Origin of the sequence: Limosilactobacillus antri DSM 16041 (assembly GCF_000160835.1) — a bacterium.
GTDB lineage: Bacteria > Bacillota > Bacilli > Lactobacillales > Lactobacillaceae > Limosilactobacillus > Limosilactobacillus antri.
In genome coordinates this window covers 33,071-89,893 of the sequence record NZ_GG700738.1, presented here as the reverse complement: position 1 = coordinate 89,893, position 56,823 = coordinate 33,071, and the positions used below count along the sequence as shown (strand labels likewise).

The 56,823-nt window shown below is 52.5% G+C and carries 50 protein-coding genes, 1 tRNA gene and 2 pseudogenes (1 of these 53 running past the window's edge); 15 read left to right on the top strand and 38 right to left on the bottom strand.

Translation table 11 applies throughout. The features are described 5' to 3' along the window. Positions 1-795: the 5' portion of a sulfurtransferase gene (locus HMPREF0494_RS09980; protein WP_007124847.1), read on the bottom strand. The gene continues 249 nt to the left of window position 1, outside the view; only the first 795 of its 1,044 coding nucleotides appear in the window; it begins with the start codon at positions 793-795; its stop codon lies off the left edge, out of view. Positions 796-942: 147 nt separating this feature from the next. Between HMPREF0494_RS09980 and HMPREF0494_RS09975 the strand changes: the two genes are divergently transcribed. Next, a complete protein-coding gene (locus HMPREF0494_RS09975) occupies positions 943-1,899 on the top strand; it encodes a YeeE/YedE thiosulfate transporter family protein (RefSeq protein ID WP_007124846.1) in 957 nt (318 codons plus the stop codon). Positions 1,900-2,042: 143 nt separating this feature from the next. On the opposite strand, the gene HMPREF0494_RS09970 is transcribed toward HMPREF0494_RS09975, so the two are convergent. The 13 genes from HMPREF0494_RS09970 to HMPREF0494_RS09910 form a co-directional block, all read right to left on the bottom strand. Continuing rightward, positions 2,043-3,332, bottom strand: a complete 1,290-nt coding sequence (locus tag HMPREF0494_RS09970; RefSeq protein WP_040459061.1) for a dicarboxylate/amino acid:cation symporter — start codon at positions 3,330-3,332, stop codon at positions 2,043-2,045. 186 nt (positions 3,333-3,518) lie between these two features. After that, the gene (locus HMPREF0494_RS09965; RefSeq protein WP_225430224.1) at positions 3,519-4,817 is read right to left on the bottom strand and encodes an L-cysteine desulfidase family protein; all 1,299 of its coding nucleotides are present in this window, start codon (positions 4,815-4,817) and stop codon (positions 3,519-3,521) included. A 110-nt stretch (positions 4,818-4,927) separates the two neighbouring features. Further along, positions 4,928-5,596, bottom strand: a complete 669-nt coding sequence (locus HMPREF0494_RS09960; protein WP_007124843.1) for a TVP38/TMEM64 family protein — start codon at positions 5,594-5,596, stop codon at positions 4,928-4,930. An 11-nt stretch (positions 5,597-5,607) separates the two neighbouring features. After that, positions 5,608-6,498 carry a nucleoside hydrolase gene (locus HMPREF0494_RS09955; protein ID WP_225430223.1) on the bottom strand — a complete coding sequence of 297 codons (891 nt, stop codon included), beginning with the start codon at positions 6,496-6,498 and terminating at the stop codon, positions 5,608-5,610. Beyond that, positions 6,498-7,154 (bottom strand): TIGR04282 family arsenosugar biosynthesis glycosyltransferase, encoded by a 657-nt coding sequence (locus HMPREF0494_RS09950; protein ID WP_007124841.1) that lies wholly within the window; start codon positions 7,152-7,154, stop codon positions 6,498-6,500. The genes HMPREF0494_RS09955 and HMPREF0494_RS09950 overlap by 1 nt, the downstream gene beginning before the upstream one ends. After that, a complete protein-coding gene (locus HMPREF0494_RS09945; RefSeq protein ID WP_007124840.1) occupies positions 7,144-8,169 on the bottom strand; it encodes a phosphotransferase family protein in 1,026 nt (341 codons plus the stop codon). The genes HMPREF0494_RS09950 and HMPREF0494_RS09945 overlap by 11 nt, the downstream gene beginning before the upstream one ends. Then, positions 8,166-8,861: a TIGR04283 family arsenosugar biosynthesis glycosyltransferase gene (locus tag HMPREF0494_RS09940; protein WP_007124839.1), complete on the bottom strand. Its 696-nt coding sequence runs from the start codon at positions 8,859-8,861 to the stop codon at positions 8,166-8,168. The genes HMPREF0494_RS09945 and HMPREF0494_RS09940 overlap by 4 nt, the downstream gene beginning before the upstream one ends. Further along, positions 8,852-9,859, bottom strand: coding sequence for an ABC transporter ATP-binding protein (locus tag HMPREF0494_RS09935; protein WP_007124838.1), 1,008 nt, complete (start codon positions 9,857-9,859; stop codon positions 8,852-8,854). The genes HMPREF0494_RS09940 and HMPREF0494_RS09935 overlap by 10 nt, the downstream gene beginning before the upstream one ends. After that, positions 9,834-10,622, bottom strand: coding sequence for an ABC transporter permease (locus tag HMPREF0494_RS09930; RefSeq protein WP_007124837.1), 789 nt, complete (start codon positions 10,620-10,622; stop codon positions 9,834-9,836). The genes HMPREF0494_RS09935 and HMPREF0494_RS09930 overlap by 26 nt, the downstream gene beginning before the upstream one ends. Then, positions 10,619-11,488 (bottom strand): ABC transporter permease, encoded by an 870-nt coding sequence (locus HMPREF0494_RS09925; protein ID WP_007124836.1) that lies wholly within the window; start codon positions 11,486-11,488, stop codon positions 10,619-10,621. The genes HMPREF0494_RS09930 and HMPREF0494_RS09925 overlap by 4 nt, the downstream gene beginning before the upstream one ends. Further along, positions 11,488-12,750: an ABC transporter substrate-binding protein gene (locus HMPREF0494_RS09920; RefSeq protein WP_007124835.1), complete on the bottom strand. Its 1,263-nt coding sequence runs from the start codon at positions 12,748-12,750 to the stop codon at positions 11,488-11,490. Before HMPREF0494_RS09920 ends, HMPREF0494_RS09925 begins: the two co-directional genes overlap by 1 nt. 21 nt (positions 12,751-12,771) lie before the next feature. Beyond that, complete coding sequence (locus HMPREF0494_RS09915; RefSeq protein WP_007124834.1) at positions 12,772-13,527, bottom strand: heterodisulfide reductase-related iron-sulfur binding cluster; 756 nt, start codon at positions 13,525-13,527, stop codon at positions 12,772-12,774. Then, positions 13,524-13,928 (bottom strand): 4Fe-4S dicluster domain-containing protein, encoded by a 405-nt coding sequence (locus HMPREF0494_RS09910; RefSeq protein WP_007124833.1) that lies wholly within the window; start codon positions 13,926-13,928, stop codon positions 13,524-13,526. Before HMPREF0494_RS09910 ends, HMPREF0494_RS09915 begins: the two co-directional genes overlap by 4 nt. A 186-nt stretch (positions 13,929-14,114) precedes the next feature. On the opposite strand from HMPREF0494_RS09910, the gene HMPREF0494_RS09905 reads away from it, so the two are divergent. The 3 genes from HMPREF0494_RS09905 to HMPREF0494_RS09895 are packed head-to-tail and all read left to right on the top strand — an operon-like array spanning position 14,115 to position 15,928. Beyond that, entirely contained in the window at positions 14,115-14,852 is a 738-nt protein-coding gene (locus HMPREF0494_RS09905; protein ID WP_007124832.1) for a TVP38/TMEM64 family protein, read from the top strand. 31 nt (positions 14,853-14,883) lie between these two features. Continuing rightward, positions 14,884-15,540, top strand: a complete 657-nt coding sequence (locus HMPREF0494_RS09900) for a YdjY domain-containing protein (protein ID WP_007124831.1) — start codon at positions 14,884-14,886, stop codon at positions 15,538-15,540. A 4-nt stretch (positions 15,541-15,544) separates the two neighbouring features. Then, positions 15,545-15,928, top strand: coding sequence for a hypothetical protein (locus tag HMPREF0494_RS09895; RefSeq protein WP_007124830.1), 384 nt, complete (start codon positions 15,545-15,547; stop codon positions 15,926-15,928). A 196-nt stretch (positions 15,929-16,124) separates the two neighbouring features. On the opposite strand, the gene HMPREF0494_RS09890 is transcribed toward HMPREF0494_RS09895, so the two are convergent. Continuing rightward, on the bottom strand, positions 16,125-20,402 hold the full coding sequence (locus HMPREF0494_RS09890) for a 2-hydroxyacyl-CoA dehydratase (RefSeq protein WP_040459060.1): 4,278 nt from the start codon (positions 20,400-20,402) through the stop codon (positions 16,125-16,127). Between the two features lie 172 nt (positions 20,403-20,574). On the opposite strand from HMPREF0494_RS09890, the gene HMPREF0494_RS09885 reads away from it, so the two are divergent. Beyond that, positions 20,575-21,180, top strand: a complete 606-nt coding sequence (locus HMPREF0494_RS09885; RefSeq protein WP_007124828.1) for a TetR/AcrR family transcriptional regulator — start codon at positions 20,575-20,577, stop codon at positions 21,178-21,180. Between the two features lie 85 nt (positions 21,181-21,265). Here HMPREF0494_RS09885 and HMPREF0494_RS09880 read toward each other — a convergent pair whose 3' ends face one another. Then, on the bottom strand, positions 21,266-23,485 hold the full coding sequence (locus HMPREF0494_RS09880; RefSeq protein ID WP_007124827.1) for an alpha-galactosidase: 2,220 nt from the start codon (positions 23,483-23,485) through the stop codon (positions 21,266-21,268). Between the two features lie 216 nt (positions 23,486-23,701). Here HMPREF0494_RS09880 and HMPREF0494_RS09875 point away from each other — a divergent pair, with 216 nt between their 5' ends. Next, a complete protein-coding gene (locus HMPREF0494_RS09875; RefSeq protein WP_040459059.1) occupies positions 23,702-24,532 on the top strand; it encodes an AraC family transcriptional regulator in 831 nt (276 codons plus the stop codon). 67 nt (positions 24,533-24,599) lie between these two features. On the opposite strand, the gene HMPREF0494_RS09870 is transcribed toward HMPREF0494_RS09875, so the two are convergent. The 4 genes from HMPREF0494_RS09870 to HMPREF0494_RS09855 form a co-directional block, all read right to left on the bottom strand. Then, positions 24,600-25,457: an alpha/beta hydrolase gene (locus tag HMPREF0494_RS09870; RefSeq protein WP_007124824.1), complete on the bottom strand. Its 858-nt coding sequence runs from the start codon at positions 25,455-25,457 to the stop codon at positions 24,600-24,602. A gap of 73 nt (positions 25,458-25,530) precedes the next feature. Continuing rightward, positions 25,531-25,992 carry a nucleoside-diphosphate kinase gene (ndk, locus tag HMPREF0494_RS09865; protein WP_007124823.1) on the bottom strand — a complete coding sequence of 154 codons (462 nt, stop codon included), beginning with the start codon at positions 25,990-25,992 and terminating at the stop codon, positions 25,531-25,533. Positions 25,993-26,058: 66 nt separating this feature from the next. Beyond that, the gene (gene helD, locus HMPREF0494_RS09860; protein ID WP_007124822.1) at positions 26,059-28,377 is read right to left on the bottom strand and encodes an RNA polymerase recycling motor HelD; all 2,319 of its coding nucleotides are present in this window, start codon (positions 28,375-28,377) and stop codon (positions 26,059-26,061) included. A gap of 113 nt (positions 28,378-28,490) precedes the next feature. Beyond that, the gene (locus HMPREF0494_RS09855) at positions 28,491-29,663 is read right to left on the bottom strand and encodes a cation:proton antiporter (protein WP_007124821.1); all 1,173 of its coding nucleotides are present in this window, start codon (positions 29,661-29,663) and stop codon (positions 28,491-28,493) included. Positions 29,664-29,947: 284 nt separating this feature from the next. Between HMPREF0494_RS09855 and HMPREF0494_RS09850 the strand changes: the two genes are divergently transcribed. Next, entirely contained in the window at positions 29,948-31,222 is a 1,275-nt protein-coding gene (locus HMPREF0494_RS09850) for a ClC family H(+)/Cl(-) exchange transporter (RefSeq protein WP_007124820.1), read from the top strand. Positions 31,223-31,374: 152 nt separating this feature from the next. On the opposite strand, the gene HMPREF0494_RS09845 is transcribed toward HMPREF0494_RS09850, so the two are convergent. Continuing rightward, positions 31,375-32,337 carry a ketopantoate reductase family protein gene (locus tag HMPREF0494_RS09845; protein WP_007124819.1) on the bottom strand — a complete coding sequence of 321 codons (963 nt, stop codon included), beginning with the start codon at positions 32,335-32,337 and terminating at the stop codon, positions 31,375-31,377. Between the two features lie 202 nt (positions 32,338-32,539). Between HMPREF0494_RS09845 and HMPREF0494_RS09840 the strand changes: the two genes are divergently transcribed. Further along, positions 32,540-33,340 carry an SDR family NAD(P)-dependent oxidoreductase gene (locus HMPREF0494_RS09840; RefSeq protein ID WP_007124818.1) on the top strand — a complete coding sequence of 267 codons (801 nt, stop codon included), beginning with the start codon at positions 32,540-32,542 and terminating at the stop codon, positions 33,338-33,340. Positions 33,341-33,438: 98 nt separating this feature from the next. Here the strand turns inward: HMPREF0494_RS09840 and HMPREF0494_RS09835 are convergent. The 4 genes and pseudogenes from HMPREF0494_RS09835 to HMPREF0494_RS09820 all read right to left on the bottom strand — a co-directional run bounded on the left by HMPREF0494_RS09835 (position 33,439) and on the right by HMPREF0494_RS09820 (position 38,109). Continuing rightward, positions 33,439-35,048: pseudogene (locus HMPREF0494_RS09835) on the bottom strand (ABC transporter ATP-binding protein). A gap of 235 nt (positions 35,049-35,283) precedes the next feature. Further along, positions 35,284-36,432, bottom strand: a complete 1,149-nt coding sequence (locus HMPREF0494_RS09830; RefSeq protein WP_007124814.1) for an ArgE/DapE family deacylase — start codon at positions 36,430-36,432, stop codon at positions 35,284-35,286. 84 nt (positions 36,433-36,516) lie between these two features. Continuing rightward, positions 36,517-36,589, bottom strand: a tRNA-Thr gene (locus tag HMPREF0494_RS09825). 86 nt (positions 36,590-36,675) lie between these two features. Next, positions 36,676-38,109, bottom strand: coding sequence for an APC family permease (locus HMPREF0494_RS09820; RefSeq protein ID WP_007124813.1), 1,434 nt, complete (start codon positions 38,107-38,109; stop codon positions 36,676-36,678). Positions 38,110-38,328: 219 nt separating this feature from the next. Between HMPREF0494_RS09820 and nth the strand changes: the two genes are divergently transcribed. The 3 genes and pseudogenes from nth (at position 38,329) to HMPREF0494_RS09805 (ending at position 41,168) form a co-directional block, all read left to right on the top strand. After that, complete coding sequence (nth, locus tag HMPREF0494_RS09815; RefSeq protein WP_007124812.1) at positions 38,329-38,970, top strand: endonuclease III; 642 nt, start codon at positions 38,329-38,331, stop codon at positions 38,968-38,970. An 82-nt stretch (positions 38,971-39,052) separates the two neighbouring features. Further along, positions 39,053-39,776: pseudogene (locus HMPREF0494_RS09810) on the top strand (gamma-glutamyl-gamma-aminobutyrate hydrolase family protein). Continuing rightward, on the top strand, positions 39,777-41,168 hold the full coding sequence (locus HMPREF0494_RS09805; RefSeq protein ID WP_007124810.1) for an APC family permease: 1,392 nt from the start codon (positions 39,777-39,779) through the stop codon (positions 41,166-41,168). It begins immediately after the preceding pseudogene. Positions 41,169-41,403: 235 nt separating this feature from the next. Here HMPREF0494_RS09805 and HMPREF0494_RS09800 read toward each other — a convergent pair whose 3' ends face one another. From HMPREF0494_RS09800 to HMPREF0494_RS09780, 5 genes are all read right to left on the bottom strand, one after another. Beyond that, on the bottom strand, positions 41,404-42,375 hold the full coding sequence (locus HMPREF0494_RS09800; protein WP_007124809.1) for an acetylxylan esterase: 972 nt from the start codon (positions 42,373-42,375) through the stop codon (positions 41,404-41,406). 13 nt (positions 42,376-42,388) lie between these two features. After that, positions 42,389-43,951, bottom strand: a complete 1,563-nt coding sequence (locus HMPREF0494_RS09795) for an MFS transporter (protein WP_007124808.1) — start codon at positions 43,949-43,951, stop codon at positions 42,389-42,391. 13 nt (positions 43,952-43,964) lie between these two features. Beyond that, a complete protein-coding gene (locus HMPREF0494_RS09790; protein WP_007124807.1) occupies positions 43,965-44,423 on the bottom strand; it encodes a NanQ anomerase/TabA/YiaL family protein in 459 nt (152 codons plus the stop codon). A gap of 13 nt (positions 44,424-44,436) precedes the next feature. Further along, a complete protein-coding gene (locus HMPREF0494_RS09785) occupies positions 44,437-45,354 on the bottom strand; it encodes a dihydrodipicolinate synthase family protein (protein WP_007124806.1) in 918 nt (305 codons plus the stop codon). A 132-nt stretch (positions 45,355-45,486) separates the two neighbouring features. Further along, positions 45,487-46,368 (bottom strand): ROK family protein, encoded by an 882-nt coding sequence (locus HMPREF0494_RS09780; RefSeq protein WP_040459057.1) that lies wholly within the window; start codon positions 46,366-46,368, stop codon positions 45,487-45,489. Between the two features lie 270 nt (positions 46,369-46,638). Here HMPREF0494_RS09780 and HMPREF0494_RS09775 point away from each other — a divergent pair, with 270 nt between their 5' ends. The 4 genes from HMPREF0494_RS09775 to nagA are packed head-to-tail and all read left to right on the top strand — an operon-like array spanning position 46,639 to position 50,062. Then, positions 46,639-47,328, top strand: a complete 690-nt coding sequence (locus HMPREF0494_RS09775) for an N-acetylmannosamine-6-phosphate 2-epimerase (RefSeq protein WP_040459056.1) — start codon at positions 46,639-46,641, stop codon at positions 47,326-47,328. 17 nt (positions 47,329-47,345) lie between these two features. Next, entirely contained in the window at positions 47,346-48,179 is an 834-nt protein-coding gene (locus HMPREF0494_RS09770; protein ID WP_007124802.1) for a MurR/RpiR family transcriptional regulator, read from the top strand. A gap of 30 nt (positions 48,180-48,209) precedes the next feature. After that, the gene (gene nagB / locus HMPREF0494_RS09765; RefSeq protein WP_007124801.1) at positions 48,210-48,923 is read left to right on the top strand and encodes a glucosamine-6-phosphate deaminase; all 714 of its coding nucleotides are present in this window, start codon (positions 48,210-48,212) and stop codon (positions 48,921-48,923) included. A gap of 5 nt (positions 48,924-48,928) precedes the next feature. Beyond that, positions 48,929-50,062: an N-acetylglucosamine-6-phosphate deacetylase gene (nagA, locus tag HMPREF0494_RS09760; protein WP_040459055.1), complete on the top strand. Its 1,134-nt coding sequence runs from the start codon at positions 48,929-48,931 to the stop codon at positions 50,060-50,062. Positions 50,063-50,242: 180 nt separating this feature from the next. Here the strand turns inward: nagA and HMPREF0494_RS09755 are convergent, their stop codons facing one another. From HMPREF0494_RS09755 to HMPREF0494_RS09720, 8 genes are all read right to left on the bottom strand, one after another. Next, positions 50,243-50,617 (bottom strand): type II toxin-antitoxin system PemK/MazF family toxin, encoded by a 375-nt coding sequence (locus HMPREF0494_RS09755; protein WP_007124799.1) that lies wholly within the window; start codon positions 50,615-50,617, stop codon positions 50,243-50,245. After that, a complete protein-coding gene (locus HMPREF0494_RS09750; RefSeq protein WP_007124798.1) occupies positions 50,617-50,859 on the bottom strand; it encodes an AbrB/MazE/SpoVT family DNA-binding domain-containing protein in 243 nt (80 codons plus the stop codon). Before HMPREF0494_RS09750 ends, HMPREF0494_RS09755 begins: the two co-directional genes overlap by 1 nt. Positions 50,860-50,964: 105 nt before the next feature. After that, positions 50,965-51,720: a sulfite exporter TauE/SafE family protein gene (locus tag HMPREF0494_RS09745; protein WP_007124797.1), complete on the bottom strand. Its 756-nt coding sequence runs from the start codon at positions 51,718-51,720 to the stop codon at positions 50,965-50,967. Between the two features lie 14 nt (positions 51,721-51,734). Next, positions 51,735-52,925: an MFS transporter gene (locus HMPREF0494_RS09740; protein ID WP_040459054.1), complete on the bottom strand. Its 1,191-nt coding sequence runs from the start codon at positions 52,923-52,925 to the stop codon at positions 51,735-51,737. Between the two features lie 245 nt (positions 52,926-53,170). Then, positions 53,171-54,109 (bottom strand): L-lactate dehydrogenase, encoded by a 939-nt coding sequence (locus tag HMPREF0494_RS09735; RefSeq protein ID WP_007124795.1) that lies wholly within the window; start codon positions 54,107-54,109, stop codon positions 53,171-53,173. Between the two features lie 126 nt (positions 54,110-54,235). Next, positions 54,236-54,892, bottom strand: coding sequence for a hypothetical protein (locus HMPREF0494_RS09730; protein WP_007124794.1), 657 nt, complete (start codon positions 54,890-54,892; stop codon positions 54,236-54,238). A 238-nt stretch (positions 54,893-55,130) separates the two neighbouring features. After that, a complete protein-coding gene (locus HMPREF0494_RS09725; RefSeq protein ID WP_007124793.1) occupies positions 55,131-56,150 on the bottom strand; it encodes a zinc-dependent alcohol dehydrogenase family protein in 1,020 nt (339 codons plus the stop codon). A gap of 37 nt (positions 56,151-56,187) precedes the next feature. Next, positions 56,188-56,598 (bottom strand): VOC family protein, encoded by a 411-nt coding sequence (locus HMPREF0494_RS09720; RefSeq protein ID WP_007124792.1) that lies wholly within the window; start codon positions 56,596-56,598, stop codon positions 56,188-56,190. Positions 56,599-56,823: the final 225 nt, after the last annotated feature.

The window sequence follows — 56,823 nt, the reverse complement described above, 5'->3', positions numbered from 1 at the left end:
CAATTCGGCCTTTGGATCCTTGATGGTCCCGTCAGCGTTCGTCAGGTAGGCAACGTCACTGCTGCTCTTACTTACCCGGCCGTAAATCGCACCCTTTGGTTCACCGGCTTCCTTGATGTAGGAGTAACCAGAGATGTCGCCGATGTATTCCTTCCAGGAACGGGTACTTACCAGCTTCAAGTCCGGGTTCTTCTTCTCGGCCTTGAGGAGGTCAGCGGGGGTCTTGATGTATGCTTCTGGGTGAGCAACCGTATTGCTGCCGAAGTCGGTTTGCTTCTTTGGCTGCACGCTCTTCTTTTCTAGTGGCAGACCAGCCTTCTTCCAGGCCTGCTGACCACCGTCGATGATCTTAATGTTCTTCACCCCAAGGTAGTAAGCGGCAAAGGCCACCCGGGAAGCGGCCGAGATGTCTGGAGAATAAACAATCAGTGGCGTGTCAGCGGTAACCCCCTTTTTCAAGAAGTTCTTCCGGAGCTGGCTGGCATCTAGCAGGTTCCACTTAGCAGCCTGGCTTTCGACGTCATTAGTGCTCATTTGAACAGCGCCCGGAATGTGGCCCTTGTTAAAGCCTGGCACCTTCCCATAGGCTACAGCCAGGACAACCGCATTTGGGTTCTGTTCCTTGAATTGCTGGGCCTGCTTTGCCGTGATGTAGTAGGTGTTCTCAGTTACCTGCTGGTCTTCTTTAACGAAGTGGCTTTCCTTACTAGCCGCATGGGTACTGGTTCCCGCCAAGACAAGCCCGGCTAACAAACCACAGGCCGCGATCCCGAACCATTTAAAAAACTTATGCATTTTTTGATACTCCCTCACTTTTCTATGCTACTTTGTGGAAAAATGTCGATGTGTAAGCTCTTTCACAATAAAATATGATACTACTGTTGGCTAGCTTGTGCAATAATGAATTAGTGTTAGATTTTTGTAAAGGAAAGGTAGTAACAAATGGTTCAAACTGGTTTAATTTTTGGTCTGATCCTCGGGGCTGTCCTACAGAGCTGGCATTTTAACTTTGCCCGACAGATCCATGATGGGTTGACAAAGCGGTCGGGGAACGGCCTGCTGAGCCTGATAGTGATAATTGTGGTGGAGAGTGCGATTGTCGCAGCCCTCCTACTTGCTGGAGTCCTTACTATCCCGGCGAATCCCGACTATGCGCCGGCGGCCACAATTGTCGGGAGCCTGCTGTTTGGGCTGGGGATGTGGCTGGCCCGCGGCTGTATCATCGATAACTTCGTCCAGGTCGGTAACGGAGACCTCCACGGCCTGCTTGCCCTGCTTGCTTTTACCCTGACCCTGGTCTACTACAACTGGGGAGTCTTGAGCGACCGTCTCGGTGGCCTCAACCGCGCCCAGGTTAGCGACGACTTATTCCGCGGCCGGGCAACCGGCTTCTTACTGTGCCTCGGGATCCTCGCGGTAGTCACTACTGCTTGGTTCGCCTGGTCCCGCAAGCAGGCGGGCTGGCGAGCCCTGCTTGCCCCACTCCTCATCGGCCTCCTCGCCGGAGGTGCCTTCCTCGCGAATGCCTGGGCCCAGAGCTTTGGTGGTTTTGCAATTGCTGACCCCCTCCTGTCATGGTATGGCTTTATCAAGGGGCACGGTGCTGGAATCACCATTAGCTGGGGGATGTATTTCACGGTCGGAATCACCATCGGCGCCTTCCTGGTCGCCCTGGTAAAAAGACAGTTCCAACGGCGGCCGCTTACGATTATCAACCTCATCAGCTCGATTGTGGCCGGCGTCCTGATGGGGGGTGGGACTGGCCTTTCCAAGGGGACCTTGACCTCCAACGGGCTGGTTTACACTGCCCTCTTTTCGGTCCAAGGGTGGTTAGCGCTGGTATTTATCATCATTGGCTACGGTCTGGCTGACTGGTTGGCCCACCGAATTAAGAAATAAAACCGGTAACTAATAACGGGCCTCAGGTTCTCATCGAACTTGGGGCCCGTTTTGTTAACACCACCGCCATGTTAACCATGACCGTGATCAAAAAAGTTACCGATTACACAAATTCTGGTCGGAGGAAATTCAACACTTACATACTACTTAGCACTCGCTCGTTTTTCCGATTGGGAAACTAGCGTGGAAGCCACCATTGAACTTGTTACGTTAGTCGTCGTCCGCGCCATGTCAGCGAAACTATCGATTCCTGCAAAAATACTAATTAAGCCGACCGGCAATCCCAAAACAACAAACATCGCGGTTGCAAGCATAATCCCACCGCCGGGAACACCAGCGGTACCAAACGAAATGATTGGGCACAAAATGATAATAATAATTGCTTGCGTAACTGAAATGTTACCACCCATCGAGTGAATGGTGTAGATGGCTAATAGCGGTGGCCAGATCCCCGCACAGCCAGACATCCCAACTGCCGTCCCGAGTGAACCAACAAAGTTAGCAATTTCTTCTGAAACGCCGAGCTTCTTCGTCAAACACTCAACATACAGTGGGAGGGTCCCGGCACTACTCCGGGTCGAGAAGGCCATCGTTTGGGCAGGAAGAACATCATGGTAAAACTTGAGTGGTGATACATGGCCGACAAACTTCAGTAGGACGCTGTCGGTAACGGCCATGTGAAAAAGACAACCGACAAAGGTAAGAACAATAATCCACAGCAATGGCAGTAAGGCTTTCGGCTCACTGGTCCCCATGGTATCAGCCATCAAGAAAATAATTGAGTACGGCAGGAATGAAATGATGACGGCAATTAGCTTGTAAACAATATCGTGACAGTCATCGATAAAGGCTTTGAAAAAGCGGAGGGAATCGGCCCCCTTCTTTTCGTTAATTGCCACTACTGCCATCCCAACAATAATTGCAAAGAATACAACCGGGATCACTTGCCCCTTCGCCATTGACTGGAAGATATTTTCCGAAAACAGATCAGTAATTACCTGGGTAAACGGTGGGACCTTCCCAATCTTGACCCCATCAACAATACTCAAATGGGTTCCCTTCCCCAGATTAGTTGCTAGTGCAAGCACCGTTCCCACAATCGCGGCCAATAAGGTTTGGAACAGCAACCAAAACAGTGCTTTCCCACCAATGGTTTTCAGCTTACTGGTGGAACTCATCGAGTAGACACTCTGGATTAAGGACACCAGTAACAGTGGGATAACCATCATCGTGATTACCTTGACATAGATGGTCCCGACAACGGCATCATAGGAAGTGTAGCCCTTGAAAATCAGACCAATGATAATCCCAATCACCAATGCAATGACGGAAGTAAAACCAAAGCCCAACTTTTTAAGCAGCAAATGGATTACATAACATGCCAGCAATGAAACAGCAAACGTTGCTAAATTCATCCACACAGTTGTTGACATACAAAAACACCTCAATTAAATTGACCATTCCCCCTAACTGGAATTGTGATCTCTAGCACAAATAATTGGTAACGCTTTCATTGTAATGTTTACCAGACACTTATGCAAGTTTTGCCTAAAATCCCCCAAAAAGCGCCCCAAATAAGCCTGCACTAACTTTGGGACGCATAAAACCAAGTTAAAATACTAATTATTTTTAGCCCGCATAATTTTCAGGATGATGGAATCGGTAGCGGCCATCCCCTCGGAAGTTAGCTTGCCCAGTCCGCGAATCGTTTCGTCCACGGATTCACTGACCACCCCGTTAGTTGCCGGAACTGTAATGCCTTGTAGGGCCATGTCAACGGCCTTAAGCATCGTTTGCACTGCTGTTGAAACCTTAACGGCACATGAGCAACCGGCACCGTCGCAGATCAGCCCGTTGGCATCCCCGATCATGATCTTGATGGCCCGGGCAGCATCTTCAACTGTCCCGCCGGCAAGGTAACAAATCCCCGTCGCCGCCCCCATCGCGGCAGAATGGGTCGCACAGTAAGCAGTTAAGCTTGGCAGGAAAGAATGGATGTAGATTGCGGTGAGATGAGACAGAGTTAACGCGCGAATAAGTTGTTTCTTGGACGACCCCCACTCTTCTGCCGCGACGCACACCGGTACTGTTGCGGTAATCCCCTGGTTGCCGGAGCCAGAATTAGTCGCCGCCAGGAGCTGACTGCCACCCATCCGGGCATCGGCTGCTGCGGCCGTCCAGGCAATGATCCGACTGGTCAAATTATCAGTATTGCCCAACCCCTTTGCGCTGGCAATTGCCTGACCAACCCCCATGCCGTAATGGTGATCAAAGCCGTCCTGTGCCAAGGCCAGGTTGTGGTCCCGCGTGGTTAAAATAAATTGCAGGCCTTCAACGGCTTCTTGATTGACAGCAAAGTCCCAAATATCCGCTAAGGTGGTCTGCCGCATAAAGGTCAGCCAGCCTGCCGGGGCCGCCTGAGTCGGCTTACCATTGTCCCACACAACCTGGTCATCCTGTTGGACAAAGTAAATGTTGGTATGGCTCCCGGCGATCTTAGTTAACGCAGTATGGCCGTCCGGTGTGGTTGCTTTCACGGCAACGTACAGTTTATCGGGTACGTCGGCTACGGTAACAGTCACTTTGCCAGAATGAGCTAATCCAAGGACTCGGGTCCGCTGGTCCGTCGTCAGCTGGGGGATCACCCCGAGACCGGCCGCCGGGTCACCCCAGAGGTAGCCTAACGACGCCGCAACTGGCAAGCCCGCTTCGCCAGTCCCCGGTACGATTACCGCTAGGGCATTCTTAAAAATATTGGCCGAGACCGCCACTTCAATTGTGGCGGGTTCTGCCCGGTCGAGCTGAGCACCACACTTGGCCGCCGCTAGTGCAACCGCGACTGGCTCAGTACAGCCCTTCGCCAGCTGAATACTACTCTTTAGTGCCGTTCGATACATCATCCGACTGTGTTGATTCATCTTCCTCACCCCAAATCTAAATTAATTAACCGCTTTCATTTTAACATACTGCACGAAGAAAACGCCCAGCCGATTGAAGCGGATGGACGTCCTCACTTTATTTCAGTGGGTTACTTTTTATATTCTTCGCTCAAATGGCGCAAGCGCTGGCTCATCTTCGGCAGCATCGATAACCCGGCCAGCAGGACCCCGGCTACGGTTAGGTCGAGGAACAGCTTGGCCGAAAAGCCATCGTGTAAGATTTGGGCCGCCAAGTACGAGTAGATAAAGCAGGCCGGCATCATGGTCAAAAATGAGATCACGGTAAACTTCCGGGTGGTCATCGGCGTCAGCGCGTAGGCATAACTTTGGATGGCGTATGGGAAGACTGGCACCAAGCGGGTAAAGATGAGAAAGGTGGTCCCGTTTTCACGGACCCCCCGTTCGATCTTCTTGAAGGTGCTGCTGTCCCCCATCTTCTCAACGATGTAATCACGGGCAACGTACTTGCCAATGACGAATGACACCGAGCAGCCAATTGTAGCCCCAATTACCGTCAGGGCCCCACCAATGAAACCGCCCCAGCAGATTCCGCCGACAATGGCGAGCAGCTGGCCTGGCAGGAGGAAAACCGAGGTAAAGATGGACAGGGCAATGAAGATTAAATACCCCCACCAACCACTGCCCTGGATCAGGTTGCGCAACTGGTTAAAGTCCGTCAGCAACCGGGTCAGGCCGAGCTGGTAGGCCGCCACGATCACTAAGACAAAAATAACCAGGAATGTAACTATTTTTTTCATACCGGCCCCTCCTAATCCTGCTGTAAACCCGCAAGTAGTCGGCGGTAAACCAGGTCGTTAAATGCAGCCAGGTTCTTGATATGGGCCGGCATCGTGATCATCCGTGGCGAGTGATCCACCAGGTTAATCCGGCCCGCTTCGGCAATCGCTGACTGGTCGGCCGCCAGGTAAACCCGCTCTGGCGTAAAGTATTCTGGGTGCTCTAGGTAGACCGCCGTGGTAATGTCCCAGTTGCAAAAACCTGGTAAGTCCAGGTCCCGCTCCTGCAAGTCCATCCACTCGTCAATTGCGGTCGTGAAATACTGGTAGCAATCGGCCGGCAGCGTTGTTTGCAGTTCCGCCGCTAGTCGCTGGCTAAAGTCCCGGGAAAAGAGGGCTTCCGTTGTCATGTGGCCATTCATGATTGTTAGCGAGGCCCCGCTAGCAAAGATTAACTGGGCGGCGGTCGGATCAATCTTAAAATTCAACTCCCCAACTGGGTGCCCATTGATGACCAAAGGGAAGCAGTTACCACCCATCAAGACGATCCTCTTAACTTTGTTTAAGAAGAGGGAGTCACTTGCGAGGGCCCGTTTAATATTGGTTAGGCCCCCGGTCCCTAGTAAGGTGATTTCGTGGGGGTGAGCATTCACCGTCTGCACCAGAAAATCGCTGGCGGCCATTTGGGGCTGTTCCCCCGTATCCGGTGCAAAGTAGTAGTCAAAGGGAAGGTGGAGGCGGTCCTTGAGTCGGCGGGCGGCCCCCAGCACCCCGGCCCAGTCGCTATTCCCCTGTGAGAGGGTCACCCCGAGGAGGTCAATCGTCGGCGCTCCCAGGAGGTACATAATCGTCAGGCCGTCATCGACGTCACAACCAGGGATATCAAAGCTACAATCACAATCGAGAATTACTTTTTCTTTCATCATTTTTCCTCCGTAAGCCATTGCTGGAGCTGCTGGTTATGTCTATCCAGGTGCTGCTTAACCCGCTCCAAGTCAGCCGGCGTATCAACGTCAACCTGGGCATCCAGGAGCTGAACATCATGCCTGGTGATTGCCCGGAGCGTGCTTTGCAGGACGGTCGACTGGCCCCAATCAATTGGGTTGGTGAACAGTGGCACCAAGTCAACACCCCGCTGGGCCCCGATCAGGTAGTAACCACCGTCAGCACTCGGGCCAATCACAATTTCCTTCATGACCGCGAAGGCCCGCCGGATCGTCTGGGCGGTCAGCTCCGGGAGGTCGCTCCCCGTCAGGACCACTTCCTGGTAACCAGCAGCGAAGACGGTTGCCATTGCGTTGTTCATCCGTTCCCCAATATTGGCCCCGTGCTGAGCAAAGGCCTGGACACCAGCGGGCAGGCTATTCAGGAAACGCGTCGGGCCCTGCTCATCAGAATAGGCCACGAAAACGTCAATTCCCGCCGCCGGGAGGTCGACAACGCTCACCAACAGGTCGGTCAGCAAATCGCCCTGCAGGTCACTGGCCTCCTGCCCGCTATAGGTTGGAATCAGGCGGGTCTTACACTTCCCCGGGGTCGGAATCCGGGTAAAAATAATATAGGCTTTGTTATTCTTCATCGAGGACCTGCTCCTTAATCGCCGTATCAATAAAGTCCGCCTGCATGTACTGCTGGACCTTGGCGTAAATTTCCTGGTTCTGCAGGGCCTTCTCCCCGCTCGCGTACTCATTGAGGGCCATCGCCGACCACGAGAGCGCCCGCAGCATCAAGTACGGGTGGTAAATCCGCAGGGCCGTCATGAAGTCAGCCCGGTCAAAGCCGGCGATGGACAAGTAGCGGTCAAGGAAGGCCCGCTTGTCCTCCTGGGTCAACCGAATGTTGGTCCGCCAGAGGGTGGTGGTCGATGCTAAGAACTGTGAGAGGTCCTGGACCGGGTGGCTAATCACCGGCTTCTCCCAGTCAATCAACCAGCCCTGCTTGCCAATGATAAAGTTATGCGAGTTGACCTCCGTGTTGTTAACCCGCCACAACTGTTGGTCGCGAAAGAAGTCCTCCTGGTTGACATTGTCTTGGCAAGCCTGCAGGGCCCGTTCGAGAACATGCTGGGCGTGGGCGGGCACGAACTTACTCCCCCAAACCGGGACCAGGAGGTGTTCGCACTCGGCTACCCGGGCCCGGAGGATATTATTCTTTTCAGCAATTAATGCTTGGTCAGCGGCGGCGTCCACCGGGAGCTGGTGAATCTGGCCAAAAATTTGCGCAGCCGTCTGCATATCGGTCCGGTAATCAAGGGGTCGCCCCGGCAGAAATTCCATAATCAAGAGCCCCTGGTCAAAGTAGTTCTTTTGGTCATCGACGTAGCAGACCCGCGGTGTACACCCTGACCGTTCCAACCACTTCAACGCGTTGAATTCATACCGGATCTGGTTGGCGGCGTTAATCTGACTGCCGTAGTTGAGCCGAAAAACATATTGTCGATCGCCGGTCCCAATTAGGAAGTTCTGGTTGTATTCCCCCTGCGCCAAGAAACGCACTTCCAGCGGCGCGGGCAGGTGAAGCCGTTCAACTAACCCCTGCCTGGTCAGGTAGAACTTAATTTTCTCTATCAATTGCGTCTGTTCTTCCACCGTCATCGGTCCTTTCTGTAGTAAATTTGGGCCAGTTTTTGCGGGGAAACCCCACAGATAAACAAAACTTTAATCCACATTAACTTAAAGTGAACCCGCCACGGGTGCCGGTCATACTTACGGCTCGAAGCGACAATCCGGTCGGGGAGCTGCTTCAGCAATCCCCGGCGGGCCAACTTTCGGCTCAGGATCCAGTCTTCCATTAGCGGCACGTCGGGAAAACCACCCATCTGCTGGTAGACAGTCCGGCGCACAAACAAACTCTGGTCGCCAAAGATCAATCCTAGGTGGCGGGCCCGCCAGTTCGAACTGGCCGCCAAGAAGCGGTAGAAAAAGCCCGGAGCGGCATAATCAAGCCACAAGCAGACCGCTGCTGTCCCCGGACCCAGCGACCTCACTAACCGCGGGCCTAAGTTAGCCTCGGCCTTCAGTTGGACATCGGCGTGCACAAACCAGAGGTACTGCCCCTGACTATGCTGGGCCCCCAGCCGGAGTTGGTGCCCCCGGTTGCCAGCCGCCGTTTCCACTACCCGGGCCCCGTGTTCCCGGGCAATTTCAACGGTCCGGTCCTGGCTAGCGGCATCAACGACCACCAGCTCATATGGAACATCCGCACAGGCTTGGGCAAGCTCCTCCAGTAGGCGGCCCAAATGCGCCTCCTCATTGAGGGTCGGAATGATAATCGAAATCACTGGCATGGTAGCAGCTGTCCCCCTGCCGGTAATGTCAGCCGCACCTGTTCGCCGACCTTTAACGGGCGCGAAAAATTAGTTTGCTGCAGTTTGAGCTGTTGGCCCGCAACGTCAAAGATAACCGTCGGGCCTGCTGGCTGCCAGTGGACCTGTTGCACCGTGGCACTCAATCCGCCCTGAGTTGTTAAGCCAACCTGCGTGACAAACGGCACGAGTAACGTAGCGGTGCCTTGGAGTCGACCTGGATTGTTAACCGACAGTTGGCTCCCCGCTACTGCAAAAGTCTGCCCGTTGACTTCCCCAGTCAGGTAGTTAAAGCAACCGAGGAAGTCGGCAACCGTCCGATTAGCCGGGTGGGCGTACAGTTCCTGGGGGCTGGCAACCTGTTGAACCCGCTGGTTAGCCAGCACCACCACACGGGTCGACAGCAGAAATGCTTCCTCCTGGTCATGACTAACCATGATGACGCCAAAGTGGTAGTGGGCCTGGAGCCGTTGCAGGTATTCATACATCTGCTGGCGGAGGTTGCTATCCAGGCTCGAAAAGGGTTCGTCTAGCAAGAGCAGTTTTGGCCGCAAAATAATCGCCCGGGCCAAGGCCACCCGTTGCTGCTGCCCGCCGGAAAGTTCAGCTGGGTACTGCTTTTCGAGGCCTTCGAGTTGAAACTCCGCTACCATCTCCTGGACCCGTTGATCAATCTCGGCACGGGCAACATGCCGCATTTTCAAGCCAAAAGCAATATTCTCTGCGACCGTCATGTGCGGGAACAGGAGGTAGTCTTGAAAGACCAACAGCGTATTCTTCCGTGTACTCTCCCCAGTAAATTCAATCGTTCCTGTCTGGGGTGTCAGCATCCCCACAATCATTTTCAAAATTGTTGTCTTGCCGACCCCGGATGGCCCAAATAAGGTGATAATTTCATCTTCGTGGACCACAAAGGAAACGTCATTAACAATCTCCCGTTTTCCATAGCGATAACTAATATTTTTGACGTTTAATCCCATGACGTCCTCCAATAATCATCGTGATAATCCCAACTCCAACTAACGACGTGGCAATAAAAATCAGGCTGTAAACTGAGCCAACACCGAACCGCCCGTTGTTCGCAAACGGAATCAGGAGCAACGGCAGAGTAATGATGTTGCTGTCGCCAACAAAGAAGGTCGGAAGGTACTGGCTATACGAGATAATGTAGCTCAAACTCGCCGCGGCAATTAACCCGGGTCGCAAGAGGGGGACCGTGACGTGCCAAAATGCTTGCCAGGAGTTTGCTCCCAGATTGTGCGCTAGCAGCTGGTAGTTGGTCCCGAGTTTACGATAGCTTTCCAGCAAAATCTGCATTGCGTAAGGCACCATGAAAAAGACGTGCAAGATCACCACCCCGAAGTAGGTTCCGCTGATTTGCCACTGCAAGAACTCGGTTTCCGTTGAGGTCACAATCGCGATTGCCGGCAGAATCATCGGTAAGTAAATCACAAATTCAATTAACCGCCCCGGCAGGAAGTTTTGCAGAGTCAAAAACCGGCAGGTAGGCATGGCAATTGCCAGAGTCAAAAAGGTTGCCACCATCGCAATCAGGGTGCTGTTCCAGATGCTCGGCCAAAAGTTCGGATCAGCATAGGCACGGTGGAAGTACATCCAGCCGTACCGGGTCGGTAACAGCGCCGGGTAGGTCCACTTAACCGCCACCGCCCACAGGCCAATCATCAAAATCGGAACTAAAACTAAGATGCACGCTAGCCACAGGATAAGTACTCTCTTTTTCATTTTACATACCGGTCCTTTCCGCCGGGCAACAAGCGACTAAGCAGCAGGGCTAACAGCGTGACCGCCAGGCAGAACAAGGATAAGATCGTGTTGAGCGCGAACGCTGCCGGCCGCGACTGGAGGTCCGGTTGTAAGAATTGGTTATAGATGGTCAGCGCAATTGTCTCGTTACTGGGGTTCCCCAGAATATACGGCACCTCAAAATTGGCAAAGGTAAAGCAAAAGAGGATGATGAATAGAGTGCAGAGGGTCGGCTGGATGAGTGGCAGGGTAACGTGCCAGAATGCTTGCCAGCGCGAGGCCCCGAGGTTCCGCGCAGCCGTGGTATAACTGCCCCGTAATTGCCGCAGGATTGCGAGCATCGTAACCGCCACGTAGGGTATCTCCTTGTAGAGGAAGACGACGATGATGGCAATCCCCCACCGGTCATTTACGAGAAGTGGGAAGTCGTCAATCGAGGTAATCAGGTGCAGGTGGATGGCGAGCCGGGAAATTAGCCCCGACTGGCTTAGGAGCTGCATGATCATCAAGGCAACGATGATGTGAGGGATGGTGATGGGGACCGCAAACAGGCGGGCCAAAAAGCGGTGACGTCCGGCAACCCGCTCCAGAATCAATGCCATCAGCAGTCCCAAAACCAACGCCCCCACCGTCGCTAGCAGCCCCAGGTAGAGGCTGTATAACAGAGACTGGACAAAGTAGTGGTCGTGTAAAACCTCCCGGTAGTAAGAGAGGGTCACCTCGTTTAGCCCAATGATGGGGTAGTAACCCAAACTTACCGCTAGAGACTTAAAAAGCGCTGCAATAATTACAACGCTATTTAAGCCCACAAAGGGGAGGATTAATAATAAATGTCTCTTTTTCATTAATTATCCCCGTGCAGGACGTGTTCTTTCCAAAGGGACTCAATAATGGCAATCTTCTTTGCCTGAACTTCAGGGATTTGGTGGGCCCGCATTTCCTTATCGGACGGAACCCCCTTCTCCGTGTGCAGGTTTTCTAGCTTTTGCCGGTTCTGTGGTGTTAACTTGCTGTAGTTAAACGGCGGCAGTGCGTAACCGTACTTGGCCTCCGCCTTCTTCATCTGAGCCGATTCACTTGTCATCTCATTAACCAGCAGTAATGCCGCATTCTTATTCTTCGATGAGTTAGCAATTGCCAGGTAGCTTTCGTTGGCAATGTTCCCCTTCTTGAAGAAGAATGGTTGGGTGTCAGTCCCAAACTGGTTCTCATCCCGCTGAGCAGCACCGTGCGTTGGTGAGTAACTGTAGGTCATGTTGATCTGGTGGGCAGCGTACATCTTGTCCAACTGTGCGGTCGTCGTTGGGTAGGTCTTCCCCTGCTTCCACAGGTACGGCTTCAGTTCGTTCAGGTAGTCCAGGCCCGGTTTGATAACCTTGTACATTTCTTCCTTGGTTGCTGGTGCGTCAGCGACCTTTTGGTAACCAACGATATTACAGATAACGTTCCGGACAAAGGCGCTCCCGGTAAATTCCGGTGGAGCGGTGTAGGTCAACTTGCCAGGGTGGGCCTTGGCGTATTCCAGCAGTTGCTGGGTACTGTCCGGGAAGCGGTTGTCAAAGTCCGCCAGCCGGCCAAAGAAGGTTAACTGGGCCGTGCCGTATGGGACTTCATAACCCTTAATTGGCGTTCCAAAGTCATACTTGGAGTAGTGACCGTTAGTGTACATCAGGTTCTTAAAACTCGGGACCTTATTGGCAAATGGCCCGTAGAGCAGACCTTCCTTTTTCGCGGTGTAGAAGTTTTCACCGTTAATCCAAATAACATCGATGTTCCCGGACTTCCCTGATTGCTTAATCGAAACCAGCTTATTCAGGATGTTATCGATATCCATCGGCACCCGCTTAACCGTGATGTCGTACTTTTTCTTCATTGCAGGAGCAACAACTTGGTCGACCCACTTGTTGGCTTGCTCATCGCCCCCAAAGCCGTAGAAGGTCACCGTCTTCCCCCGAGCGACCTTTTCGGCATGCTTAAAAGTGGTAATTTTATCCCCAGTGCTCGACTGGCCGGATGATTTACCACACGCTGTAAGTACCAGCGTCAGCATCATACAGGCGGCAAGTAGGAGCCACTTGCGGCCGCATGACCACTTATGTTTTTTCATTCTTCAATTACACCTCAATCGTTATGCTTTCTGAATAATCTTCTTCGTCTTATAGCGGTTGTGCCAAGCTTTCAGGGTATTCCCCAGGTCGTTTGGCTTCGGTTCATCACCAAGGTTAACTACCGGACCAAAAATTAGGTCCAAGAGGTGCCATGAACGGGCACCGCCAATTGACATTGCCAATGTACAGCTTGAACAGTAGCTAACTACGTAATCCGTCTTAAAGGTCTCCACCCGCTTATGCGCAACCTCGTGACTCAATTGGGAATTTGAAACTCCACACATGCCACCGAAACCACAGCACAGGGTGTTGCGGAGTGACAACCGGTTCCGTGCCACCTTATAGCCAAGAAACTTCATAATTTGCCGGACAGCTCGTTGGACATCAACACGGTCCCGGGCGGAACAGGAGTCCTGGATTGAAAAGACCACGTCACTGTCCTTCCCCTTGTTCCGGTATTCTTCTGGCAGACCCCATTCGGCCATCTTAACCCACAGTGAATCGACCTTGAACTTTTGCTCCTCGGTCATCACCTTCAGGCAGTTTTGGCAGGCCAATAGCAGATCATCAATCTCAGCTTCCTTGACCATCTCGGCTAAGTTATTAAAGTGATTTTCAAACTTTTCCGTCTCACCGATCATCTTCATTGGCTTACCACAACAAGCTTCAATAATCGCCAAATCCGGATATAGATCCTGCAAATAATCAATGACGTGCTTAACATTTTCCGGGCTTGACGAGGCTAATGAACAGCCGGGCATAAAACCATACTTCATTTTGCGCTCTCCTCCTTATTCGCCGCTTTCTTCGGCTTAGCGTGCCCCTTATTGACAGTCGTAAACAATGAACAATAGGAAAAGCGCTGGTGGAAGTAAACTCCCTTCAACGACTTCAGCGGTCGCTTACGACTATTTTTAATCAGGTCCTTACGCATGCTATAAAAAGCTTCGTCCAGCTTTAATTGTTGCGGGCAAACCCGGGTACAATGCGAACATAACAAACACGAATAAGGAATCTCTGGATCAATGTCGCCATCATCCAAGAACTTTTGGAATAACTGCTTCGGCGACTGACAATATGCCTGTAAAAAGGGACAGTTGGGCATACAACGGCCACACTCCGTACAGTTTTCAACGATATTCTTAGCAAGCGCTTTCGTATGTCGAGAAAACTTCATCCTAATTTCCCCTCACATTCTAACTAAAACAATAAAACAGGCGTTATTCTGCAATATTTTGTGATATGATGATTATGCTCACAACATCTTGATACATAATTCATATTAGCGCAAAAAGGCCCGCAAATCAATCAAAATTTGACTTTTTTGTGAACTTTTTATAAGCGCTTTAAGGAGGAGTTATCATTGGACGCTCAAACCGATCCCGCAGAGAAAAAGTCCAATTACCGGCTTGGTCGTTGGATTACGATTGGGGTAATTTTGCTCTGCGTCGTGGCTTACTTTGCGTTTCCACCGGTTAAGCATTTCTGCAACCAGGTTGTCTACATGTTTAGTACCGGTGACTTTACTGTCGTTAAGGATTTCGTTGCTTCCTATGGGGTCTACGCGGCCGTCATTTCCTTTTTCCTGATGGTCTTTCAAAGCGTTGCCGCCCCACTGCCGGCCTTCCTGGTGACCTTTGCCAACGCGAGCCTGTTTGGCTGGTGGCAGGGAATGCTCTTATCTTGGTTTAGTTCTTTAGCCGGGGCGGCACTGTGTTTCTACATCGCCCGCTTCCTGGGTCGGGACGCGGTTGAGAAATTAACCACCAAAACGGCATTGGCATCGATCGACAAGTTCTTTGAGCGCTACGGTAAGAACTGTATTATCATCTGCCGACTGCTGCCGTTTGTTTCCTTTGACCTGGTTAGTTACGCGGCTGGCTTGACCTCGATGTCCTTTACCAGCTTTATCATTGCTTCAGCGCTTGGGGAATTGCCAGCAACGGTGATCTACTCATACGTTGGGGGGATGCTGGTCGGTGGTGCCAAGATGTTTACCATGGCCCTGCTGATCATCTTCGCTTTGACCGCCCTAATTGCGATGTTCCGGAAGATCTATGTTAACCGGCACCAGAACAATCAGGCCAAGGTCGAAAAATAAATTTTGCAATTATTTTTGGAGGAAAATTGTCATGAACTTAAAGAAATTCTTCATCGGGCTCGCCGCGGCCTTTTCACTTGTGGCGGTCGGGACCAGCGTCAGCCAGAGTAACACTGCCTACGCGGCCGACCAGAAGATTGTCGTTAACAAGGCTAAGAAGCAGGTTGAATACCCAGCCGTGGTTAACGGGACCTACTTTACCCAACCAACCCGGCACCTCTGTGTTTACAAGAATGGTTCCAACGGTGACAAGGCCGTTCTGCGTGGTGAAGCCAGCGAAATCACCTTCTACAACGACCTGAAGAAGATCGGTGCCAAGCCCGGTAACAACCTCCGGCCAGCAGATATGAAAGCTGTCAAGGGCCAAGGTAAGCGGGTTGAAGGTAGCAAGCTGAACATCTACATCAAGTGGAAGGGTCACAAGGCTGTTCCCATTCAGGACTGCATTAAGTCCACTAAGAAGTACAAGACCGACTTCCGCTTTGGTGGTAACCTCGGCCGGGCCCAAACGATGAACACTGGTTGTGTCACCTGCTTTGACAGTTGCTCAACCGGGATCGTTTCTGACCACGCCTGGCCAACTGGTTCCACTGAACCTAACCACGTCGTTAAGTTCTACGGGAACCAAAAAGTTCTACCAAAGGATGGGACCCACGTTACGATGATCGTTAAGTTAGCGGAAAAGTAAGGTCATGAAGCTACTTACCGTAACCTACAACAGCTTGCTTTGGAGTCTGCTATTAGCAACCTTCCTCTTCAACTACACCTGGCTACAGATGCGGGTGAACATCGGCTACCTGTTTTTCGCCCTCTGGCTAGTACTCATCATTCTTTGGGAATTAGCACTTCGCCGGCACCCGGTTAAACGGGGGTTCACGGTGGTCAACACACTACTCACCGTTGCAGTCGGCCTCCTAGTTGAAGGGCGGGAAAACCTGCTAATCATCCCCGCGGCCTTTATCCGCGAGGGGCTCCACCTCGAAAGCATTTCATTTACCAGTATCAACCTGGTACTGGCGGTAATAATTATTGGCGGCTTCCTGGTCAGCCTGTTTCGGCTCCTGAAGTCCCATTAAACAATAAAATGAGAGCGATAAAAAACGACCAAAATCGGCTAAAAAGCTGATTTTGGTCGTTTGTCTTCGAGCCCCCGTCGACGCGTAGCTAGCCTATTTGAACTCCCAGCCAGCTACTGCGCTGTTGAGGCATAATCTGTGAAATAGCAAAGAGATTGAGTTAATTCCCAGCCTTATTTTTTCTTAGCGGCAAAACTTACTGTTCGACGCTCTCCTGGGCCAGCTTCTTCTTGGCAGTCGCCATCATCAGCCGAATCCGGTTGAGCTGGTTAACCACCGACGCACCAGGATCGTAGTCAATCGGCATCAGGTTGGCGCCCTGATACTCGCGGCGCAGCTCCTTGAGCATCCCCTTGCCGACGATGTGGTTTGGCAGACAGCCAAACGGCTGCATACAGACGATGTTGTTAACGCCGGAGCGGAGGAGTTCCACCATTTCCGCCGGCAGAAACCAGCCCTCGCCGGTCATGTTGCCCAACGATAGGACTGGCTTAGCCCCGGCAACCACGTCCTCCCACGGCGTAATCCCGGTGAAGCGCTTGGAAGCCCGGAGCGCCTCATCCATCGGCTTTTCGGCCTGCCGGATCAGCTTCAGCAGGACCTCGGCAAAGATCTGCGAGCTCTTCTTGGCGCCCAAGTGGCGGTGACGGTAGACCTGGTTATAGAGGGAGTAGTTCATGAAGCCGACAATATCAGGAACCACCGCTTCGGCCCCCTCGGCCTCGATCGTTTTAACAATGTCATTATTGGCAATCGGTGAGTATTTAACGAGGATCTCCCCAACGACACCGACCTTTGGCTTTACCACGCTGCGTTGCGGAACCGTGTCGAAGTCGTGGACGATTGCCGCCACGTTGCGCTTAAACTCCTTGAAGCTGCCGTTCTCAACGTTGGGCCGAACCCGGTCAAGCCAGTCCTCATACAGGGCGTTGACCTGGCCCTTCTCCACCTCGTAGGGCCGGGTATGGTAAACCAGCCGTTCAAAGAGGTCGCCGTACAGGAAGGCAATTGCGGTCCGTTTAACCAGCGGTAGGGTAAAGGTAAAGCCCGGCGTGGTTTCAACCCCCTGGTTGCCGAGTGAAATCGACACTACCGGGACCTGGCCAAAACCGGCGTCCTTTAAAGCCTTCCGAATCAGCGGCACGTAGTTAGTGGCCCGGCAGCCGCCCCCGGTCTGGCTCATCATCACGGCGGTATGATCGAGGTCGTACTTGCCGCTTTGCAGTGCCTCGACCATCTGTCCAATCGAAATAATCGCCGGGTAGCAGGCATCGTTGTTGACGAAGCGGGTGCCCACGTCGACCGAGCGGCGGTCCTGGACCGGCAGGTTGACCACGTTGTAGCCGGAGGCCCGCAAGGCCACATCCACTAGCTTGTGCTGGTGGATCGGCGACAGCATCGGCAAAAGCAGGGTGTACTTCTGCCTCTTCATTTCCTTGGTAAACTTGACAGGTACCGGGTTATCATAGAGTTTTTCCGGCCGGACCCGCTTTTCAGTCCGCTCTTTGATTGCCGCCTTCAGCGACCGAATCCGGATCCGGATTGCCCCCAGGTTGTCCCCCTCATCGATCTTGAGGCAGGTGTAGAGGCGGTTGTACTGGTTCATAATTTCCTCGACCTGGTCAGTATCGATCGCGTCGAGCCCACAGCCAAAGGAATTCAGCTGGACGAATTCCAGTTCCGGCGTCTTGGCCGCAATCCGGGCCGCCGCGTACAGGCGGGAGTGGTAGGACCATTGGTTGACCACCCGCAGGCCGCGGACGTCTCCCAGGTGGGCAATCGAATCCTCAGTCAGGACGTGAAAACCGGCCGCGGTAATCATCTGAGAAATTCCGTGGTTAATCATCGGGTCGAGGTGGTAGGGCCGCCCCGCGAGGACAATCCCGTGTTCACCCTTCTGCTTGAGCATCACAAGGGTATCCTCACCCCAGTTGCGGATTTTCTGGTGGAAGGCCGCTAGTTCCTGGTAGCCGACTTCCAGCGCCGCCCGGACCTCCTGCTTGGTGACGCCGAGGTCCTTGAAGCACTCGTAGAGGTTCGCCGCCGTCGACTGGTGGTCCGCCAGGTTAAGGAAGGGGTTGCGGAAGTCAACCTGACCGTTCCTGATTTCATCGACGTTATTGCGGATCACCTCGGGGTAGGATTGGACAATCGGGCAGTTGAAGTGGTTATTGGCCGCCTTTTTCTCCTGCAGTTCGTAAACCACCGCCGGGTAGAAAATCCGGTCGACGTGGCGGTTGGCGATCAGGGCTGCGATGTGCCCGTGAACGTTTTTGGCCGGGTAGCAGACCGTGTCGGACGGGATCGTTTCCATTCCCTTGTCGTACTGCTCCTTGCTGCCCTTCGGCGACAAGATGGTCCGGAAGCCCAATTCCTTGAAGAAGGTTGCCCACAGCGGGTAATCTTCATACATATTGAGGACCCGGGGCAGGCCAACCGTCCCGCGCGTGGCCAGCTTGCTGCGCAGCGGCCGGTACTTAAAGAGCTCCTGGTACTTGCGCTCAACCAGGTTGACCTTGCCGTTATTCCGTGGGTGCTGCCCGTGCAGACGGAGGGCCCGCGCCTCGCCCCGTTCACACCGGTTCCCCGTCACAAACTTCCGCCCGTCGTTGAAAATCGTCAGGGTCAGTTCACAGTTGTTCGCACAGCCGCCACAGTGCATGTACTCCTTGTCAAAAGACAGGTTCGCCATTTCCTTCACCGACAGCAGGCTCGTCTGGTCACCGGCCCGGTAGTTCTTTTCGGCAATCAGGGCCGCGCCGTACGCCCCCATCAGGCCAGCAATGTTCGGCCGGACCACGTCAACGCCCGCGATCTTTTCAAAGGCCCGCAAGACGGCGTCGTTGTAAAAGGTTCCGCCCTGGCAGACAATGTGGTCACCCAGTTCGTCGGCGCTCCGCATCTTGATGACCTTGAAGAGGGCGTTTTTAATGATCGAAAAGGACAGCCCGGCGGAAATGTCGCCAATCGTGGCGCCCTCCTTTTGCACCTGCTTAACCTTGGAGTTCATAAAGACGGTGCAGCGGGAACCGAGGTCGGCCGGGTGCTTCGCCAGCAGGGCCGCCTGGGCGAATTCGCGGATGTCATACTTCAGGCCGGTCGCGAAGGTTTCCAGGAAGGAACCGCAGCCAGAGGAGCAGGCCTCGTTCAGTTTAATGTCCGCCAACGCCCCGTTCTTAACCGTCATCGCCTTCATGTCCTGCCCGCCAATATCCAGGATAAAGTCGACATCGGGCTGGAAGTAGTGGGCCGCCTGGTAATGGGCGACCGTTTCGACTTCACCCAGGTCCACGTTGAGGGCGTTTTTAATCAGGTGTTCGCCGTAGCCGGTCACGCAGGCTTTGCCAATCCGGACGTCCGCCGGCATCTTTTCCTGCAAGTCGCTCAGCATCTGCTTGACCTTCGCCAGGGGATCGCCGTCGTTGTTGTCGTACTCGGTAAACAACAGCTTGTGGTCGGCCGACATCAGGACAATTTTGGTGGTCGTGGACCCCGCGTCAATTCCCAGAAAGGCCGTCCCGTGGTAGTCAGCCAGGTTGCCGGCTTCAACCCGGTCCCGGCCGTGCCGTTGACGAAAGGCGGCCAGCTGGTCTTCACTTTCAAAGAGCGGGTCCAGCGAATGGGAAGGAGCCAGTACGGACGCGTCGCCATTTTCTAAGCGGTCCAACAGGATCGCCAGGGATAGTTCCGGCTGGTCAGCCGCGTACAGGGCCGCTCCCTGGGCCACGAAGAGCTGCGGGCTTTCCGGGAAGATCACTTCTTCGTCCGTCAGCTGGAGGGTTTCAATAAAGCGCTGGCGGAGCTGGTCCATGAAGTAGAGCGGTCCGCCCAGGAAGGCAACGTGCCCGCTGATCCTATGCCCCGCCGCCAGGCCGGAAATGGTCTGGTTGACCACCGCCTGGAAGATGCTGGCGGCGATGTCTTCCTTGCGGGCCCCGTCGTTGATCAGCGGCTGGACATCGGTCTTGGCGAAGACCCCGCACCGGCTGGCAATCGGGTAGATCTTTTCAGCTTTACGCGCCAGCTGGTTAAGGCCGTTGGCGTCGGTATCCAGCAGGAACGCCATCTGGTCGATGAAGGCCCCGGTTCCGCCGGCACAGCTCCCGTTCATCCGCTGCTCCAGGGAGTCGCCGAAGAAGGTGATCTTGGCGTCCTCGCCACCCAGCTCAATTGCGACGTCGGTCTGCGGGATTAACTCCTCGACCGTCTTGGTACAGGCAATCACTTCCTGGATAAACTTCAGCTGCAGGAGGCTGGCCAGGCCAATGCCGCCAGACCCCGTAATGGTAAAGGCAATTGGCGTTTGTCCCCCCAGCTCGGTGATTGTCTCCTTAATTACCCGTTCGCTGGCCGCCTTGACGTCCGCATAGTGTCGTTCGTACCGCGAGAAAAGCGTCCGGTGGCTGGCATCCATCACCACGAGCTTGACCGTGGTTGACCCGACGTCAATTCCGCCATAGAGTTTCTCTACCATCATTAATTCCTCCCCGATAATTCTCCGCACCTTTTCCGACAGTGTGTATAATATAGTTAAATATATCATTAGGCCAAAACGGCGAATAATCAATCGTCAAAATCCGGGTAGTTGTTTGTTAGGCAACAAATTCCAACATTGTGTCGGATTTTATTTAGGGAGGGAAACAGTGATGACGGTCCAGGAAGATATGCGGGTGCGGCGAACCAAGCAAAACATCATCAATGCCTTCGTCGCCTTAACCAAGGAAAAGAGTATCGACGCGATTACGGTTCAGGAAATTGCGGCCAGGGCAATGGTCAACCGGGCCACCTTTTACGCCCACTACCGCGATAAGGATGACCTCTACGGGCAGATTTTTAACGAGGCAATCGGTCTATTTACCCCCCTGCGTAACCCGCTGCTCTTTTTGAATCGCCAAGTGATGTTTACCAAGCTGGAAACGACCTTAGCGGCGGTCCTAAAGAACTGTGCCGCGAACCGCGACCTGCTCCTGCTGATTATTGACGGCACCCCCGCCCGCAAGCTGGAGCAGCAGCTCCGCCCAATTTTGACCACTAATATCGGCGGGATCCTTAACCAGTTTGGAATCACCCAGAAGAGCCCGATTCCGGAGGACCTGGTAATCACCTACATCCTCTCCATCTTTATCAGTGTCCTCTCCTGGTGGCTCCACGAGGGCAACGACCAGCACCTGACCGCTCGTCAGCTCGCCCACACTTTAATTGAGCTGGCCCTTGACGGCCACATGCACGTGCTGGGCTTGGAAATGAAATAATAACCTTTAAAACTGGAACAGTGCCTCCAGAGTTCGGCAAAATCGAACTCTGGAGGCACTGTTACGTGTAGATTGTTTTAACCCGCTATGCTTCTTTAACCACGAAGATCCGTGAGCTGAAGTCGGACGGGTCCTTCTCCGGCTTAGTCCGGTCCATAATCCGCGGGACAAAGTAACCGGCGTTCATTAATTCAACGCCGGAGAACTTCTCCTGACCGTCGTTAACCGTGTACTGCTTTTCCGGATCCATCCCGGCAAAGTACACCCGGATGTAGGCTGGGTTAGCCCCGTTGAGAATTTGGAAGCGGGCCGCAATCGCCTGCGTCCGGTCCGCGTTGACAACCTCCCAACCGTAAACGTTATCGCTAACCGTATCCGGATTTTCCAGCCGGTAGAAACGTCCAAACTGGAAGAGCCGCCGGTATTGCTTGTAAAAGGCCACCTGATCCTTAATCTCTGCCAGCTGGTCGGCCGGGAGCTTCGTAATGTCCAGCTCGTAACCAAAGTCCCCGAAGTAGGCTACCGCCGCCCGGGTCGCCAAGGAAGTCAGCCGGCCCATCTGGTCATTCGGCACGGCCGAAACGTGAGCACCCCACATCGACTGCTGGTAGCCATAGGAGGTTCCATCCTGAATCTTGATCCGTTCCACCGCGTCGGTGTCATCACTACACCATGCCTGGGGTGCGTAGTACATCATTCCAAGGTCAAAGCGGCCGCCACCCGAGGCACAGGATTCAAAGAGCACCTCTGGGAAGGCTTGGGTCAGTCGGGCATACAGCTGGTAGACACCGAGGATGTAACGGTGGGCAAATTCAAGCTGACGGTCGGCTGGCAGCTGGGCCCCGTACATTTCGGTAATGTTCCGGTTCATGTCCCACTTGATGTAATCCAGGCGGGTCTTCTTAATGATTGCGGCAATGTGGTCAACCAAGTAGTCGACCACTTCAGACCGGGTCATATCAAGCACGTACTGGTTCCGGGCGGGGGTGCTCTGCCGGCCCGGCGTGGCAATCAGCCAGTCCGGGTGGTCCGCATAGAGCTGGCTGTCGATTGAGATCATTTCCGGCTCAAACCAGAGGCCGAACTTCATTCCCCGGTCGTGCACCTTTTGGGCAAAGCCGTCAATGCCGTTAGCAAACTTCTTTTCGTCAACGAACCAGTCGCCGAGGCTGGACTTATCATCGTCCCGGTGGCCAAACCAGCCGTCATCCAGCACGAACATTTCAATCCCTAATTTGTGGGCCTCGTCGACAATCGGCATCAGCTTGTCCTCGGTAAAGTCCATGAAGGTGGCCTCCCAGTTGTTAATCAGGATTGGCCGTTCCTGGTGGGCAAAGTGCGGGTTGACCAGGTGGTCCTGGTAGAAGTCTGCCAGCTGCTGGCTAAGGGCGTTGAAGCCGTCCGCAGAGTAACTCATCACTGCTTCGGGCGTTTGGAAGCTCTCCCCATCCGCCAGGTGCCAGCCGAATTCATCCGGATTGATCCCGACCAGTACCCGGGTTGTGTCGAACTGGTCAACTTCTACGGAATCCAGGAAGTTGCCGGAATAAATGAAGTTAAAGCCGAAGACGCCGCCCTGGTTATTATCGGTATGCGGCCGGGCCAGCATGAAGAACGGGTTGTGCTGGTGGCTCGAAGCCGTCCGCAGGCTGCTAATGCTTTGCACCCCTGCGCGCAACGGGGTCCGGACCAGGTGTCGTTCCCGGGCCCAGCTTCCGGCAAACTGGACCATGTCATAATTGCTGTCCGGCAGGTCCAGCTGGGCACTCAAAGCCCGGTTGAGGACAATCTCTTCGCCGTGGTTGGTAAAGGTAGCGCTCCGGACAATCACGTCTTCCTGATCAAAAATCGTGTAGTGCAGGGTCAGCGTCACGTCGGCATAGTCATCCCGAAATTCCACGTCCAGGGTCTGGGCATCGCCGCCCTGGTCATCAAAAGACGCCGGCAGGTCGGCCAGCCGCTGCTTGCCAGCGGTAATCTGATAGCCCGCGTACTTGAATTCCGACGTCCGTGAACCGTTGTGGTAGGTGATTTGGTAGGCTGGGTAGCGGTAGTCGCCCTTTCCCAGGCCGGCGTATTCCTGCTTAATCAGTTCGAGCTGGAAGTCCGGCTGCTCTACGGTCAACGTGTTGGTGCAGTCATGTTCTTCCCGGCTGGCCAGGTTGCTGTAAGCTGGCTTGACCGGAATCCGGGGACCGTAATACAGCTGACCGGCTTCGCCATTTTCCAGGATTTTGAAAATATAGCTGGTCTTCGCCGTTTGCAGGTGAAACAATTTTTGCTCTTCATTTACGTGGATACTCATTTTGAATAACCCCTTTTATTTGTGATTGTTGAATCCGCTTTCAGCTACTATTATATTAAACTAAATTCCGGCAATCCATAGCAATTTAGCTTCATCCATGGCAAAATGATTGTAAAAACATTTTGCCATGGATGAGTTGTTACGAGCAGTTTAATCAATCCGATTGATTTATCTTTTCCAAACATATTAACCGGGAGCATGGAGGAAGCAAGCATTATGGACAGTGAATTTAAGAACCTGAATACCAACCACTTGGAGAGCAACGTCCTCTTTATCGGTCAGGACAGTTGCCCGCCAAATTACTTTTTCCGGGGCAACAACGTCCGCAGCAATTACGTCCTCCACTACATCCTCGCTGGGCAGGGGACCTTTTCGTCTGCCAACCGGCCCGCCGTTAGTCTCAAACGCGGCGATGTCTTCCTCCTGCCGAAAGACGTTCCCTGCTTTTATCAGGCAGACGGCCAGCAACCGTGGACGTACCTGTGGATTGGCTTTACGGGTACTAAGATTAAAACGATGCTTGACGGCTCCAAGCTCGGCAGCCAGCGCTACCTGCGCCAGGTCCAGGACAGCCAGTTCAGCCAGTACTTAAACCGCCTCTACGACACCCTCAAGTGCGGAAATTCCCTGGCGAACGACATCCTTGCCGAAGCGCTGACCTACCAAATGTTTTACCAGCTGGTCACCGAATTTCCCGGGAAAGCTTCCCCCACCGGCGGGAAGGCCCAGCAGCACCTCCAGTTAGCCCAAAGTTATTTAGAACAGAACTACCGGTACAGTACGTGTACGGTTGCCAGGCTCTGTGAACATCTGGGCCTCTCCCGCAGCTACCTCTACACTATTTTCAAGAAGGGGCTGACGGTTTCTCCGCAGGGCTACCTGACCCGCTTACGGATGGAAGAAGCCCGACAGCTGCTCCGGGCCTCCACCGCACCGGTCCGGGAAATTGCCAGCGGTGTTGGCTACCATGACGAGTTTACCTTTTCCAAAGCCTTCAAGCGGTACACCGGCTTTAGTCCAAGTGCGTACCGGCAGACGAGGTACTAATATATTCAAACGACCTCCAGTGCTCGGCAAAACCGAACGCTGGAGGTCGTTTGGTACTTCTTCAAGACTACTTTTCCCACAAGAATTTAATCAATGCGCGGTTAACCGCCGGATTGTCATGAAGCTTAGAATGCTGGGCATTCTTTCCATGAAAGACTTTTACTTGGTACGACTTGGCCCGGCTGGCCACCAGGTATTTGAGGCTGAGCGATGACACATTTGGAACCGTTCCATCAGTACCGTGCCCAACATCGCCAACGATATTCAGCACCGCTACCTGCCCCTTGGGGTAGATTTGCCGGACCTTGGTCATCTCCCGATAAGTCGCGTTCATCTTATTGGGCTTGCCGTTTTGCGCCAATTTGAGCCCTTGCGGCTGGCGAATTGCGGCGGGCATCCCGGCAAAATTTAATCCCGCAAAGTGCCCCGCGATGTCAACCTGCTTTTGCAACTGGGGCATCCGGGGATTCCGGCCGTTTTGCAGCTCATAATAAATAATTGAAATGTTTCCCAGCGAATGGCCAACCATGTTAACTTTATCAATTCCGTACCGTTGCTGCAGGACCCGAACCACGTTAGCGGCCCACTCCCCGTGCTTTTGAAAGTTTAACTGCCGGTTATCCTGGTAGTTCACCTCAACAATTGGGTTAATGGCGTGGCGCTGCATTGTCCCGTGCAGGGTCACCTGACCGCTCCTATTAACGTCCGCCCGAAGAACCGTCTTGGTAACGCCCGCTTTCTTGGCCGCACTAACCATTTGCTCTTCAGCGTGGTAGGAAGAACCGCCACCATGAAAGAAGAGGGTCGGGGTCGTCGATTGCACAAAGCGGCTTGTCCGCTGCTGACTGTGCCAAGCAAAGCCAGCAATTATTGCTAGGGCCGCAAGCACTAAGCCGGCTGCCCAACGCTGTGTATTCTTGCTCAATCTAATCTCATCCCTTCATTGACTGGATAGAAAAAGGCCAACCACTGGGGGTCAGCCTCGCTCAATTTTTTAGCTAGTCGTTCAAATGGGCCTTGCGGGCCTGTTCAATGTCAAACTCCGGGAACCAGATCCCAATTTCGTGCTGGGCACTCCCAACCGTATCTGACGTGTGAATAATGTTCCGCAGGTTGCCATCTGGCCATTCCCGGCCGTAGTCGCCCCGGATTGTTCCCCATTCGGCTTCACCAGGGTTGGTTGCCCCCGCCATGTTGTGGATGGCGTGAACGACATTGGTCCCGGAAACCACAATGCCGACAATCGGGCCCTCCGTCATGTATTCCAACAGTTCAGGGAAGAAGGGCTTATCAACCTTGTCGGCATAGTGCTGACGCAGTTTTTCTTCAGTTGGGATAATCATCTTGAGCGCTTCGATCGTGTAGCCCTTTCGCTCAATTCGAGTAATAATATCCCCGATGTGGCGGGTTTTAACACCATCCGGCTTGACCAATACCAACGTATATTCATCTTTTACCATTAGGGAACATCTCCTTATAAATCACTAATGATAGCGTACCATATCACCCGCCATCATGAAAGCGATTTATTTTTTATCGGCAAATTCGTGCTCAATCACCAGCTGCTGGCTCGCCGCGGAATTAATCGCGGGCGTCACCGCTCCCTTGCTCAGCAAGGTCAGCTGGTGCATTGCCCGGGTGGCCATCGTGTAAACCATCCCGACGGCATCCACGTTTGTCAGGTTGGCTGCGGAAACATCCGCGGCGATGACGGCGTCGAACTCCAGTCCCTTGGCCAGGTACACCGGCAAGACCAGAATCCCCGTCGGCAGGTCGCTGTCCCGGGCCGTCAAGAGGTGCAGGCCGTCCAGCTGGTGCTGGTGCAAAAAGCGATAGATTGTCTGGGCCTGCTCCCGGTTCTTGGTTAACACCGCGACCGATTCGTGGTCCGCCCGCTGCTGAACAGCATTTTCCAACAGGGCCTGCTTGAAGCCGGCGTCGTCATACCGGACCAGCAGGCGGGGCTTGGCACCATGCCGGGTAAAGGAAATAATCTGGTCGCCGTCCGGGAGCAGGGCCTTGGCAAAGTCGGTAATTTCCGTGGTCGACCGGTAGCTGCGGTTAAGGACGATCAGCTGGGGGTGCTTGGCATCCAGCACCGTCCGCAGTTCCTGGAGCATGGCCTGCGGGAGCTGGAGCGGCTTAAACAGGGCCTGCTCACTGTCCCCCAGCACAGTAAACTTGGCTTTAGGAAAGGCGTGCCGGAGGTAAACCAGGGTGGCCAGCGGGTAGTCCTGCATTTCGTCGATAAAGACATACTGGAAAGCACGGTTCTGACCACTGCCGGTTATCAAATCCCGCAGGTACAGCAAGGGTGCCGTGTGCATCAGCTTGATCCGGTGGTATTCGATCTCGTTCTGGTAATCGGTGATCACCCCGATCCAGTCCCGGTTGCTAATCGTTTGGGGCAGGGCGACCTGCCGCAAGAAGCGCTCATACTGGTTATAAAAATCGATGAAGTAGTTATTGTAAATGGCATCGGCGACCACCCGCAGGCGGCGCTTGGCAAGTTTGCGGGCAAGGTAGGCAAATTGGGCTTCCTCATCGGGGAAATCATCCACCGACCGTTGACCGTATAGGCGGTGCAGCTGCTGGACGTCTAACTCGTCGAGGGCCTTAGCCACCCAATCTTTCTTGGCTTCCTCCCGTACCCGGTGCTGGAGCTCGCGAATCAGCTGGTTTTTCAGCTTAACTAACCGGTCCGCAACCGACAGCGAAGCCGGTAGCCCCTGGTACAGTTCCCGAATATGGTCGGCACTGAAAAAGACCTGGCTATTAAAGGTCAAGTTAGCAAACTGAACCTCGTCGGCCGGCAACTGGTGAACGTACTGGCGCACCGCCGTCATCACCGTGGCACTTTCGAGAAAGTCAGCTGCCGCGTGCGCAGCCGTCGCTTCGCTTTGCCGCTCTTCATAGCGGTCAAAGAGGGTTTCCACTTGCAGCCCCTCAAAGCGGCGCCGCAAAAAGCCCGCCAACGTTACTTGCCGCATGTTCCGCTCTCCCAAGCTCGGCAGGACCTCTGAGATATAGTGGCTAAAGAGGTTGTTGGGACTGAATAAAACGATTTGGTCGGCGTTCAGGTCAGCCCGGCTGTGGTAAAGCAGGTAGGTAATCCGCTGTAAAATCGCCGAGGTTTTCCCGGAACCGGCCACCCCTTGCACCAGCAAGAGGTCACTGCTCGTGTTGCGGATAATGTTATTCTGCTCCTGCTGAATCGTTGCCACGATGTTGTGCATGTACTGGTCATTTTGGGCTCCCAGCGCTGCCTGAAGCAGCTCGTCCCCTACCGTTTCATTGGTATCGAACATGTTCGTGATCCGCCCATCTTTGATGGTGAACTGCCGCTTTTTAACCAGCTCGGTCGACTGGGTACCAGCTGGTGTTTCGTACTGCACCTTGCCCAGGGTACCGTTATAGTAAACTCCAGAGATGGGCGCCCGCCAATCATAGATCAAAAAGTCCGTCCGGTCGCTGTTCATGAGGGAGGCAGTCCCGATATACAGGCGTTCCGGTTCGTCTTCCCCCGGGTCTAGGATGTCGATCCGCCCAAAGTATGGGGACCCCTGAAGATTTTGCAGGGTCCGCAACTGGTGGTTGATGATGTTTTCATTTTCCGCCGCTTGGGAGACCAGCCGCCGTTGCTGTTCCAGCTCCGACCGCGATTCGGCAATATCATCGACTTCGTAGCGGTTAATCGAGGCGTTTTCGCTATAATTCTTTTCTACCGCCCGGGTTTCCTGGTGGGCTTCGTCAACCGCCTGTTCCGCCGTGGCGACCTGACGCTTGATCTCCCGCTCGACCTGGTCCACCCGCGCTTGCTCCGCCCGTTGTTCTCCTGCTTCCATTCAAGCCCCTCTTTTCTCAATTTTTATGACTATCCATTTTAGCATTTTATTGTCCCTAACCATAACGTTTCGCATAAATAAAAAAGAGGCGGCGTTTTCGCCTCACCCCTAAACTAATCTGCACCTGGCGCCGTGGGTAGCTTTTTTAATGAATGCTTCAAAATGAATGGTGCCAAGACCGTCGCCAAAATAATCACGGTAATGACGTCAGAGTAGTACATTGACGACAGCAGGTGGGCCTCGTAGCCAATCTGGGCCGTAATCAGGGCCATTTCCCCCCGGGCCACCATTCCGCTGCCGACCACGTAGGAGCTGGTCATGTTAAAACCGGCTAAGCGGGCACCGGCGCCGCAACCGATCAGTTTCGTCAGGCAGGCCAGAATCGTCATCACAATTACAAACACGAGCGACTCCGAAATGTTGTCAAAGCGCATATTAAGACCGACGCTGACGAAGAAGAGCGGGATAAAGATTGCATAGCCGATTGGTTCAAAGCTCCGGTCAATCGTTTCCTTGCGGTGGGTATTGGCGACCGCGATTCCAGCGAAGAAGGAACCGACCGCCCCGCTCAGGCCAACGTAATGGGCAATTGCGGCCATCCCCAAGCAGATAATCATCGCCATAACGGAGGGGGCCGCCTCGGTCAGCATGTGTTCACTAATCCGCATCAGGTATGGCGCCAGCCACCTTACCAGGAGGTAGGTCCCCCCGAAGAACAGGACCTGCAAGCAGAGGGCCAGCCAGAGGGGCAGGCTGCTGTGGGCGTTGCCGCCCTCGCCGTTGATGACACTAATCATAACCGACAGCATCATTACGCCAATAATGTCATCCGCCACCGCCGCCCCGAGAATGGTAGCGCCCTCCCGGCTGCTCAGCTGGTTAAACTCCCGCAGGACCGCCACGGAAATGCTGACGGACGTGGCCGCAAAAATGACCCCGATAAAGACCGACTCCGTTTTCGTGAAGCCGAAGAAATAACTGGCCGGGGCCATAATTAAGACCGGTACCAGTGCGCCCGCCGCCGCTACGAAGAAGGCCGGCTTGAGGTATTTTTTCAGCTGGGACAGGTCGCTCTCCAGCCCAGCGATAAACATTAAAATGATGACCCCGATTTCCTGAAACTCATTCATCATGGCATTCAGGTGCACCCAGTTAAGAACCGCCGGCCCCACGAGAATCCCCACGAGAATCTGCCCGATTACTTCGGGAATCTCAATCCGCCGGCAATAGTGCGCCACAATTTGTGTTAGCAGCAGCAGCCCTGCTAGGGTGGCAATAAACTCCATATCTAATCCTCCACGTTAATCTAAAAAAATCACTATGCCCTATCATAGCATAACTTGGATTATGAATTAACGACGACAGCTTTGATAATTAACGTTATAATAAGGAGTGTGGAGAAAAGGGCTTTTCAGTGGGTTCGCCGCAAACGCACCTTCATTGTCCCCTTTCCAATTTCTTAACCAAGATTATCTAAAGCAATTATTCCATCCTAAACCAAGGAGGTCTTACTGTGAGCAATCGCCAACCCATTAAGCGTTCCCGCGATGTATTAAACAAGCCCATGTCAATGGCATTCATTTCCTTAATCTGGCGGGGAATCATCATCGGCATCCTAACGGGGCTAATCGTTAGTGTTTTTCGGTGGATCATCGACCATACTTTAAAGCTGCTAATGGTCGTTTACCCGTTCATGACTAGCCACCCCCACTACATCATCCTGTACATACTGGGGACTCTGGCGGTCGGCCTGGTGCTAAGCCGCATTCTCAAGCCCGCCCTGCTGGACCTTACCGGTTCCGGCGTGCCCCAAATTGAAGCCATCCTATTAGACGAACACCGGATGAACGCCTGGAGCGTCCTCTGGCGCAAGTTTGTTGGCGGGCTCCTGGCAATCTGTCCCGGGCTCTTCTTAGGCCGTGAGGGGCCCTGCATTCAAATGGGGGCCTGTGTCGGCCAGCTGCTCGGCCAGCGTAGCCGCATGAGTGATAAGGAAAAACGCTTTCTCCTGGAGTGCGGCGTCGCGGCCGGGCTCTCGGCAGCGTTCAGTGCGCCCCTAGCCGGCGTTATTTTCCTGCTTGAAGAAATTACGTTTGACTTCCACCCCCAGGGCTGCATTACCGCTTTGGCCGCCGCAATTGCGTCCGACGCCGTGACAATTTTATTCTTTGGGGTCCGGCCGTGCCTGTACCTCCCGCTCCATGCTAATTTGCCGCAGAGCAGCTATCCCTGGATAGTCCTCCTCGGCATTTTGATCGGCCTGCTGGGCTTTGGCTACCAGTACACCCTGCTAAATTTGCGCTGGTGGTACAGCAAAATTAAGCTGCCCGCAATCTACCACTGTTTAATTCCATTGCTCTTAGTGATCCCGATTGGTTTATGGAATGCGAAAATCCTGGGCGGCAGTCATGACTTCATCTCATACATTGCCAGCCTTAACCAGTCCCAGCACCTCACCGCACTGCTCGGCCTCCTGCTTGTCTTCTTTATCGTTCGCTTCTGCTTCTCCATGATTAGCTATGGCGCCTCCGTCCCCGGCGGGATCTTTATGCCGATCCTGGTTTTAGGAGCATTGATCGGGGCGATTGTCGGGATCATTATGATCCGCCAAAACATTATTCCGCTGTCCTGTTACTTAAACCTCATCGTCATTTCAATGGCGGCCTACTTCGGTTCAATTGAGGAGGCACCATTCACCGCGATCACCCTGCTTACCGAAATGGTCGGCTCGGTCGACCAAATTCTGCCAATGACGATTCTGACCTTTATCGCTTATATTACCAGCAACCTGCTTGGCGGGCAGCCGATTTACGCCGCCCTGCGCAGGGAAATGTTTGCTAACTAGCATGACTGGAAATGTCGTATCTTAATCGTAACTAAAACGAGCGGCTGGTGAGAAAGTAAAATTTTCTCACCAGCCGCTTGCTAATTCCGAATATTGTCAAGGCCCAAAGAGGCTGCGCGGCGCAACCCAGAGCCGGGTTACAGCGACACTTTTTATTTCCTGAACTTGCGGGTGTTTTCCGCTAGGTGGACCAAATTACGTAAGAAATCGTGGGTCGTCGCTTCGTAGTTATACTTCTTACCCAGGTCATAGATATAGCCGTTAATGTAGTCGACCTCAGTCGGCCGGTCCTTACTCATGTCCTGGTACATCGACGGGTAGTGGAGCGGGTTGGTGACCTCACTGACGTACTTGATTGTCTGCCACTCCTCTTCCCGGGTGCTGAGCAGCTGGATTCCGGCCCGCTCGGCCACATCAAAGGCCTCGTTGATTAACTGCTTGCCCAACTTTTCCGCACCATCGTAGTCAATAAACTGGCCCATTTGAATTTCAAACAGGGTACAGATGGTGTTGATAACGGAGTTAAAGACGACTTTCGTCAGTAACGTCCCGTAGAAGTTGTCGGTTAAGTGGGGATTGATGTTTGCCGCGGTAAAGTCCGCCACGATCTCCTTAACCCGGTCATCGGCCGTCCCGGTCTGGGCCGCCATGTTAATCGAGCCGGCACCGGCCTTGCCGATAAAGTCCACGTCACCAGCCTTGTTGAGGACGGTCCCGATCAGGCAGGTTCCCGCCACCACGTGTTCCTTCGGGAAATACTGGTTGATCTTTTCGATGTGGCCCATCCCGTTCATCCCCGAGAAGACGTACTGGTGGTCGGGATGGAAGAAGTGGGCGCTCCGTTCCAACAGGTCCTGCAGCGTCATCTGCTTAGCAAACACGATGAACACGTCTGGGTCACCCGCGTACTCTTCTGGAGAATAAATCTTGATTGGGACCAGGTGACGGTCCTCGTGGTCCCGGGAAACGTAAACGCCGCCCTGCTGCTTAACCGTGTCCACCTGGGGCTGCCAGTTATCCACAAAGTCGACCTGCGCATGGGCCAGCTCCTGTAACAACACCCCGAAGCGTAATCCCATGGCGCCAGCACCTAAAACCGTATATTTTAATGCCATTGAAGAGGACCTCCTTATTAATGTTAAGGGAATTCTAATCTTATCTTAATCCAAAGTCAATCACTATTTAATTCCGTTAGTAGACGGCGTCCTCCATTTCCATTAATTTAATATTAAGTCTCCAGCCTAATCTTCCGCTTTCACTGCTGCAAATGTTACAATAAACTTATTGAAGAATTAATAATTAACAGGAGGGAACGTCATGAGTTTTCTAAAGGGAAAAGTAGCACTGATCACTGGTGCGGGCCGGGCCGTCCTTGCAAACGGCAAGAGTGGCTCAATTGGCTACGGTATTGCGACCGCCTATGCTAAGGAGGGTGCCAACCTGGTGATTACCGGACGTAATACCAGCAAACTGGCCGCGGCAAAGAAAGAACTGGAAGAGCAATACGGTATCAAGGTTCTCACCGTCCAAGCGGACATTAACCGCCAGGCTGATAACCAGGCCGTCGTCCAAAATGTTGTCGACCAAATCAAACGGGAATTTGGCCAATTGGACGTTTTGATTAACAACGCTCAGGCTTCGGCTTCCGGGGTCACCCTGGCCGACCACACCAGCGAGCAGTTTGACCTCGCCATTTATTCCGGCTTGTACGCCGCCTTTTACTACATGCAGGCTTGTTATCCGCTGCTCAAGGAAAGCCAGGGTTCCGTGATTAACTTTGCCTCTGGTGCCGGGCTCTTCGGCAATTACGGCCAAAGTGCCTACGCAGCGGCGAAGGAAGGGATTCGGGGGCTCAGCCGGGTCGCCGCGACCGAATGGGCCAAGGATAACGTCAACGTGAACGTCGTCTGCCCACTGGCCTGGACGGCGAAATTGGAGCAATTCAAAGAAGCCTTCCCGGATGCTTTCAAGGCCAACGTCCACGTTCCGCCAATCGGCCACTTTGGCGACGCGGAAAAGGAAATTGGGCGGGTCTGCGTCCAGCTGGCCTCCCCGGACTTCAAGTACATGACCGGTGAAACCCTCACCCTCGAAGGCGGCCTGGGCCAGCGGCCATAATTTATAGGAAATCAAAGCTCCCCCTTAAATCAGCTGATCGCGGCTGGTTTAAGGGGGAGTTAGTTTATCGGGAAACTGTTCAGGCTGCTTCGCGGAAGCTACTGTTTAAATTGGTTATGGACGTATTCCGCGTATAGCGGAGTGGTCTGGATCAATTCCTCGTGCGTTCCCGCGCCCGAAACGGTCCCGTGGTCAATGAAGTAGATCTGGTCGGCATCAACAATCGTACTCAGCCGGTGGGCAATAATCAGGGTGGTCCGGCCCTTCATCAGACTAGCCAGAGCCTTTTGCACCATCGCCTCCGATTCGGAATCAAGACTGGCGGTGGCTTCATCCAGCATCAGGATCTTTGGATCACGCAGGAAGGCCCGCGCGATGGCAATCCGTTGCCGCTGGCCGCCAGAAATCTTGATCCCGCGTTCACCGATTTGGGTATCCAACTGGTACTCTAATTCCCGGACAAACTGGTCAGCGTAGGCCATCTTTAAGACTTGCCAGAGTTCCTCATCGCTGACCTCACGATCAAGGCCGTAAACCAGGTTCTCGCGGATCGTTCCCGGCATCACCGCGGAGTTTTGTCCAACCAGGCCAATCTGTTCACGCCAAACGCCCAGGTTAATGTCCTCAATATTTTCATCGCCGAGCATAATTTGCCCCGCCGTTGGCTGGTAAAAACGTTCAATCAAGGAGAAGATCGTGGTCTTCCCCCCGTCAGAGGGGCCGGCAAAGGCACCGACCGTATTCGGCTTGGCGACAACGTTGACGTCATAGAGGATCTGCTTCCCTTCCTCATAGGCAAAATCAACGTGTTCGAGCTTCAGCGGCTGGTCGATCACGGCCACCGCTTTTTCTGCCCTGGCCTTTTCTTCATCTTCATCCAGCATTTCCTGGATCCGTTCCGTCGAACCGCTGGTCTTCGCTAATTCGTTGAAGAGCTGGGTCACCATCAGGACCGGACTCATCATTTGGAAGAGGTACATCAGAAACGAAATCAGCGTCCCCATCGAAAGGGTCCGGTTCATCACCCGGACCGCCCCGTAACTCAGGACCCCCGATGAAGAGGACCATCATCATGTTTGTCAACGGCGTAGTCAGCGAATTGATTTTGGCTTCCTTTACCCCAATTTTGTACAGGTTGCTGATCCGCTGCTTCCCGCTCTTCAACTCCTTCTCTTCGGCGTTAGAAGCCTTCACTAGGCGAATTTCGCCCAGGGTCGTGGTCGAATCGCCCGAGAAACGGGCCAACTCGTCCTGGCGCTGCCAGCCAATCCGGCCGGCAATCTTCATGATCGGCATGACGGCGAGGAAGACTACCGGCACCGCAATAAAGATAATCGCGGTCATCTTCCAATCCATCATAATCATGATTACCAGGGCCCCGAAGAATTGCAGCATGGAGGTCAGCGAATTCGGCATTGTGTTCGCCAAAAACACCCAGGATTAACCCGGAAACGGCACTGATCAGCGTTCCAGCGATAAAGAGGACAATCGTTTCCGCCACGAGCTGCTTATCAAGCTGGCCGTTATAGCTATTGATTAGTTTTTGGGCCATCTTTGGTACCCATAAGTTAATTCCGGTTGCCACCAAGCCGATGATAATCCCGACGATAAACTGCCAGTACTTCGGCTGGACCTGGTTAATCAGCTTGAAAAAGCTCCGGAAGTTAAAGCGGCCCTGGCCACGATCGACGATTTGATTTGTGATCATCGTTTTACCTCACTAATTAACGTTATACTTCGGTACCGATGCATCTAATATGCCACCTTCATTCAGGACGTCAACATATTTCGGTACCAAATTATTTTGCGAATAACTTTTTTTTAATTGGCGGGCCCAGTTAAACAAAATTCGGCAACCGAACAGCGAGCTAATTTACGCCACGTTCAGTTGCCGAAAGGAAAGTTATTTAAATTGAAAATACGGTTCCCGCAAACGGAGCCAGCTAGTTCAGGTAGGCGGTGAACAGGTTAATGTAAAGTTCAATGAAGTTCAGATACATTTGCCGGTCGACGTATTCGTTAACCTGGTGTGGTGTGTCATTTCCCGGCCCAAAGACCGCCAAGGGGAACTGGGGTCCCTTATCAACCACTAAGTTGGAGGCATCCGTCACCGGGTTAAGGGCAAAGGTCGGGACTGCTTGACCGGCGTACTGACTGCCGATCTTTTGGGCCAGTTGAACGAAGCGGGACCGGCCGGTGGTTTGGATTGACGGTTGCGACATATAGATGTCCAAATCGATTTTTGCTCCCGCCTGGTTAGCGGTCTTAGTCAGGTCCCTTAAGCGGTCCGTTACCAAGTCATTATTGAATTCCGGAATGGTGCGCACGTTGACCTTGGCAGTCGCCCGGGCCGGGATCGAGTTCACCTGGTCGCCGCCGTTAAAGACGGTGGTATTGAAGGTTAGGCGGCCCAGCTGGGCGTTGGTCTTGTCAGTACCGCGAAAAGCCTGGTTGGCCTGCACCAGCAGTTTCATCAAGGGGTCGATAGCATTGTAGCCCTCATCTGGCATCGAGCTGTGGGCCGCGATGCCGTGCGAGGTCAATTTAATATCCATCGAGCCCTTGTGCGCCGTTGCAATCCGGTAGCCCGTCGGTTCGGCAATCAGCAGGGCGTCAACATCATCCATGTAGCCCTGGTCCTTCAGGTAGCGGGAACCCTGCTCGCCAATTTCTTCGCCCGCGGTCGCCATCAAGCGGATGGTCCCCCGCTTCAGCAGGTGATTCTGCTGGATGGTAATCATCGCAATCACCAACGCCGCCAGGCCAGACTTCATATCGGTTGCTCCACGGCCGTAAAGGTGACCATCCCGCTCCGTGAGCGTAAACGGGTCACTGTGCCACTGGCTCAGCTCGCCAGCGGTTACCACGTCCATGTGCCCGGAAACGCCCAGGACCGGTTTGCCGCTCCCAATTTCGGCGACCAGGTCCGCCCGGTTGTCTGATAACGGGAGAATTTTGGCGGTAATCCCGTATTTGGCAAAGAGGTCGTGGAGGTAAACTGCGACTTTCATTTCATTATCATTGACCGATTGAATTGCTACCAGGTCGGCCAAAACTTGGACCTTTTCCTGGTCAGTAAAAACTTGTTCCATCAAGCTCGCTCCTTTCAACGCCGTTTCATATAGTACAGCATTTAACAAAAGCCCGCCAAATTAACATTTAGCGAGCTTAGACAGAGCCGTCTGGCAGAGTTGAACTGCCGTACCACCCTTACCATGGATGTGCTCTACCTACCTGAGCTAAGACGGCACCTAAATTATAACCGAGATTGATCCGCACAACAACCATCCGGCATTATAAAAGCCAGCCCGACCCGAGCTGGCTTTTATCCTATATTATTTCTCTTTTTTCTTTGCCAAGAAGGAGTGGTGCATCCCGTAAGCAAAGTAAATCAGCAAACCGAAAATAAACCAAATTCCCGCGTAAAGCTTTGCCTGGTAGTCCAGACCGAAGAACACCAGCAGGGAAGCCAAGAAGGCCAGTGCCGGCATGACCGGATAGAACGGCATCTTGAATGATGGGTCCGCAATATCCTTTCCTTCACGCTTACGCAGGGCGTAGATTCCCAGCGAAACGAACATGAAGGCGATCAGCGTCCCCGCAGAAACCAGCTGTGACAGGAAGGCGAACGGGAAGAAGGCGGCAATCACAATCGCCACGATCGTCAGGGTCCACAGTGCCCGGTTCGGCCGTCCCGACTTGTCAACCTTGCCCAGCCACTTCGGCAGCATTCCGTCACGGCCAAACGAATAGATCAACCGGGAACCGGCTAAACTCATACCAATCAAGGCGGTAAACATTCCGACCACGGCAATGGACTGAACGACTACGGCGACACCACCGTGACCTGCCGCCCGCAATGCCAAACCAACCGGTTCCGCACTGTTAGCGTACTTCGTGTACGGGAGTACCCCCATCAAAACCATCGCTACCGAAACGAACAGAACCACGGCAATCAGCAGGGAACCGAGGATTCCCCGCGGCATCGTCTTTTGCGGATTAATGGCTTCCGCCGAGTTCGCGGCAATTGAATCAAAACCGATGTAGGACAGGAAAATCATTGATACCCCAGCGTAAATTCCCTGCCAGCCACCAAACGCGCCGTTCGCGGTTTCATGGTACTGCGGAATAAACGGCACGTAGTTGCTCGACTTGATGGCGGTCAGACCAACCACCACAAAGAGCAGGATGGCGAAAACCTTCAAAACCACTAACAGGTTTTCCACCCTGGCCGCCTTCGATGCCCCGTTGGCAATCAAGATTGCCACGACGGCAATGACGACCACGGAGATAATGTCGACAACCCCGCCCTCGGTTCCGAAGGCGTTAGACAAAGCAGCCGGCAGCTTGATTCCTGCCGGGGCCAGCAACGCCCGCAGGTTAGCGGACAGCCCGGCACCAACGAAGGCCAGGGCGATAAAGTATTCTGCCAGCAGGGCCCAGCCGGCAATCCAACCGAAGAATTCGCCAAACACCACGTTGATCCAGGAATAAGCAGACCCTGCAAACGGCATTGCCGCCGCCATTTCAGCATAGGCAAAGGCCACTAATCCGGCGACCACCGCGGCCACGACAAAGGAAATGGCGACTGCCGGCCCGGTGTGCATCGCCGCTACTTCACCAGGAAGGGTGAAGATCGATGCGGACACAATCGTTCCCACCCCGAGTGCTAAGAAGTCCCGCACCTTTAACGATCGAACCAGGTGACCGTCCTTATTTTCATAGACGCGCGGGTCTTCTTTCCGGGTGATTGTTTTCCAAAAACTCATGCTTCTTCCTCCCTCAATTAAATCTTAATTAGAATCGTAAGAAAACTTTAATTTATTCTACCAATCGTTTATCAATTGGTCAAATGTTAATTAATAATGGAAGCCTTTTCTTATTAAGCCCCGTCAAAACTTAATTTTATTAAGGGTGCGGACTTGTTCTAATCGGGCGTGTAGAGGAGTACACTGGTATTAAGATTTTTATTTTGGGGTGAAGAAAAAATGTTAAGCAACGCTGAAATTTACCAGGCGATTCAGGTCATGCGCAAGGAGTATCCCGATGCGGGAACGACGCTAATCGCCGACACGCACTTTCACTTTTTGCTGGCGGTCATCCTCAGCGCCCAGTCAACCGACCAATCGGTTAACCAGCTGACCCCCGCCCTCTTTGAGCGCTTCCCCCTGCCCCAGGACCTGGCGGCTGCGGAACCAGCGGACGTTGAACCCTACATCAAACGGCTCGGTCTCTACCATAATAAGGCCAAGTATTTAGTCAATTGCGCCCGCAAGCTGGTGACCGACTTTAACGGGGTTGTTCCCCAGACCCTCAAAGAGCTTACTTCTCTGCCCGGCGTCGGGCGCAAGGTGGCCGACGTTGTCCTGGCGGAGTGCTTTGCCATCCCCGCCTTCCCGGTCGACACCCACGTCAGCCGGGTTGCCCGCCGCCTAGCGATGGTCCCGCCCAAAGCTTCCTTGCTCACCATTGAAAAGAAGCTGATGGAAGCCGTCCCACGGGACAAGTGGCTCGACGCCCACCACTCTATGATCTTTTGGGGTCGTTACCGCTGTATGGCCCGGAACCCCCGGTGCAGCGACTGCCCCCTCCTGCCAATGTGCATTACCGGCCAGCAAAATGTCCTCTGATTTGATAGTCAAAATAAAAATTTTGCTTGTAAATAGTTAGTTGCTATAATAAGGGCCGATTATTTTACGAAGGAGAATGATTATGCACAAACCAATCATTGGCATATCCGGCTCGCGGATCATTAATAACGGCGGGGCACTACCGGAGCTACGTCAACGAGGACTACGTTGACTCAGTCATCCAAAACGGCGGAATTCCCTACATTATTCCCTTTAATGATAACGAAGAAGTGACGATGGCTCAGGTAGCCCAGCTCGACGCCCTGATTCTTTCGGGCGGTCATGACGTCACTCCTTGGAACTACGGCGAAGAGCCCCAGCAAAAAATCGGCATGATTTGGCCGGCCCGGGACCGCTTTGACATGCGCCTGCTTCGGCAAGCTGAGCAGAATCACATCCCGGTCCTTGGAATCTGCCGCGGTGCCCAGCTGATCAACGTCGCCCACGGTGGCTCCCTCTACCAAGACATTAGTTACCGGGAAGCGCCAACCCTCAAACACAACCAGGGCCACACCCCCGACCTGCCGACACAAACCATTAATTTACGTCAGGGCAGCCACCTAGCAGCGCTCTTTGACAGTCAGACAATTCACGTTAACAGTTTCCACCACCAGTTGATTAAGGACCTCGGTCAGGGCTTAACGGCGGACGCCAAGGCGCTCGATGGTGTTATTGAGGCCTTTGAAAACGCGGACGCTTCCGTCATCGGCGTCCAGTGGCATCCCGAAATGCTCCACCGCAGTGTTCAAGCGATGAATAACTTATTTACCGACCTCATCCGTCGGACAAAGAAAGAAGGCTTCTAAATGACAAAAACTAAACTGGGCTTCTGGTCAATCGTCCTCTTAGCTATCAACTCTATCATCGGCTCCGGGATTTTTCTGACCCCCGGCTCCGTCGTCTCGATGGTCGGCAGCAAGGCCCCGCTGGCCTACTTCCTGGCGGCGCTCTTTGCGGCCACCCTGGCGATTACCTTCGCGGCCGCGGCCAAGTACGTCAACAAGAGTGGAGCGGCTTACTCCTACGCCAAGGCAGCCTATGGGGAAAACATGGGCTTCTACATGGGGGTCGTCCGGTTTTTCTCCGCCTCTGTCGCCTGGGGTGTGATGGCCGTCGGCGTAATCCGGTCAACCTACTCCATCTTCGGCTGGAACCAGTCCTTTGGTAATATCACCCTCGGCTTCGTCGTCCTCATGCTGATTATCATGGTGGTCAACTTGCTCGGCCGCCGGGTCTTCACGATTATTAATGACCTGTCAACAATCGGCAAGCTCGGCGCACTTATCCTGCTGATCATCGCTGGGACCGTGGTCCTCCTCAAGACGGGGGACAACCACTTCGCCGAATTAGACCAGCTGACCAGCGGCGGGAAGCCCCTCATTCCGGCCTTCACCACCTCCGGCTTCGTTATGGCGGTGATTTCGTCCTTCTACGCCTTTACCGGCTTTGAAGCGGTTGCCACCGGATCCGAGGACATGCAGGAACCGGAAAAGAACTTACCGCGGGCGATCCCACTAGCCATCCTCATCATTGCCATTATCTACATCGGGGCGATTGCGATTGCCATTATGGTCAACCCGGTCGCCCTGGTTAAAACCAAGCAGGTCGTTGCCCTCGTCGCTATTTTCCACAACCAGGTCCTCCAAGACGTCATCCTGGCCGGTGCTATCATTTCGATGTTTGGCATCAACGTGGCGGCATCGTTCCACACTCCCCGGGTGCTGGAGGCCATGGCGAACGAAAACCAGGTTCCCCAGTTCATTGCCCGGCGGACCAAGCTCAACTTCCCGCTGGTTTCCTTTGCGATTACCCTCCTGCTGGCGGTGGGAATCCCGATGGCCTTCCAGTACAGCCTGCCGACCATTATCGTCATCAGTGCCACGGTGCGATTCTTTGAATTTATCGTGATCCCGCTGGGTGTGATCCGCTTCTACCGGGGCAAGAACCGGGAAGCCATCCTGCCGGCGAAGAAGAACCCCTTCACCGACGTGGTAATGCCGGTGCTAGCGGTGATCGTCACCATCGTCCTCCTGGCCCGCTACGACTGGGTCAGCGAATTCAGTATTCACCAGGGCGGTCACTTGGTTGCCAACTGGTACGCCATCTTCGGCATGGCCTTTGGCTTCATCATCCTGCCAACGATCTTGTTCCTGCTAACGAGAAGGGAGCGGCTGGCGAACACGGATCAGGAAAAATAATGGCACTTTAAAAAGAAAACGAGGCTGGGAGAAAAACTGTTTTTTTCTCACCAGCCTCTTGCTAGTTCTTAACTATTACTAAGATAACGTGGAAAACCTACAGGCTAACTTCGTGTCGTAACCACAAGGCTATTTGCCTACGAACGCTAGCCGGCCCGTACCGTGCCAACTATCGTTCTAGGTTAGCCATACGCCTTGCCGAGGAGGTTATTTCCCACTCTCGTTTTTCTCACTCTCAGTCTTTGCCAATTTGAATCTTCGTGTGGCACAGCCAGTTGTAGGCCTGGTCATCAACGTGGACGTTCATCGGCTCATGGCCGTATTCCGGAAGGAGGAAATGCTGTTTATCTGCCGTGCCTAAGCGGTTGTAGATTGCGAACTGCGTCGCTGGCATACAAACATCATCCATCATCCCAGTAATCATCCTGACCGGGCACTGGACCCGGTGCGCCATGTTCTTAATATCAATGTAGTCCAAGGTCCGCAGGATTTGCTCTTCCTTCTTGTGGAAGGGATCGTGGAACTTGAAATACCGAATCAATTCCATGTACGGCTCACTCTCATTATGCGAGTCAACCACGTACTTAAAGTCGCTTAGGAAGGGGTAAATGGCGACGTTAAACTTAATTTTCGGGTTTAAGGCCGCGGCAACTAACGATAAGGCGCCGCCCTGCGAGCCCCCGTAGCTATAAAGCCGGCCTTCGTCGACAAAGTCAAAGCCGGCGACGATTTCGACTAAGCTATAAACGTCTAAATAAATATGCTTGTAGAACAGGTGCTCCGGGCCGTCTTCCGCGCCCCGGATGATGTGGCCCAAAACGGTATTGCCGTTAAAGGAGGCGTTATCCTGGGAATAGCCCGATTGACCACGCACGTCCATCGCAACGATCCCGAACCCCGAAGCGGGATACTTTAATAATTCCGACCAGTCGGGGGATTGGCCCATGTAGCCGTGGAAATAAAAGACTACCGGGACGGGACCCGCTGGATTTTTCGGGAAGAGGCACCGGGAATAGACGGTGCCGTGGTTGGTCCCCTCAAACACCAGCTCATAAGCGTTCACATTCTGAAAGCCAAAGTCCTTGGGAATTAGGTCCGCGTGGAAACTAGCGGGCAGCTTTTGAAGGTTCTGCTCCCAGAATTCATCAAAGTCTGCAGGAACTTCCCGCTGGCCCAAATATTGTTCTAATTGCTGAATATCTTGCATCTGTCAATCCCCCCTATTTCTTGTCCAATTTGACCTGTTCTTCAACTGAAGTAATGTCAAAGTCAGACCAGTCTTGCTTACGCAATTCATCTGGGTGGATCAGCTTCAGTAGACGTGGCGGGAGGTTAATGGCCAGGCAGATAATAATGACCATCGCCACGGTCAGCACGATGCAGAACAGGGTCCAGCCCAAGTTTAAGCCCAGCGGTTGGAAAACAGCATTCGCTAGTGACAGGGTCATCACGGGTGCTAGGGCCTGACCAAGTCCGGCAGCGTTGATCAGGAACCCAACCCCGGCGTTCCGGCCAGAAGTAGTAAAGAAGTTCCCGATGTACTTCGGCATTAAGGCGGCAAAGGAAATTGCCGTTTCGTAGGCCATCAGGCAAATAACAAACAGTGCCATCCAAATAAAGCCCTTATCCATCAGCGAACGATTAATCATAAAGACCGGTGCTAAGAACAGGAGTGAGGCCGTGGTCCCAATCAGGTAGGCCTTTCGCGTCCCCCACTTGTCACCGATAAAGCCAACAACGATACAACCGATCACCTGGCCGATCCAGAAGACGGACGTCAGGTTCGCAACCATCCCGGTCGAGAAGTGGAGGGCGGTTGAGTAGTAAGTCGGCATCAAGGCCTGCATTGGCCCGTTGCCCAAGTTGGCAGCCACCATGATCACTAAAATTCCCAAGCCGATTGGCCAACGGCGCTTCATGAACTGACGCGTATATGACATGATGGTTGCAAAAATTACGATCCAGGCAAGAACCGACTGAATCAGGTTCAGCTTGCTGGACATTAAGAAGACGAACACCAACAGAACAATCGTCACCAGGGCAGAGCAGGTGTTGATGATTGAACGGAGTTTGCCCTGCTTGAAGAGAACACTAAACATATCCTTTGGCGGAACATAGTTCGGGTCTGCTGCTTGCAGCTTCTTTTGCTGGACCCGCATTTCTGAAAAGTCCTGTGCCTCAGAGATTGACCGCCGCATCCACAGGGCAAAGAAGACCGGGATAATCCCAATCATGAAGAAGAGCCGCCAGTCTTGGGAAGCATACTTGGTTCCTTCCAGCAGTGAAGAAACCAGCTTGTAAACTTGGGCCGTCACGGCACCACCAAGGGAGAAGCCGGCCACAACGAAGCCGACGGCACGGTTTCTCAGGTGCTTCGGCCAGGTTTCCATGATGTAGGTGGTTGAAGAACTATATTCACCAGCCATCCCCAGCCCGATAAAGAGCCGGGCAGCGAACAGAACCCAGAATGACGGCGCGAAGGCACAGATAAAGGTTCCCCCCGCATACAGCAGAATCGAGGTCACCATTGAAACCTTCCGGCCGAAACGGTCCCCAATCGCACCAAACATCAGTCCCCCGAACCACCGTGACAGGTAGGCGGCAGAAATTAAGGTTGAAGATAATACCAACGGGATGTCGAATGTTGCGGCAATTGGTACTAATAGCAGGTTCACCATATTAAAGTCAAAACCATCAAGGAAATAACCAATCGTGGCAGCGTTTAATGATTTCCATTGGTCCCGGCTTACTTCGTTATACCAATGAGTCTTTTTTTGGGACATTGGCCCCACCTCCTTAAAAATCGACCTTTACTTTGATCATGGCCTTGCGGATTACATCGTCATTGAGCTCAATCCCCGGCTGGTGAATATCCTCTGGGAAGGCAATCAGCATATCACCAGGGTGTAGAGTGACGACGACCTTAGGCTGACCAACGAAGAGGGCACAGTCCTTATCAGGGTCATAGGGCTGCGTCGTGGTTACCAGGTCCTTGCTGGTCACCGCCATTTGCTCGGTCCCCTTCACGATCAGGTGGATATCAACCCATTCCTGGTGCTGTTCAAACATCGCCCCGGGCTGACCGTTGGCTGCTTGGTAGTCAAAGACACTGTACTTGACCCCGGCACAGACCTCCTTGGACTCACCGTCAACGAAGTCTTCTAACTTAGTTTGTTGAATATAATCAAGCGCTTGATCGAGGTTCTTAGAAAGATTCTTATAGCGATCGACTTGATCTTTGGACGTAATTATCATGAATAGCTCCAATCTAGTTGAATGCGGCGCGGGTTTTGTTAATCAAAGCAATTGCTTCTGCGACCAGCTGCTGGTCCTCTGGTGCTAACGGTTCAAGCGGCAGCCGGACGGAGCCGATGTCTAAGTCTTCGTTCTCCCGCAAGACCTCCTTGATCAGCGCATACATATTGCCGTGCCCGCCAGCGAGCTTGTAAATCACTTCGTTGATCATAAATTGGAGCTTGTTGGCATTCTTGAGGTCCCCTGCCTTGAGGAAACTGTTCAGCTTTAAGAAGAGGTCGGGCATGGCACCATAAGTACCACCAATCCCGCCAATTGCGCCCATGACGCGGCCGCTGATAAACTGCTCGTCAGGACCATTAAAGACCAGGTGGTCATCCCCGCCCAGGCTCTTGAAGATTTGGATGTCCTGGACCGGCATCGATGAGTTTTTGACCCCGATCAGCTGTTGGTTGTCCAGCATCTGCTGGTACAAGGAGGCGCTGAGCGCGGTCCCGGCAAGTTGGGGAATGTTGTAGATGACGAAGTCCGTATGCGGGGCAGCCGCACTAATAGCGTTCCAGTACTTGGCAATCGAGTAGTCCGGCAGCTTGAAATAGATTGGCGGGATTGCGGCAATGGCATCAACCCCCATGCTTTCAGCGTGCTTCGCCAATTCCACACTATCTTTAGTATTGTTGCAGGCCACGTGGGCAATGACGGTCAGCTTCCCCTTGGCAACTTTCATTACGTTTTCTAAGACCATTTTCCGTTCCGCAACGCTCAGGTAAATACACTCGCCCGAAGAACCGTTAACGTAAACGCCCTTGACCCCTTTTTTAAGGTGGTATTCGGTTAGCTGCTGCACCCGTTCAGGACTGACCTCGCCATTGTCGTCATAGCAGGCGTAAAAGGCCGGGAAAACACCACGATACTTTGAAAAATCTTTCATAACTACTGTCCTTTCAAAAAGCTCTGAAGTAAAAAACAAAAGCACAACAAACACCCATTAAGAGCGTGTTTGTTGTGCAGTTGATTTATATTTAGAATTATTATTTGGCTCTAATTCTATTACGAAGCAAATTTACTTGCAAGCGCTTTCTGGTCCGGCATAAAAAAGTGAAACCGCGCCGAATAGCTGTGACAGGTCCTGCAGAGTGGCAATTTTGAGCTCCGTTTGGAACATCCCATCAGGCATTTTTTCATTAACGTAGTATTTGATCTTGTCGGTAAAGAAGGCCCCCTGCCTGCTTACTGCACCGCCGATTAGGAAGATATCGGGATCCAATAATAAGCAAATATTGGCAATTTCTTTTGCCAGCGCTTCGCACCATTGATTGATAAGACTAAGGTAAAATTCTTCCCCAGCCCGGGCAGCCGAAAAAGCCTCCGGAACGGTCACATCATACTGGGCCAGCTGACGCTCAAAGGCCAGCGTTGAAGACTTCGCTTCAAATGATGAGTCGCCAATTTGCTGGAAATTTAAATAGCCAACCGAATTAGCTAGGCCGTGCGCACCATTCAAAAGCTTGCCATCATAGTAAAAGGCGCCGCCAATTCCAGTCCCCAGTGCAATACAGTAGATCGACTTTTGACGGTCAAGGTTTCCCTTGAAAATTTCGCCCATCAGGGCAGCATCAACGTCGTTAATCACCTTGACCGGAATCGCAAAGGCCGTTTCTAAAATCTGCTTAAGCTGGGTTCCCTGGTAGTCTTTAACCGTCGGGCCGGCGTAGATGATTTCACCCCGTTTGCCGACCCGGCCGGCGGTGCTAATACCGATCCCCCGCAGGTTAAATTTCTTCTTTTTTTGTTCAGTCACGTCAATTAACGTTTTGACGATCGTATTGTCTTCATTGTTATTTGTCGGCGCAGTTCCATAATCAACCACTTGGAGGTGCTGATCGATTATTCCATACTTAATTGATGTGCCTCCAATATCAAATGCGAGATAGTTGTTATCCATTTTGCGTGTTCCTTTCTCCAAAAATAGGTCCGGATTGGTCGAAATAATAAAATCGGCTGACGCCAATCCCTCGGTCAGGACAATCATCTAGTAATGTTTTGAAAAGCAACTATGAAAAGGAATATTGCGAAAGTAATTCCTTGCAGATATGATTGCAGTGCAGTTGATTTTGATAGAGTTATTATTAAATTTAAAAATCTGTAAAAGCAAGTTTAAAAAGTTAACCAGCTTTGTAACTAGCGCCAGCGCGTTAAGAACGGAGGAAAAAATTTGCAAAACAATTTTTTAGAACAGACTAAAAAGAAATTGATTATTTCTTGTCAGGCCCTCCCGGGGGAACCCTTACACAGTTCTTTTATTATGTCCCGGATGGCCCGGGCCGCTACGATGGCGGGTGCGGCAGGTCTTCGTGCAAATTCGGTAGTGGATATTCAGGCGATCCAAGACGAAACCGCGCTCCCGATTATTGGGATTGCTAAGGTCGACTATGACGACTCTGAAGTCTTCATTACACCAACGATCAAGGAAATGCGCGCCGTTGCCAGCACCGGTTGTCAGGTGGTTGCCTGCGATGTTACCGGTCGGCCCCGGCCCCACCACGAAGAATTAGCGGACATTGTTGAACAGATGCGGGCGGAATTCCCGGATACCTTATTGATGGCGGATACCGACCGGCTTGAGAGCGTAGAGATTGCTAATCAGCTCGGTTTTGATATGATTGGAACAACAATGCATGGCTACACCCCGGCTACCGAAGGCCTCAACGTTGCCGACAACGACTTTGAATACTCAAAGGAAGTTGTTGACCTGGCCAAGGCCCCGGTGATTGCTGAGGGCAAGATCGATTCACCGGCTAAGTTAAAGCGGTGCCTCGAATTAGGCTGCCATGCGGTCGTGGTCGGCGGAGCAATCACCCGGCCGTTGCAAATTGCACGGACCTTTGTTGACGTGCTAGATTAGCCAAAGGATGGGTTGGAATGTCAGAGGAATTTTTAAAGTCCATTAAGCTCATTTCCGCAGACCTCACGCGGCAAGAAAAGAAAATCGTGCGGGTCGTTTTAAACGAGCCCGAAGCAGTTCAGGCAATGACCATCCTGGAATTAGCAAAGAAGGCCAGGGTGGGCACGGCCACCATTTCACGCTTTGCCAAGCACGTTGGCTGCGTAGATTTTGCCGACTTTAAATCCTACCTGACGACTTCAAACCTGATCCAGGCCAAACGGCTGTCCGAGAGTTCCATTTTGGACGAGGTGATTTCCTACTACAAGCAGAGTTTAGCAGAAACCAAGTCCTTGATTTCGCTTAACCAATTGAAAAAAATCACAAGACTAATTAGGAAAGCCAATAAGGTCTATATTTTAGGCGTTGGCAGTTTTGGCTATAACGCTCAGGAGTTAAACCAGCGGCTGATGCGGATGGGGATTAACTCGTGCGCGATCTGTGATAGCAGTATGATGAGTATTATTGATACCATCATTTCGCCGAAGGATACCATTCTGGCCTTTTCCGTTTCCGGCAACACAATCGAAGTTTGCGACGCCGTCCAAAAGTGCCGCGAGAAGGGAGTCGTTATTACCTCGATTACGGCCTTTAGCAATAGCGTCCTAGCCAAGCGGAGCAATAACATTCTCCTGATTAAGAACACGGAAAAGTCCCCTAATTATAACTTTATGAATTCGCAATTTACGATCAATTACGTTATTGATCTGCTTACGGAAATCCTCTTGGAACACCCGACCTACCTGAAAAACATGAACAAAACAATTGAAGAAGTTTTACGAATTAAAGAAGCTAATAAAAAGCAACTATAATGAAACTACCGTTTTGAAAGGAATTTAATAATGCGTATTATTGTTGTTGCAAATGCAAATGAAGGCGGCAAAACGGCCGCCCAAATTTTCAGCCAAGAATTGCAGAATGGGGCGAAGGTCTTTGGCCTGGCTACGGGTAGTACCCCGCTTTCGACGTATCGCGAATTATGCAATAGCGACCTCGATTTTAGTGATTGCAGCTCAGTCAACCTGGATGAATATGTTGGCATCTCGGCCGCTAATCCGGAGAGCTACGCCTACTTTATGCACCAAAATTTATTTGCTGCCAAACCCTTTGCCCACTCCTTCATTCCGAATGGGATGGCGAAAGAGATTGATGAAGAGATTAGTCGGTACAACCGCGTGATTGATGAACATCCCGTTGACTTACAAATTTTAGGGATCGGGCAAAACGGCCATATCGGCTTTAACGAACCGGGAACCCCCTTCGACAGCCTGACCCACAAAGTCGCCTTAACCGAGTCGACCATCAACGCCAACTCCCGGTTCTTTGACGACATTCGGGATGTACCGAAGGAAGCATTGACCATGGGTCTCAAGTCGATTTGCCAGGCGAAGCATATTTTGCTGCTTGCCTATGGTCAAAACAAGGCGGACGCGATTAACAAGATGGTTAACGGCCCGGTCAGTGAAGAGCTGCCCGCAAGTATCCTGCAGAATCATGCCAACGTAACTGTAATTGTCGACGAAGAAGCTGCTAGTGGTTTAAAGACTGACAGGTGATCAAAATGCAAACAGTGATTAAAAATGCTGATATTTATGTTGGCAATGGCGTAATCCATAATGGCTACCTCCGCTTCGCAAAAAAGGTCATTGCCGTCGGGCCAATGGCTGAGTACGCCCCCCAGGAAGCGGACGAACAGGTTGTTGACGGTAGTGAAAAGATCGTCGTTCCGGGCTTTATTGACGTTCACACTCACGGCGGCTACGGGATCGACACGATGGATGCTGATCCCGCCAAAGTTAATGAAATGATTCGCCAGGAAGCCAAGAACGAGGGAATCACGTCGATCTTCCCGACCACGGTTACCCAGTCGGTAGCTAACATTAGTCAGGCAATGAAGGTGTTAAAAGTGGTGAACCAGGAAAACCCGGTCATGCAGGGAATCCACCTGGAAGGTCCCTTCATTTCGGCCGAGTACAAGGGTGCCCAGCCAGAACCATACATTATCAACCCCGACGCCAAGCAATTAAAAGAATGGAATGAGCTCTCGGGAGGGCTGATCAAGGTCATTACCTATGCTCCAGAACAAGCTGGGGCCGCCGACGTCGAAAGCTATTGCCAGGAGCATGAGATTGTTCTTTCCGTCGGTCACTCCAGCGCTAAACAAGCGCAGCTGGAGCAGTCCAAGGCGACCCACATCACTCACCTTTACAACGCTCAGCGGCCGATGCACCACCGGGAACCGGGCGTTACGGGCGAGGCACTGTTAGAAAAGAAATTCTATACCGAAATCATTGCCGATGGCTACCACGTGGCTCCGGACATGGTCGACTTGGCTTACCGGCTCAAGGGCCCCGACAAGATCGAGTTAATTACCGATTCACTGCGGGCCAAGGGAATGCCGGAAGGGGTTTCCGAATTGGGCGGCCAAAAGGTAATCGTTAAGGACCACCAGGCCCGGCTTGAAAATGGCCACTTAGCCGGCTCCGTCCTCAAGTATGATTTAGCATTTAAGAATATTATCAACTTTACCGGTTGCAGCATTAGTGACGCGGTGAAGATGACCTCTTATAACCAGGCCCAGGAATTTAAGCTTGAATCTAAGGGGGGACTGACGGTCGGAAAAGATGCTGACCTTAACGTCTTAGATCAAGCCTTAAACCTGGAAGCAACTTATAGTTATGGTCAACGACTATAACAGTTAAGCAACAAGTGACCTAAGCACGTCCTAAAACTGCCAGAGAGGATCTATTAATCGCGGATTGCTCCATTTGTGAACTGTACTTCTCTTAATCACCTATTTTTTAGACCCGCTCTTTTGGGTAACTTAACCACCTTAAAAGCCACCTAGCTCATCCTCAAGCTAGGTGGCTTTTAATCATTCCCTGCCAACCATATCATTCACGTAACGCTGTAACGTTTTCAAGTTTTTTGCAGAAACGTGGTTAACAATGACGCCGTTCCGCGCGCTGAAGTCAAAGTTTTGCAACTGCCACAACACCATGTAGCCTTTAACTCCATTGTTATTACTACCATTAATCAGTACCGGCAAGTAGCGTGGATTTCCTGCATAATCAGCAGTCGTGATTGGCATTCCAATAAACATATGCGTTGCTTCATTATAGGCAGCGGTACTCATCACAACATAGTGCCGCCGAATAGTGCCCTTTTTAGGGTTATGTCCACCCATTTCGTGACCCGCGTGCGGCTCTGCATCGGCAACGATAACGTCCCCTTTTTTTGGAAATTCCATCAGTCAAGCACCTCACGGCCGACCGGCTTGACCGATTGCAATGCCGGGTCATTGTCAATATCCTTTTGATAATCATATTTTTGCCACTCTTGACTAGCAAAAATATTTTCGTGCTTCTCTACCGGGGTAAAAACGATTGTTGTACCCACGTTTTTAACCGTATATTCATCACCCGCAACCCTTATGTCTGCGGGAACGGTTAGCGTGTTTGAATTGCCAACTTTTCTTAACTTAACAGTCATAATAGCCCCTCCTTATGTATACATAAAGTACATACCATTTAACGAGTAAAAGCCACCCAGCTCATCCTCAAGCTAGGTGGCTTTTAGCTATTCTCTATTGTACCGTCATAGTGCGGTCCGTAACCCCATTACGATAATAAAAATACCCATAAAGAGTTTGACGATCCGGGCCCGGGCCGGCTTAGCAGTCATCCAGAGGACAATCGGCGGGGCCAAAAAAGCCCCGACCAGCGAGCCGGCAATCAGACCGCCCGCGGCGTGCCAATCAATACTGCCACCGCTGATGTGCAACAGGGCGCCAACAATTGACATCCCGACCAGCACGTAGGCGGAAGTGGCAGACGCGGACGCCATCGACGCGCCGAGGAGCAGGAGCCCGGTCGTAATCGGTCCCCCACCACTGAGGCCGGCAATCCCGACCATCAGGCCGCCCATAATGCCGTAGAGGACGCTGGCGGCTTGCGGTGATAACCGTGCCGACCGCCCTTCCTTGGGCTGGCGGTATACTTTGATAATCAGCTGGACACCGAGGAACATCAGAATTAGGCCAATCACCAGCTTGTACACCCGTTCCGGCAGCCAGGGCGAGATGAAGAAGCCGACAAAGATACTGGGGATTGCCGCCACCAGCATCCGGTTGCCGAGTTTAAAGTTAATCAATCCCCGCCGGTAGTACGACCACGACCCCATCACCAGGGCTGGCAAGGAGGTCACGATCGACGTAGCCGCCGCGGCACTTGGCGATAATTGAAAAATGGCGGTCAGGACCCCCAGGTAGATGGCACCACCGCCACCACCCAACGAAATCACAAAAATTCCGACCGCTAGGCCAACTATAACCATCAACAATAAGTTTCCCATCAATAACTACCCTCTTATACGTTTGCTCGGTTTAAATGTTGCAACCCAAAGGTAATGATAAACGAAAGCGCCAGAAAAACAATCACGATCCAGTAGGGGTACTGGTAGTTAATATCCAGCAGTGCCCCCGAAATCAACGGTCCAATGACGTTGCCGACACTGGTCAGCGACATATTGACCCCGTTGAGCAGTCCCTGGTTGTTCTTGCTCATCTTCGTTAAAAGGGTCGTAATCGCTGGCCGCAGCATATCAAAGGCTTCAAAGACAACCAGGGTGGCGACAATCAGCTGCCAGTGGGAGTGGTCATAGATCACGAAGGCCGTCCCGATGGCGCTGGCAAAGAAGCAGTAGCGGATCACCCGGACTTCGCCCCACCATTGCACCATCCGGTCAAAGAGGAAGACCTGGAGCACGAGGGAGATAATCCCGTTCAGGGTTAGCACGAGAGCAATCGCCTGCAGGTCGAAGTGGTGAACTTCATTGACGTACAGGCTGTAAATACTCTCAAAGCCGGCTAAGCCAAATGCCATGATGAAAATCATCAAAAACAGGGTGGTCATTAGTGGGGTCAGCAAAGATTTCACCTGGGACCAGCCCCCTTCAAGCAGGGCGTCCTCCGGGTTCTTCGTACTGCTCTTGAACTGCTCGTCGCTGTCCTTCGGCAAGAGGGCCACCGCCACTATGGTACTGATGATCCCGAGAATCCCGGCTACCCAGAAGGGGAACTTATAGCTGATGTTCGCCAGGATTCCGCCCAGGCCGGGGCCCAAAATCAGGCCGCCACTAAAGGCCGCCGACAGCCAGCCAATCACCTTGGCCCGGTCCTTTACGCTCGTCAGGTCCGCAGCCAGGGCCATCGAGGTGGGAACGAACATGGCGGCCGAGAGCCCGTCCACCGCCCGGGACAGGTCGAAGAGCCAGAGCTGCTGGGCCAGGGCAAAGACAAACTCCGCGATGGAAAAGGCCAACAGCCCCCAGACCAGCATCGGCTTCCGGCCGGTCTTATCAGAAATCCGGCCGACGATCGGCGAAGCAATGAATTGGACGAAGGCAAAGAGGGACGACATCACCCCCATGTCAAAGGCTGAAAAGTGGTACTCGTTTTTAATAAATGGCATCACCGGGAAAATCAGACTCATCCCGAGGCAGATCAGGAATTCGCAGAAGATGACCACGGCGATAATGCGCTTGACTTCTTTGCTCACGATTAATGCTCCTTTCTTTTCTTGATCGCAAAAGAAAGGGAGCGTGACAGAAGTCATTTATGACTTCGTTTTCACGCCCCCGCGAGCGCAAATAGGGTTCCAGAGTTCGGTTATACCGGACACTGGAACCCATTTGCGTACCGCGCTGTTCGTATTTGAACTTAGTAAAAGTACTTACGTCACAGTCCCTTTTATTTAATGTTCTAATAGACTAGTTTATCATCAATCAGCCCTTCTGGCCAGCATTATGCCTGCTGGTTGGCAGCCAGGCTTTCCTGGTACTTCTCCTTAATGAAGTCCGCGGAGGTCTGGAGTTTCTTTAGTTCCTCGTCCGTCAGGTCTAACTGGGCCTGTTCGACAATTCCGTCTCGGCCCACTACCGCCGGGTAGGACAGGTAGCAGTCGTATTCCTTGCGGTAGTTGGAAACCGGCATTTCGGTCCGGGCATCAGATAAAATCGTGTTGACCAGACGGACCGCGGCAGTTGCCACCCCGTAACTGGTGTACTTTTTACCCTTGAAGACAGTCCAGCCGCCCATCTTAGCTTCCTTATCCAATTCGTCCAGGTCCAGCCCCTTTTGCTTCGCTAATTCGGCGATTGGCTGGTCGAGGACGCGGACGGTTGACCAGGCCGTGAACTGGGAGTTGCCGTGTTCGCCCAGGTTGTAGCCGGCAACAGACCGCGGGTCGACGTGCAGGCGGTCGGCCACCGCCCGCTTCATCCGGGCAGAGTCCAGCAGGGTCCCGGTGCCGATCACGTGACCCTTTGGCAGGCCGGTCACGGATTGGTAAATCGAGGTAATCACGTCAACAGGGTTGGTAATCACCACAATCTTACCGTGAAAACCGCTCTCCTTAATCTTCTGGGCAACTGCCGGAACCTGCTGACGGGTAAACGGCAGCTCGGCGAACCGGTCGGCGTCCGGGTTGTCCTGGAGCTTGATGTTCCCCAGGGCAGAAACAATGACGTCGGTATCCTGGAGCTGCTGGTAGTCGTTGACGTAAATATTCGTGTGGTGGGTCAGGTTAGCCATCGCGTCCTTAAAATCCAGGGCGTCCGCATTGACCTTCGCCGCATTGGTATCAATCAGTACCAAGTCATCCGCGAACCCCTCTGCAACAATGTAGTGGGCAACGGTAGAACCAACGTGGCCCATCCCGATCACTGCTACTTTTCTCGTCATTTAAGAAGACCCCTTTCATTAACCGATTATGTGATTAGATCTCATTGAAATCTAATATAACATATGAGCCAGGGCTTGGCTAGGTGCAAAAAAGGCGACAACGTGAATTGCCGCCTAAAAATGAAATTACAAGTCTTGCAATTCCTCTACCCGGTCCGTAGTCTTACGGTCCAACTCATTGTGTTCATCAGTAAAATCATTGTAACTTCCACTGATACTTGTGGCGTGATTAGCAAAATGCTTCAAATCCAAGTAAGCATTATGAATTGTTTCTTTGTCCTCATCAGACGCATACTCATTTTTTTGAATTTTTTGATCTAGCGAGTGTAGCTTTTCGATTTTTGCTTCAACATCATCAATATCATCAGAATGGTTATCAGAAATATTGTCAATAGTAGAGTCAACATCAAAATCCTCTCCTGAATTGTCAATAGCACTCTCCCATTCATCGCTTTCTTTTGAAGACAGCTGTTCAACGGCTACTCCCAAATCATAATATAGGGAAGTGAAATCTTCCTTATTATCCTTATAGTTCTGCTTATCTAATTTTTCTTGCCGGGCAATTGCGGCTTCTTCTTCGTGAGTGGCCTCGCTTTGGGCACCTCCAGCACTGAAAAGAGAAATAACCATCACAGCAAGTGCAATCAGTGTTCCAAGACGATTACGCTTGTATTTCTTGCCTTCCTTATTCTTTCTCTCCTTAAACCAAAAAATCCCTAAAACAATTGCAATAATGGCTGATAGTATGAGTACTAAAAGCAAGACGTATGCTAAACTTTGCATCCCAATCTCCTCCAAAAATAATCTCGGTTTAAACAAACAGCGACGGAACCAATCAGCGTAGCAAATTGCGTTGGTTGGTTCCGTCGTTGTGAAACCATTCTCAAGTGTAGCATAGTTATTTTCCAAATAGGATTAGTTTTTCATGAGCACGAAAAGTAAGTGCAAAAAAACAGGGAAGCCCAGCACCACGCTCGGCTTCCCTGTTAAAAGCGGTTAATTATCTTATTTTTTCTATTTATTAAGCGTCTTCGCCGGCAACCTTGACAATTGCCTTGGAAATGTTGCCGAGCTTGCCACTGACAAAGTCTTCAACGTGGGCAAAGTCCAGCACGTTGGAAATCAGCGGCAGCGGATCCACGTCACCGGATTGCAGCAGGGCAACGGAGTCTTCAAAGGTGTACGGATTAATGAAGGAACCTTGGATGTGGAGCTGCTTTTGGTAAACCTTGTAGGTGTTGACCTTGAATTCAGAGTCCGGGTTCCCAACCCCAAACATCAGGACTTGTCCACCACGGCGTGCTGCTTCAACAGCTTGTTCCTGGGTCTTTGGCAGGCCAACCGCTTCGACAACGATGTCATAGGAGTCCGGTTTGATGGCGTCTGGTTCCTTGATGTTGTTAATGGTCTTGAAACCGAAGTGCTTCCGGTTGTTCTCCAGCTTTTCATCGACGGTTCCGGCCAGGGTAACTTCCTTCACGCCGCGGGACTTCAGGATTTGGGCAATCAGTTGGCCTTCAAAACCATCCCCGATGATCAGCGCCGTCTGGTAGGGGTGCGTTTCCAGCAGGTCGACCCCATGTGCCGCACAGGAAATTGGCTCGATTACCGCAGCCGCCTCCAGCGATACGTTGTCCGGAACGTGGTAAACCACCTCTTCGGGAGCCGTGAAGTATTCCGCAAAGCCACCATCACGGGTAACCCCGACGGCATCGAGGTGCTCACACAACTCTGGACGGGAAGTCCGGCAGTAGAAGCACTTGTGGCAGTAAATGTTCGGGTCCACGCTAACCCGGTCGCCCACCTTGAAGTCTTCTACTTCACTACCGACCGCGGCTACTACCCCGGAGTTTTCGTGGCCTAAAACAATCGGTGGAACGGCGTCGGCAGAGCCTGGCAGACCATTGTAGAGGGCCTTGTCGGTCCCGCAAATTCCGGCCCACGCGGTGTGAACCAGCACTTCGTTAGGTTTAACCTCGGGCTTCTGGTAGTCGTTTTCAACTTCAAGCTTCTTAACAGCGGTCATTACTAATGCTTTCATGAATATTTCCTCCTATTTCTTTTAAATCGGCAATCGGCTAATCCTTCACAACTTCGCAAAATTCAATCGTTTCATCGTTGGGACCCACGATGTTGAAATACTTGATCCCGTGCTGCCAGTAGTCCAGGTGTTGGACTTCGTCTTCCTTAACGTTAAAGCCCTCTGCCTTGGCTGCCCGGTAAGCACCATCGGCATCCTCAACGTTTAATGAAATATGGTTGATGGCTCCCGTTTGGCGAACGGCACCATCGCTATCCCAAATTTCCAGCATCAGGTGACCGGCCTTCATGAAGACCACCTGGTGACCCTGGTTATCGGTGTCAAACAGGCCCTGTTTCTTGAAACCGAGCTTTTCCCAAAAAGCAATTGTCGTCTGCAGGTCATCGGTTGGAATCCCCACGTGTGCTATATCATCAAAATACCCGGCAAGGCTCTTATTAAATGCCATTGCACGACGCCTCCTTGAAATGTGTTTATTCCTTTCAACAATCATTATGATAGGGTTTACATTTTTGTATGTCAACCGGTTGGCATTAGGGAAAACGTTTAGCAATCAACTATATCAACCGGTTACCATCACGAAAGTCCATCAGTGGCATACGATTGACGATTGGCAGACGTTTAGCAATTTTTTGTAAAAAATTTTAAATTACACCGTAAAAAAGAGGCTAGG

Excerpts from the sequence above, each read along its gene's own strand:
- HMPREF0494_RS09975 (WP_007124846.1), top strand. The coding sequence starts at position 943 with ATGGTTCAAACTGGTTTAATTTTTGGTCTGATCCTCGGGGCTGTCCTA.
- HMPREF0494_RS09970 (WP_040459061.1), bottom strand. The coding sequence starts at position 3,332 with ATGTCAACAACTGTGTGGATGAATTTAGCAACGTTTGCTGTTTCATTG.
- HMPREF0494_RS09965 (WP_225430224.1), bottom strand. The coding sequence starts at position 4,817 with ATGAATCAACACAGTCGGATGATGTATCGAACGGCACTAAAGAGTAGT.
- HMPREF0494_RS09960 (WP_007124843.1), bottom strand. The coding sequence starts at position 5,596 with ATGAAAAAAATAGTTACATTCCTGGTTATTTTTGTCTTAGTGATCGTG.
- HMPREF0494_RS09955 (WP_225430223.1), bottom strand. The coding sequence starts at position 6,498 with ATGAAAGAAAAAGTAATTCTCGATTGTGATTGTAGCTTTGATATCCCT.
- HMPREF0494_RS09950 (WP_007124841.1), bottom strand. The coding sequence starts at position 7,154 with ATGAAGAATAACAAAGCCTATATTATTTTTACCCGGATTCCGACCCCG.
- HMPREF0494_RS09945 (WP_007124840.1), bottom strand. The coding sequence starts at position 8,169 with ATGACGGTGGAAGAACAGACGCAATTGATAGAGAAAATTAAGTTCTAC.
- HMPREF0494_RS09940 (WP_007124839.1), bottom strand. The coding sequence starts at position 8,861 with ATGCCAGTGATTTCGATTATCATTCCGACCCTCAATGAGGAGGCGCAT.
- HMPREF0494_RS09935 (WP_007124838.1), bottom strand. The coding sequence starts at position 9,859 with ATGGGATTAAACGTCAAAAATATTAGTTATCGCTATGGAAAACGGGAG.
- HMPREF0494_RS09930 (WP_007124837.1), bottom strand. The coding sequence starts at position 10,622 with ATGAAAAAGAGAGTACTTATCCTGTGGCTAGCGTGCATCTTAGTTTTA.
- HMPREF0494_RS09925 (WP_007124836.1), bottom strand. The coding sequence starts at position 11,488 with ATGAAAAAGAGACATTTATTATTAATCCTCCCCTTTGTGGGCTTAAAT.
- HMPREF0494_RS09920 (WP_007124835.1), bottom strand. The coding sequence starts at position 12,750 with ATGAAAAAACATAAGTGGTCATGCGGCCGCAAGTGGCTCCTACTTGCC.
- HMPREF0494_RS09915 (WP_007124834.1), bottom strand. The coding sequence starts at position 13,527 with ATGAAGTATGGTTTTATGCCCGGCTGTTCATTAGCCTCGTCAAGCCCG.
- HMPREF0494_RS09910 (WP_007124833.1), bottom strand. The coding sequence starts at position 13,928 with ATGAAGTTTTCTCGACATACGAAAGCGCTTGCTAAGAATATCGTTGAA.
- HMPREF0494_RS09900 (WP_007124831.1), top strand. The coding sequence starts at position 14,884 with ATGAACTTAAAGAAATTCTTCATCGGGCTCGCCGCGGCCTTTTCACTT.
- HMPREF0494_RS09895 (WP_007124830.1), top strand. The coding sequence starts at position 15,545 with ATGAAGCTACTTACCGTAACCTACAACAGCTTGCTTTGGAGTCTGCTA.
- HMPREF0494_RS09890 (WP_040459060.1), bottom strand. The coding sequence starts at position 20,402 with ATGGTAGAGAAACTCTATGGCGGAATTGACGTCGGGTCAACCACGGTC.
- HMPREF0494_RS09885 (WP_007124828.1), top strand. The coding sequence starts at position 20,575 with ATGACGGTCCAGGAAGATATGCGGGTGCGGCGAACCAAGCAAAACATC.
- HMPREF0494_RS09880 (WP_007124827.1), bottom strand. The coding sequence starts at position 23,485 with ATGAGTATCCACGTAAATGAAGAGCAAAAATTGTTTCACCTGCAAACG.
- HMPREF0494_RS09875 (WP_040459059.1), top strand. The coding sequence starts at position 23,702 with ATGGACAGTGAATTTAAGAACCTGAATACCAACCACTTGGAGAGCAAC.
- ndk (WP_007124823.1), bottom strand. The coding sequence starts at position 25,992 with ATGGTAAAAGATGAATATACGTTGGTATTGGTCAAGCCGGATGGTGTT.
- helD (WP_007124822.1), bottom strand. The coding sequence starts at position 28,377 with ATGGAAGCAGGAGAACAACGGGCGGAGCAAGCGCGGGTGGACCAGGTC.
- HMPREF0494_RS09855 (WP_007124821.1), bottom strand. The coding sequence starts at position 29,663 with ATGGAGTTTATTGCCACCCTAGCAGGGCTGCTGCTGCTAACACAAATT.
- HMPREF0494_RS09850 (WP_007124820.1), top strand. The coding sequence starts at position 29,948 with ATGGCATTCATTTCCTTAATCTGGCGGGGAATCATCATCGGCATCCTA.
- HMPREF0494_RS09845 (WP_007124819.1), bottom strand. The coding sequence starts at position 32,337 with ATGGCATTAAAATATACGGTTTTAGGTGCTGGCGCCATGGGATTACGC.
- HMPREF0494_RS09840 (WP_007124818.1), top strand. The coding sequence starts at position 32,540 with ATGAGTTTTCTAAAGGGAAAAGTAGCACTGATCACTGGTGCGGGCCGG.
- HMPREF0494_RS09830 (WP_007124814.1), bottom strand. The coding sequence starts at position 36,432 with ATGGAACAAGTTTTTACTGACCAGGAAAAGGTCCAAGTTTTGGCCGAC.
- HMPREF0494_RS09820 (WP_007124813.1), bottom strand. The coding sequence starts at position 38,109 with ATGAGTTTTTGGAAAACAATCACCCGGAAAGAAGACCCGCGCGTCTAT.
- nth (WP_007124812.1), top strand. The coding sequence starts at position 38,329 with ATGTTAAGCAACGCTGAAATTTACCAGGCGATTCAGGTCATGCGCAAG.
- HMPREF0494_RS09805 (WP_007124810.1), top strand. The coding sequence starts at position 39,777 with ATGACAAAAACTAAACTGGGCTTCTGGTCAATCGTCCTCTTAGCTATC.
- HMPREF0494_RS09800 (WP_007124809.1), bottom strand. The coding sequence starts at position 42,375 with ATGCAAGATATTCAGCAATTAGAACAATATTTGGGCCAGCGGGAAGTT.
- HMPREF0494_RS09795 (WP_007124808.1), bottom strand. The coding sequence starts at position 43,951 with ATGTCCCAAAAAAAGACTCATTGGTATAACGAAGTAAGCCGGGACCAA.
- HMPREF0494_RS09790 (WP_007124807.1), bottom strand. The coding sequence starts at position 44,423 with ATGATAATTACGTCCAAAGATCAAGTCGATCGCTATAAGAATCTTTCT.
- HMPREF0494_RS09785 (WP_007124806.1), bottom strand. The coding sequence starts at position 45,354 with ATGAAAGATTTTTCAAAGTATCGTGGTGTTTTCCCGGCCTTTTACGCC.
- HMPREF0494_RS09780 (WP_040459057.1), bottom strand. The coding sequence starts at position 46,368 with ATGGATAACAACTATCTCGCATTTGATATTGGAGGCACATCAATTAAG.
- HMPREF0494_RS09770 (WP_007124802.1), top strand. The coding sequence starts at position 47,346 with ATGTCAGAGGAATTTTTAAAGTCCATTAAGCTCATTTCCGCAGACCTC.
- nagB (WP_007124801.1), top strand. The coding sequence starts at position 48,210 with ATGCGTATTATTGTTGTTGCAAATGCAAATGAAGGCGGCAAAACGGCC.
- nagA (WP_040459055.1), top strand. The coding sequence starts at position 48,929 with ATGCAAACAGTGATTAAAAATGCTGATATTTATGTTGGCAATGGCGTA.
- HMPREF0494_RS09755 (WP_007124799.1), bottom strand. The coding sequence starts at position 50,617 with ATGGAATTTCCAAAAAAAGGGGACGTTATCGTTGCCGATGCAGAGCCG.
- HMPREF0494_RS09750 (WP_007124798.1), bottom strand. The coding sequence starts at position 50,859 with ATGACTGTTAAGTTAAGAAAAGTTGGCAATTCAAACACGCTAACCGTT.
- HMPREF0494_RS09745 (WP_007124797.1), bottom strand. The coding sequence starts at position 51,720 with ATGGGAAACTTATTGTTGATGGTTATAGTTGGCCTAGCGGTCGGAATT.
- HMPREF0494_RS09735 (WP_007124795.1), bottom strand. The coding sequence starts at position 54,109 with ATGACGAGAAAAGTAGCAGTGATCGGGATGGGCCACGTTGGTTCTACC.
- HMPREF0494_RS09730 (WP_007124794.1), bottom strand. The coding sequence starts at position 54,892 with ATGCAAAGTTTAGCATACGTCTTGCTTTTAGTACTCATACTATCAGCC.
- HMPREF0494_RS09725 (WP_007124793.1), bottom strand. The coding sequence starts at position 56,150 with ATGAAAGCATTAGTAATGACCGCTGTTAAGAAGCTTGAAGTTGAAAAC.
- HMPREF0494_RS09720 (WP_007124792.1), bottom strand. The coding sequence starts at position 56,598 with ATGGCATTTAATAAGAGCCTTGCCGGGTATTTTGATGATATAGCACAC.